Origin of the sequence: Halomicrobium sp. IBSBa, assembly GCF_017612575.1 — an archaeon.
Classification (GTDB): Archaea; Halobacteriota; Halobacteria; order Halobacteriales; family Haloarculaceae; genus Halomicrobium.
Window position 1 is genome coordinate 1 of record NZ_JADPQC010000005.1, and the last position, 55,129, is coordinate 55,129.

A 55,129-nucleotide genomic window follows, 5' to 3' on the forward strand; every position below is an offset into this window, starting at 1 on the left:
GCGACACCGTCGAGATCCGGTACGACAACGGGACCTTCGACACCGTCCGGCTGCTCGGGATCGACACTCCCGAGACCCGCGGCGGGACGAACCCCGCGGAGTTCGAGGGCGTCCCCGACACCGCGGCCGGCCGGGCCTGTCTCGAACGGGCCGCCGGCAACGCGACCCGCGCGCTGGAAGCCCTCGTCGGCGGCGAGCCGGTCGTCGTCGCTGTCGACCCGCAGACCGACCGACGGGACCGCTACGATCGGCTGCTGGCCTACCTCGTCGTCGACGGCGTCGACGCCAACGAGCGACTCGTCGCGAACGGCCACGCGCGGGTGTACGACAGCGCGTTCTCGCTGTCGGAACGGTTCTACGAGCACGAACGGGCCGCGCGGGACGCCGGCCGCGGCGTCTGGGCCTGTGGGGACCCGGCCACGCCGACCGGCGATGTCGGCCTCCGGATCGTCGCCGACGCGCCGGGCGACGACCGCGAGAACCCCAACGGCGAGTTCGTCGTCGTCTCGAACCCCGGCGGCGACCCGCTCGCGATCGGCGACTGGACGCTCACCGACGAGGCCGGCCACAGCTACACTTTCCCGCCGGGCGCGACGGTGCCCGCGAACGGCTCGGTCCGACTCTACTCCGGATCGGGGACCGACACTCCCACCGAGTTCTACCGCGGGAACGGCCCGATCTGGAACAACGACGGCGACACCGCCACCCTGCGCGCCGCGAACGGGACGGTCGTCGCCGCGGCGTCGTACTGACTGCTCGCGAGCGTCGCGCGCCGACGCCCGCGACACCCACAAACCGATCCGGCCCCAAGCTGGGGTATGCGCCGGCCAGACTGGCTCCCCGCGCGACCGCTCCGGTGGCTGGAGCCCGGCCCGCGCGTCCTCGACTGGAGTCTCGCCGCCGCGGTCGCGTTCATCCTCGCGACGGGGTTCTACAGCCTCGTCGCGGGCGTCCCTGCGCAGGCCTGGGTCTTCGATCTCCACGCGATCGCGGGGATCGGGCTGGTCGTCCTCCTCGTCTTCAAGCTCCGCAGAGTCGCGCCCCGAGTCACGCCCGATCGCCTGACCGGGCCGCGCGTCCTCTCGCTGTCTCTCGCTGTCGTCACCGCGGCGGCGCTCGCAACGGGGCTGTGGTGGGTGCTGGGCGGTTCGGTCTCGATCGGTCCCTGGGGCCTGCTGAACCTCCACATCGGCGTCGGGCTGGTCGTCCCGGTCGTCCTCCTCTTGCACCTTCGCCATCGCTTTCACGACCCACGCGACGTGCCGAGCCGAGACCGCCGCACAGCACTGCAGTACGCCGGGATCGCCGGCATCGCGGCCCTGACCTGGCGGAGCCAGCGAGTGCTCAACGACGTTCTCGATACGGCCGGTGCGGACCGGCGCTTCACCGGCTCCCGCGAGGTCGGGACGGACGAGGGCAACGCCTTCCCGCCGACGAGCTGGATGGCCGACGACCCCGACCCGATCGATTCCAACGAGTGGGCGCTATCGGTCACTGGCCGAGTCGCCAATCCCGCGACGTTCGGTGTCGACGACCTCGAACTGGACGACCCCGAGGGTGCCGACGAGCGGCGGGCCGTCCTCGACTGCACCAGCGGCTGGTACTCCGAGCACGACTGGCAGGGCGTCGCGGTCGCGGAGCTGCTGGCGGCGGTCGACCCGGACGACGCCGCTCGGTGGGTCCAGTTCCGCTCCGTGACGGGGTATCGCTGGTCGCTCCCCGTCTCGGAGGCCGAGGACGCACTGCTGGCGACCCACGTCGACGGCGACCCCCTCACGCACGGCCACGGCGCGCCGATGCGACTGGTCGCGCCGGGACGCCGCGGCCTCCAGTGGGTCAAGTGGGTCGACGAGGTCAGACTCTCTCGCCGCCGCGAGATCGGCGAGTCGGTCGCGATCTTCGTCAGCGGCTTCGAGGAGTGATCACAGCATCGCGGTGAGGATCGCGAACAGGTCCGTCTCGGCGTCCTCGTACTGCACCGGGACGAAACCGGCCTCGCGGGCGGCCACCACGTCCGACTCGTGGCTGTCGCCGACCATCACGTACTCCTCGGCGTCGACACGCTCGCGGACGGCGTCGTAGGGGTCGCCGTCGGTCTTGTGCCCGCCCACGTCGTAGGAGATCACCGTCTCGTCGAAGTGCGCGCCAAGGTCGTGGTGGTCGATCTTCGCGCGCTGCCACTCGCCGACGCCGTCGCTACAGACCACGAGCGTCGTCGCCTCGTCCGCGCCCAGTTCCGAGAGACAGTCCCGCGCGGCCGACGACACGCTGGTGGCTGCGAACTCCTCGTCTCGCAGCGCCGCCACGAGCGCGTCGGCGTCGGCGTCGATCTCGGCTTCCGCCAGCGCGGCCCGCATCCCCGCGTGGTACGGCTCCGGCGTACACCCCTCGAACGCGTCGAAGAAACCGGTCTCGTAGGCCCCGACCATCTCCTCGGTCGCGGTCCCGAGCTCGCGCTCGAAGGTCGTCGTCAGTATCTCGTCGAACGAGCGATCATACTGGACCAGCGTCCCGTCGAGGTCGAAACAGATCGCCGTCGTGGTACTCATTCGGTGTCGATGGGTGCGCCGTCCTCGGTCGGCGGTGCGATGGCGTCGATGAAGGCCCCGGCCGACGGCTCGGTCACGCGCACTCGGACGTGGATGTCGCCGAGCTCTGCGGGACCGCCGACCGAGAAGTTGATCCGCCCCTCGAAGGCCGCCTGCTTGTTCAACTCGAAGGTGAACGTGTCGTCGTCGAGCGTGTCGAGGAAGACGCCCCGCGCCGTGTCGAGGATCTCCTCGCGGTGGAGCAGCTCCGAGACGTGGCTCATGTCGTGACACGTCGCGACGATCTGGTCGCCCTCGTAGCTGGGATCGGCCGCCGGGAAGATGTTGGTGACGGCGTCGGCGACTCGATCCGTCACCTCGGTGTCGTGGACCGGCGCAGTCACCCGCACGTCGACGCTGTAGACCGTGCTCATGCGTCTTCCTCCGCGGTGTCGTACTGGCTCCGGTAGGCGTCGACGCCGTCGGCCAGCAGCGTCCGCACTTTCGACTGGAACGCCTCCAGACTGTCGGTGTTGTCGATGTGTACGTCGGCCCGCTCCATCGCTGCGTCCATGCCAAAGCCTCGCTCGCGTTCGTCGCGCTCTTCGAGGGATTCACCGCCGTCGTCGCGGTCGCCGTCTCGGCCCCGTTTTGCCAGCCGCGCTTTCCGGACCTCGAACGGTGCCTCGATGCTGACCAGCGAGAACGACGCGCCGAACGCCGCCTCGAAGGCGTCGACTTCCACGTCCGACCGGACGCCGTCGACCAGCACGGCGTCGCTCGACGCGAGCTCGTCTTCGATCAGCGGGAGCGACCGCTCGGCGATGGCCGCCGGCCCGTTCTCCTCGCGCAGCGCCGTCGCCACGCGGCCGTGCTCGGTCGCCGGATCCAGCCCGCGGTCCCGACACTCCGCCCGGATCACGTCTCCCATCGTCACGACCGGCACGTCCAGCTCGCGGGCGACGTTGGCGGCCTCGCCCTTGCCGCTGCCCGGTAGCCCGACCGTCGCGAGTACTCTCATGGTGCTGGGATAGTCCCAGCCGTCGCTTAAGCACTGTGCTCCACCCGCGACAGCAAGCATATACCCACTCATCGTCTACCCCTCGACATGACCCAGCGCTCCTTCGCCGTCCGTGCCCTCTGGTTCGTCCTCGTGGGCTGGTGGCTCACGCCGATCGTCGTCAACGTCGCGTGGCTGTTGAACGTTACCGTGATCCTGCTCCCGTTCGGGATCAAGCTCATCAACCTCGTCCCGACGGTGCTGACGCTGGCCGAACCCCGGTCGCTGGAAGACGGTGCCGGCGCGTCACAGCACTCGCTCGTGGTGCGGGCGATCTACTTCGTGCTCGTGGGTTGGTGGCTCTCGTGGCTGTGGGCCAACGTCGCCGCCGCGCTGTCGATGACGATCGTCGGCATCCCGGTCGCGATCTGGCTGTTCAACCGGCTGCCCTACGTCACCTCGCTGTACCGGTTCCACGGGCGGTAGCTACCGCTCGCGGACGACCACGAACTCCGCCAGATCCTGCAGGTACTCCGTCGCCTGGCTGTCGTCGGTGTCGACGGTCGCGAGCGCTTCGAGCGCGGCGTCGGACTCCGCGCGAGCCCGTTCGTTGGCCTCCGCTGGCGTGAGGTCGGTCACCTCGACGAATGAGGGACGGTCCATCTCTGCGTCCTGGCCGGCCGGCTTGCCCAGCTTCTCCGCGTCGGCCGTCGCGTCGAGCACGTCGTCGCGCATCTGGAAGGCGACGCCGACCCGCTCGGCGTACTGGCCGAAGGCCTCGACCGTGTAGGCGTCGGCGTCGGCCGCGATCGCGCCCAGTTCTGCCGCCGCCCGGAACAGCGCGCCGGTCTTCCGGCGGGCCAGCTCGATGTACTCGGTCTCGTTGGTCGGTTGGCTGACGAGTTCGGTCGCCTCGCCCTCGCCCAGTTCGACCATCGACTCGGTCACGGCCTGCATGGCCCGCTCGTCGCTGGAAAAGAGTGCGAACGCTTCGCCCAGCAGCCCGTCGGAGGCGATGATGGCCGGCCCGTGGCCGAAGGCCGCCCACGCCGAGGGCGTCCCGCGACGCACGTCGGACTCGTCGATGATGTCGTCGATCACCAGCGAGGCGTTGTGGACCAGTTCGATCCCGACCGCGAACTCCACCGCGTCGGCGGGCTCTCCGCCCAGCGCCTCACAGACCAGCACCGTCACTGTCGGCCGAACGCGCTTCCCGCCGGCCAGGGCCACGTGGCGGACTTCGTCGGCGAGTTCGTCGGGTTCGACCCCGTCGAGGACGGCCTCCAGCCGCTCCTCGACGCGGTCCCGACGCCGCTGTAAGTACTCCATCATCGGTCCTTAGGACTACCCCAAAAAGTACCTACTCATCCGTCTGCTTCTCGCCGCCGCCCCTGTGCCGGTCTCGGTCGGCCCCGACACCGGAGCCCTCTTGTACCGGTAGCGAAGACGTACACACGACGGCACGGTCGGCCAGCGATCTTTCGGCCCGCGTGGTTTCCACGCGTGGTTCTCGCTGGCTTTCCTACCCCGTCTCTCGAACACCGACGAGCGACGGCGTTCTCACTCGAACTGCTCGATCAGCGCCGGCACTACCTCAGAACCATCTTTTCCGCTGGGAGTATTCGGAAATTGACTGCTAACGGTGGATCTGTCGAGACCAGGACGAACCGATACTTCCCCGGTTTGAACGAAACCCTGGCCTCATCTTCACTAATGTCCTGATGGTCAGCCATCGCAGTTTCTGACAGGGTGACTGTTGTTGTGAGGGTGCCACTCGGGCGGATCAACGAAAGACACAATTGAGTCCATCGCTGGTCCGTCCATACGAGGTGTTTCCATGTTCCGTCCTCGTACGACTGGATTGCCCAGGGGTTGTTACATCCCAAACTGATGCCCTCGGATGTCCCGGTATGGTGGAGTTCGAAGGTAATGGAATCTCCACGACGAACAGTGTCAGTCGGTGCGCGGAGTTGGAGTGGTTCTCGTTCATAGACAATTTGTTCCTCATCGAAATACGCTGGTTCTGAGGTGGTATCCGAGTCCAGAGGACCGACTCCAACGGCTGTCCCGATGGCACTTCCTCCCAGGAGTAGCCCACCCACTCCGAGTACGTCTCTGCGTTTCATACTGTTTTAATCTTGAGCCTTTCTCGTATTAAGGTGTTACTTTGCTGAAAAGCTGTCCTTAGCCACGAGGTGTGACTGAAAGGGCGCAGTCGCGTTGGCGAGTCGGCTCAGGCGGCACTCTTCGTATACCTGACTTTCCCATCCCACGGTCGGATGATGAGTTCGTAGCTCGGGTCGGTGTACTCCAGCATCCAGCCGTAGCTGTAGATGGTTCCGTTCCACGTCGTCCTGACGGTGTAATTTCCCAGCTCCGGGAACGGCACGTCGAAGTCGTACACTTCGTCGGGGTTCACGGTGAGATTTTTCCGGAAGACTACGTCGTCCGTCTCGTTTCGGATGATGCTGATGTTTAACGCCGCCGGCACGTCCTCGTAGTTCCGCACGTCGAGATCCGTCTCGGACCCCGCGGTGCCGACCGGTTCGTCAGTTGGAACAGATGACGGTGACACGTTTTTATTCGAACTCGGGAAACTGGTGTCGGTTGATTCCTCTACCCCAGCACACCCAGACAGAACCAGCATTATCGCAATTATAATCGCCGATAGATCTCGGGAGAGTTTTCGACGACACAAATCAACCATAATTTCCGAAACGAATGTGTGGTGTAAATTCCTTTGTGTAGGATACAAGGCGGTGTTCAGATAAGCGGGCCAAACTGGAGCGAACACACCGAAAGCCCTCGGCACGCTAAGCGGATCTGTGCCGGATATTCTCCCGTTGGTCGAATAGTGCCGGCGCAGATCCGCTTACCGCGCCTCGCCCGTTCATCCACCAGGCTCGTGGACAGTGCCACCAGCTACGTCCTGGCGGATGAAAGGGCGAGCGCTGCGTGACGGCTCCGCCGTCACGTTATAGCCAGCCGGTGCAACCGGCGGGCCTTTGCGGGAACCCCGACGACGCAAGCACGCGGAGCGCGCAGCGAGTCGCGGGACCGCAACTGCGCGAGGGCTTTCGGTGCCTGAACGCCACCACGCCGCGTCTCTTATCTGAACACTACCCCTCTATGCAGCACGTCGTTCTTGACAGACGATCTCTGCGTATCGGACCGATGTGCTGTCTTGTTCCTCTGTACTGCCCGCCTGCTGGGACCTTGAGACTGGTTCTATGATCGAGTATGGGTGAAAAATACGACTGAGAGCCGCTCGCGTGAACCGCGGACTAGCCCTCGAACTCCTCGATCAGCGCCGGCACCACGTCGAAGAGGTCGTCGACGATCCCGTAGTCGGCGATGTCGAAGATCGGCGCGTTGGGGTCGTCGTTGATCGCGACGATCGTGTCTGCGCCTTTCATCCCGGCGACGTGCTGTACCGCGCCGGAGATGCCGATGGCGATGTACACGTCCGGCGTGACGACCTTGCCCGACTGGCCGACCTGCCTGTTTTTGGGCAGCCAGCCGTTGTCGACGATCGGCCGGGACGCCGACAGCGTCGCGTCGAGCGTGTCGGCCAGATCGCGGATCAGATCGAGGTTCTCCTCCTCCTCGATGCCGCGACCGATCGAGACGAGTACGTCGGCTTCCGAGATGTCGACGTCGCCGCCGCCGACCTCCTGGAAGCCGGTGACCGTCGAGCGGATCGCCGACTCGTCGATCGTCGCCTCGAAGGGTTCGACCGTGGCGTCGCCGCTGCCCTCCGCTGCGGGCCACTCGGCGGGTCTGATCGTGACCGCGGTGCTGTCGGCGTGGCTGTCGATCGTGGTCTCGACCTTCGAGCCGTACAGTTCTCGGGTGGCAGTCAGGCCGTCGTCGTAGGCGAGATCGACGGCGTCGGTGATCAGCGGCAGGCCCAGCCGGTTCGCGACGGCCGGCGCGTAGTCGAGCCCGTTGACGCTCTGGGGCATGAGCAGTACCGTGGGATCGATCTCGTCGGCCAGTTGCGTGACTGCCTGCGTGTACACGTCGTGGTTGAACTCCTCGCCGTGGGCGACCGTGTGGATCACGTCGACGCCCTCGCGGTCGAGCCGATCGGCGTACTCCTCGACCGAGCCGCTGACGACGGCCACGTGGAGGTCGCCGTCGGTCGCGTCGGCCAGCTCGCGGCCGGCGGTCACGAGTTCGTGGCTCACGGCTCGCAACTCGCCGCGGCGGTGTTCGGCGACGGCCAGGACCGTCATTGGCCCACCCCCCGTTCGGCGAGCAGGCCAGCCAGCTCGCCGGCCGTTTCCTCGGGCGTGCCTTCGTACAGCGTCGCGTCACCCTCGGATTCTGGCTCGTACAGCGCGGTCTGTTCGATGGGGCTGTCCAGCGCCGTCGCGTCGAGCCCGATGTCGTTGAGGGTCTTCTCGGCCAGCTCCTTGCTCTGGGCCTGTCGAATCCCGCGGAGGCTGGCGTAGCGGGGGTCGTTGATCCCGGTCTGAATCGTCAGCACGGCGGGCAGCTCCACGTCGGTCAGCTCCTCGACGCCGCCTTCGAGTTCGCGGTGGACGTGTGCGACGCCCGCTTCGGCGTCGAGGTCGAGCGCGTTGACGACGGCCGCCCACTCGGTCCCCAGCTGGTCGGCAAGGGTCACGCCGGTCGCGCCGAGGCTGTCGTCGGCCGACTGGACGCCCGTGAGTATCAGGTCGGGGTCTTCCTGCTCGGCGACGGCCGCGAGCAGGCGCGCTTTCGTCGCGGGATCGAGCATCGCGTCGTCGTCCAGGGCGTCGTCCCAGACACGGATCGCGCGATCGGCACCCTTCGCCAGCGCCTGTCGGATCGTCTCCTCGCTGTCACTGGGGCCGATCGTCACCGTCACGACCTCGACGTCGTCGAGCGATTCGGAGAGCTGGACGGCCTCCTCGACGGCGTACTCGTCCCACTCGTTGAGGTCGGCCGTGACGTACCGATCGTCGATGTCGAGTCCGTCGATCTCGAACTCGTCGTCGACTGCGGTCACCTCCTTTACCGTGACAAGGACTTTCATACCACGCAGTGGGACCGGCCACCGAATAAACGTTTCCGAACCACTGACCACGCGACGGGAGTTTTTCGGCTCCCGACGCTCCCCGCCGTATCCGCGATCCGGGGTTCACGACGGTCTCAGTTCTCGATGTCCGTGACGTCCTCGTCGGGGAACGAGATCAGGTTCTCGCGTCCGATCCTGAGCTTGTCGATCTGGCCGTCCTCTTCCATCGAGGAGAGCAGTTGTGAGACTTTCGCGTTCGACCAGCCGGTCTCTTTGACGATGTTCGCCTGCTTCATTCGTCCACCGTTGCGCTCTAACAGGAGTTCGACGCGTTCCTCGTCGCTGAGCAGCTCTTCGTCGATCTCCTGGTCGGGCGCGTCGTCGTTCTCCGTCGGAGCCGCTGTCGGCGCACTCGCGGGTGGTTCGTCCCCGTCGTCGTCGGATTCTGCGAGGGGACCACCGTCGAACGCGTCGCGATCTATGAGGCTGTCGTCCCGAAGCAACAGCATGTAGACTCCGGAGACGGCGACCACGGCACCCATCAGGGCGAGGCCACCCCAGAGCAGCGACAATCCGCCGTCGGGATCCTCACCGGGACCCGCTCCGGGGGAGGGCGATCCCGACGGCCCCTCTGCTCCGGGATTGTAGGCGAGTTCGAGTTCGGACTCCGTGAACGCCGTCGGCCCCTCCCAGACAATCTGGCCGTCCCGAACTTGCTTCGGGACTGTCCGAATCACGGCATCCGGCGGTAACTCGAGGATCAGCGTCTGATCCGCTTCTAGACCGGTCAGCCAGGGATCCGTGGTGTTGTACACGTCGTCGACGTACTGGGTCTCCCCTTCCGAGCGCGCGAAGTTGGTCCAGGTAAAGGACAGCGTCAGCGTCCCGTTGGTGAGGTTGCTGCTTCGTCGTACGTCGCGCAGTTCCATCGGACGGCCGGTCGCCTCGCTTGCGGCCGTGTTCGCCCGCCGGAACGCCGACAGCCCGAGCGTGTCCGCTTCGCCCTCGGTGAACCGCTCTGCCGTCGTGTTGAAACTGTCTCGCTCCTGCTCGCTCGCGACGTCGAAGCCGCTGGCCGTGATAGAAAACGTGGCGTTACCGTCAGACCGAAGCTGTATCAGGATCGTCGTGTGGCTGGCGGTCGACGACGCTGTCTGCGGGGGTGTTTGCTGGGCGTCGACACCGCCGACCACGCCACTGGTGGCCGCAACTGGTGCCGAGAGCACCACCAGCAGGAGGGCGAAGTGGGCGGCTCGTAACCGGTGTGACATCTTCACCCCGTGACTGTGCTGCCCGGGAGGAAAACGCTTTCCATCACGGGATAAAACGTCAGCGCCGTCGTTGAAACGTCTCGCGGACTCTCGTCGGAGAACGACGGTCCCACGGAAGAGAGGGATTTTTGTGGGACGGGGGAGAAGGGCGTAACAATGCGTCCCGCCACCGTCTCGATCCTCGCCCTCCTCTTCGTCGTGCTGTCGCTGCCCGCCGTGGCTGCGGGTCCCGTCCCTGCTGGACAGGGGACAGCGGCGCAGTTCGACGATCCGTCGCCGGTGATCGTCCCGATCCAAGAGTTCGCGAACTACCTGACGATTCCGCCTGGCAACGTGACGATCTCCGATCACGGAGCCGTCAACGTCAACATCGGGACGGCAGTCGCGACCGACGCCGCGTCCCTCCGCGGACAGCATCGGACGACCGCCTTCGAAAACGAGTTCTACGACACCTCCTCGACCAGCGAGCGGTCCGAGATCATCCGCTCGGAAGTGAGCTGGGCAGAGACCCGGTCCGACGAGTTGCGCGTCCGACGTGCCGGTGCCATCAAGGCGTACGCGTCCGGGACGATCTCCACCACGAAGTTCGTTCGGACGATGGCACTGATCGACACCGAGGCGAGGCAGATCTCGGCGACGATCGGTCGGGTCAAAGATGTCGCCAGACGGTCGAGCTACTCGCTCCCGCGACAACTCGACACGCGTATCGAGAACCTCAGAGGCGAAGTCGAGGTGCTCCGCGGGCCGGTCGCCCAGCGTGCCAGCGAGGCCGTCACCGGTGACCGGAGGATCGAATCGATCTACGTCGAGAGTTCGGACTCGGGGTACACGCTCGCGATGGTCGACGGCGACTCGTACTACCGCGAGACGTATCTCGCCGACGAGCGCCGGCCCGACGCCACCGATCAGTTCCGGGAGAGCGATCTCTATTTGGTCAACGCGGCCAACCGTCGCGGCATCGAGCTGTACCCCTGGGTGACTAACGACACCTCGCCGTCGGGCCAGGCAATCGGCGAGACCGGCATCTACCGGTTCCGTGCCGAGTACACCAGCGGCGACCTCACGGCGTATCTCGACGGTGGGACCACCAACGTCTTCCGCGAACGCCAGCGCCAGTCGCTGGCGGCGATTCCAGTCACCGACACGGTGACCGAACAGGACGACTCGCTCCGGCTCCAGATCAACCGGACGTACGAAACCGGACCGATGCACGTCCGGCTGGTCGACAGTGTGACCGGCGAGCCGGTGTCGGGTACCGTTCGGATCGACGGCGAGTACGTCGGGACGACCGGTGAGGACGGGACGCTCTGGACCGTCGAACCACGGCCCGGCGTTCCGCTGACGGTCAGCACCGACGACGGCACCGTCCTCGACGCCCGGCTGCCACCCTGACGTTCAAACCGGAACGGGCCACACCGGCCGTATGGACCGGGCCACCTCGCCGGTCGTCGGTGTCGCGCTACTGCTCGCGCTGACGGTGCTGGCCGCGACCGCGGTCGGTACCGCCGCCGTCGCTCTCGATACCCCGACGCCGGCACCGACGGCGTCGTTCTCCCTGACTGCCGACGCCGCAACCGATACGCTGGTCTTGACACACCGGGGCGGGGACACCGTCTCCGTCGAGCGACTGCGGCTGGTCGTCACCGTCGGTGGGGACGAACTCGACTCCCAGCCGCCGGTGCCGTTCTTCGCCGCCGAGGGGTTTCGAGGCGGCCCCACCGGCCCGTTCAACAGCGCCGACGACGGCACCTGGAGAGCTGGCGAACAGGGATCGTTTCGCATCGCGTCGACGAACGCGCCGCTGCCCGAAGCTGGGGACACTGTCGTGGTCCGGCTTCTCGCCGGTGACACGACCGTCGGGGTCGTCCGTACGACGGCGAGTTGACGGCCTGTACAGACCAGGGGGCAAGTCACGTTACGGCTGTCTCGTACGGCTTTTCTCGACCGTTACCGTCTGTCTCACTCGGGGACGCGTGCGATCGTGGTGATGGCCTTCGGACTCCCCGGCCTGTTCTGCTGGATGAAGTGCTCGAAGTCGGTGAAACCGGCGTCTTCGAACATCCGGTCGGCCTCGTCCTCGTCGTAGAACAGCATGATCGCGTCCGCGAGCTTCTGGAAGACGCTCTGGCTCGGGTAGTCGGGGCCGACGATCAGCACCTGTCCGCCGGGCTTGGTGATGCGTCGACACTCTTCGAGCGCGTCGACGGGGTTGGGCCAGTACTCGATCGATCCCGACGACCAGACCACGTCGAAGGTGTCGTCCTGGAAGGGGAGCCGTTCCGCGTCGCCGCGGTGGAACGCGACCGGACCACGCTTGCCGAACTTCGCGTACGCCTTCTCCAGTTGGTGGGCGCTCTGGTCGAGTCCGTAGACGTGTTCGGTCGCTTCGAGCAGTCCCTCCGTGGCGAAGCCGGTGCCACACCCCACGTCGAGGACGTGATCGTCCGGTTCGATGTCGAGTTTCGCGATCGCCTCGTCGCGCATCTCCTCGTTCCAGATGAATGGGTTGACACGGTCGTACACCTTCGAGAGGTACTTGTAGAACGTCCGCGCACGCGACTTGTTTTCGAGGACTCCCATTGCTCAGGCTTTGGGCTTGGCAAGCATAATTGCCCCGGATCGTCGTCGCGGTGACAGTCCATTGGGCCGGTGACGTTCGACACCCGTCGTTTTTTCACGGCGCGTCGCTCCCCACAGAACTGGGCCAACTTCGCAACTACCAAATAGCCGCTACAGCAACGTCAGGGTGATTAGAGAATGCCACGGCCAGAAGTTCTCGACCGTATCAAAGCGGCCGAACAGGACGCCGACGACATTGTCGACGAGGCCGAACAGGACCGTGAGCAACGACTCGAAGACGCTCGCGAGGAAGCCGAGCAGATCCGCGAGACGGCCCGGGAGGAGGCCCAATCGGAAGCCCAGGAGCGTCTCGAGGAGGCTCGTGCCGAAATCGAGGCCGACCGCAAGGAACTGCTCGAAGAGGGCGAGCAGGCCCGCGACGATCTCGAATCGCGCGCCCAAGAGCGCACCGAGGACGTGATCGAACACGTCACAGAACTGTTCGAGGAGGCGGTACATGCTCAGACCTGAGCGAATGAGCCGCGTCTCGGTGACCGGCTCGAAACGCGTCATGGACGACGTCATCGAGACCGTCCACGACCTGGGACTGTTGCACGTCACCGAGTACGACGGTTCGTGGGACTACTTCGAACCCGGCGACCCGGCCGAGGGGGCCGAAAATGCCTCGGAGAAGCTCGTCACGGTTCGATCGCTCAAGTCGATCCTCGACGTCGACGAGGCCGACGCCGGCCCGACGCGGCTGGTGACCGACGAGGCACTCGACGAGGAACTCGAAGAGATCCGTCAGACGGTCAACGAACTCGACGACCGACGCGACGAACTCACGGACGAACTCCGAACGATCGAAGACGAGATCCAGACGATCGACCCGTTCGTCACGCTGGGGATCGATCTGGACCTCCTCCAGGGATACGAGAACCTGTCCGTGGTCGTCGGCGAAGGCGACATCGAGACCGTCCGGGACGCACTCGCACACAGCGACGTCGACCTCTACCAGTTCTTCCAGGAAGACGACGTCATCGCGGTGGCCGCACGCACGGACGAGGACACACTGCAGGATGCCCTCGTCAGCGCGACGTTCACCGAGCTGACCGTCCCCGACAGCGAGGCTGATCCCGAGTCCTACCGCGAGGAACTCCAGCACCGCAAGCAGCAACTCGAATCGAAGCTCACGACCGTCGAGGACGAACTCGAAGACCTGCGCCTCGACGTCGCCGGCTTCCTGCTCGCGGCGGAGGAGAAGCTGGCGATCGACGTGCAAAAGAGCGAGGCACCGCTGACGTTCGCGACGACGGAACACGCCTTCGTCGCCGAGGGGTGGATCCCTTCGGATCGGTACGCGGACCTCGCGGAAGCACTGACCGACGCCGTCGGCGAGGCCATCGAGGTCGACGAACTCGAACGCGCAGACTACAGCGAGGAGGGCCACCCAGAGTCCACCGAGACGGTCGAGACCGACGACTCCGGCGGCTCGGGCGGTGCGTCGACCGGCGAGACCGTCGAAGCGTCGGCCAGCGACGAGACCGAGAGTCAGGAGGTCGCCGCCGACGGCGGTCTCGTGACGATGGGCGACAGCCGCCCGCCGGTCATCCAGGACAATCCCGGCGTCGTCAAGCCCTTCGAGGCGCTCGTCGAGATCATCAACCGACCCCAGTACGACGAACTCGATCCGACGGTCGTCTTCTTCCTCACGTTCCCGGCGTTTTTCGGGTTCATGATCGGTGACCTCGGCTACGGGGTCCTCTACATGGGACTTGGCTACTGGCTGTTGAAGTCCTTCGACAACGACGTGGTCAAGAGCCTGGGCGGTGTCGGCCTGCTGTCTGGCCTGTTTACCGCCATCTTCGGCGTGTTGTACGGTGAACTGTTCGGTCTCCACCAGCTCGGAGATATCCTCTGGAACGGTCATCCGCCGATCCACAAGGGGCTCCAGCCACACTACCTGGCGTACGGACAGGCCTGGCTCCTCGTCAGCGTCATCGCTGGCGTGCTCCACCTCGTCGTGGGCCGGATCTTCGACTTCTACAACAACCTCGATCACGGCCTCGGTGAGGCGATCATGGAGAGTGGTTCGTGGATCCTCTTCACCGTCGGCCTCTGGCTGTGGGTGTTCACCCGGACCGCCATGGGACCGAAGCCCGCGTTCATGTTCGAGGTGTTCGGGAGCGGTGACGGCGCGGCGCTGCCGATCGGCTTCACCGGTTTCCCCGTTCTGGAGCTGTTCCGGTTCACGGTCCCCGGCGTCGGCTTCACGATGGTCGTCGGCGTCGCGCTGGCCATGACGATCGTCGGACTCGTCATGGTCATCGCCGCCGAAGGCGGGATCGGTCTCATCGAGTCGATCACCCAGGGCTTCGGGCACGTCGTCTCTTACACCCGGATCGCTGCGGTGCTGCTGGCCAAGGCCGGGATGGCACTGGCCGTCAACCTGCTCGTGTTCGGCGCGACCCTGCACGGTGGTGAGTTCCACCTGATCTGGTTCATGTCCGAGGAGCCGGTCGCCGACGACGTCGTCTTCCAGGGACTGCTGAACCTCGACGGGTCGATGGCGATCGTCGGCCTCCTGTTCGGGATCGTCCTCCTGGTGCTCGGGCACCTGCTGGTGCTCGTGCTCGGGATCACCTCTGCCGGCCTCCAGGCCGTCCGTCTCGAATACGTCGAGTTCTTCGGCAAGTTCTTCGAGGGCGGCGGCAAGGCCTACGAGCCGTTCGGGTACGATCGCGAGTTCACGACCGAGGACTGACATCCTCCCGGCGTTTTATGGGACGTAATCGGTTTTTCGAGGACTGAACCGAACGATGTCCCGTGTCGAGCGAACGCGATAGCGATCGGTACGGTGTCGTCGTCTGACACGCTGTAGCGGCGACAATCGAGAGTGCGCGCCGTCGGACCTCGGCGGCGTTCCGAGAATGTCTGTTGGCCAACGAGTCTCCCACGGCGATTACAAAACAGGCAAATATCCGCACGTTCTGTAGATGATCGTTTGTTTAAGATCCGATCTGCGGTTCGAACAGTCACTTCTCGCCACAGCGCCGCGTCGCGGGTCGTCCGTCCCAACTAATTTCACCCGGTCGGTGGCCGAGTACTTGCTAGGCGTTCACGTCCCAAGGACCCAGCCGAGACGGCCCAAACCAGCCGAGCAGGGCCGTGACCATCTGTTTTGGGAAGCTTTATGACTCCGGTATGGTCATATGCGCTTGTCCGGAACCAACTACAGGATTCCAACAATGTCATCCGCACTACTCCAAGCGTTTGTCGGTAGTACCGCTGCTGCACCTGCAATCCCACCGCTGGCCGCCGCCGCGCTGGCCGTCGGACTCGCCGCAATCGGTGCAGGCTACGCGGAACGTGGAATCGGTGCCGCCGCAGTCGGTGCGATCGCGGAGGACGACTCCATGTTCGGTCGTGGCCTGATTCTGACAGTGCTCCCGGAGACCATCGTCATTCTGGCACTGGTCGTCGTGTTCCTCACGCTGGGACAGTAGACTCCACCCCTTTCAAACCCATTTATGAGTCTTGAAACAGTCGCAGAGGACATCCGAGACGAGGCCCGCGCGCGTGCAGAGGAGATTCGTAGCGACGCCGACGAGCGCGCCGAAGAGATCATCGAGGCGGCCGAGGCCGACGCCGACGAGATCCGCGACGAGCGACAGGCCGAGGTCGAACGCGAAATCGAGCAGGAGCGAGAGCAGAAACTCTCCAGTGCGAAACTGGAGGCAAAGCAGGAGCGACTCGAGGCTCGCCGCGACGTACTCCAATCGGTCCGCGACAGCGTCGAAGCGGAGATCGCCTCCCTCGAGGGCGATCGCCGAGAAGAGCTGACGCGGACGCTGCTGGACGCTGCCACGGCGGAGTTCGACGACGACGCCAGTGTGCAAGTGTACGGGCGAGCCGACGACGCCGACCTGCTGGAGTCGATTCTCGCCGACTACGACGGCTACGAGCTGGCCGGCGAGTACGACTGCCTGGGCGGGGTCGTCGTCGAGAGCGAGAGTTCGCGTATCAGCGTGAACAACACGTTCGACTCCGTTCTCGACGACGTCTGGGAGAACAACCTGCGAGACATCAGTTCACGGCTCTTCGAGGAGCAATGACCGTACGCTTCGAAGAACAGAACTGGGAAAGCGCAAACTACGAGTACGTCATCACGCGTGTCCGCTCTCGTCGAGCGAAGCTGTTCGACGACGACGACTACCGGAAGCTTGTCCGCATGGGTCCATCCGAGATCTCCCGGTTCATGGAGGAGACGGAGTACGAGACCGAGATGAACGCCCTGGGAGCGCGATACAGCGGCGTCGACCTCGTCGAGTACGCGCTGAACCGGAACCTCGCCAAGCACTTCGATGACCTGCTGCGCTGGTCGGACGGGCGACTGTACGACTACGTCGCCCGCTACCTCCGGAAATTCGACGTGTGGAACGTCAAGACGATCGTCCGGGGGCTGTACTCCGAAGCCGACGCCAGCGAGGTCGAGGACGACCTGATCCGTGCCGGCGAACTGTCCGAACAGCTGCTCGACCAGCTCGTCGCCGCCGGTTCGATCGAGGAGGTCGTCGAACTCCTCGACGGCACGATCTTCGGCGACGACCTCGCCGAGGCGTACCAGGACTACGAGGACAGCGGCGTGCTCGTCCCGCTCGAGAACGCGCTCGATCGGGCGTTCTACGACGTGTTGCTCTCTGGGCTGCCCACACAGCCCGAAGTCGACTCGCCGACTGGCCTGTACGTCTCCTTTCTCACGGCCGAGATCGACTTCCGGAACCTCCGGAACGCCCTTCGACTCGCTCGCAGCGGGGCAGAGATCGATCCGGCCGAGTACCACATCGAGGGCGGTCGCCTGTTCGACGCCGACGAGATCGGCGCACTCGCCACGAGCACCGACCAGCTCGTCCAGCGAGTTCGTGAGAGCACGTACGGCGACGACCTCGACGCGGCACTCGACACGCTCGAAGCGGCCGACAGCCTCATCGAGTTCGAGCACGCCCTCGACGCGGCACTGCTCGAGTACTCCGACCAGCTGTCGAACCGCTACCCGCTGTCGGTCTGTCCGGTCCTGTCATATATCCTCGCCAAGGAGCGCGAGGTCGACAACATCCGAGCGATCGCTCGGGGCCGCGAGGCCGGACTCGACAGCGACGAGATCGAACAGGAGCTGGTGATACTATGAGTCAGGAGATCGGTGTCATCGGCAGTCCCGACTTCACGACGGGGTTCCGGCTGGCCGGCGTACGGAAGTTCGCCGACGTGCCGGACGCCGACAAAGACGAGGAACTCGACGCTGCCGTCGAGGAGATGCTCGACGACGAGGAGATCGGGATCATCGTGATGCACGACGACGACCTTGCACACCTCTCGCGCGGGGTGCGCAAGGACGCCGAGACGAGCGTCGAACCAGTGATGGTGACACTCGGCGGCGGCACCGGCAGTGGTGGCCTGCGCGACCAGATCAAACGCGCGATCGGAATCGACCTGATGGAGGAAGACTAATATGAGTCAAGCGACAGAATCCGACGTCCGTGAAGACGGCGTCATCGACAGCGTCTCGGGGCCAGTCGTCACGGCGACCGGCCTCGACGCCCGGATGAACGACGTGGTGTACGTCGGTTCGGAAGGGCTGATGGGCGAAGTGATCGAGATCGAAGGCGACATCACCACGATCCAGGTGTACGAGGAGACCTCCGACGTCTCTCCGGGCGAACCGGTCGAAGGGACCGGTTCCCCGCTGTCCGTCGACCTGGGTCCGGGGATGCTGGACGCGATCTACGACGGCGTCCAGCGCCCGCTGGACGTTCTCGAAGAGAAGATGGGGTCGCCCTACCTCGACCGCGGCGTCGACGCTCCCGGCATCGACTTAGAGAAGACCTGGGAGTTCGAGCCCGAAGTCGAGGCTGGAGACGAAGTTTCCAGCGGCGACATCGTCGGGACCGTCCCCGAGACGCCCAGTATCGAGCACAAAGTGATGGTGCCGCCCGACTCCGACGGCGGCGAAGTCGTCGCCGCCGAGTCGGGTAACTTCACCGTCGAGGAGCCGGTCGTCGAACTCGACACCGGCGAAGAGATCCAGATGCGCCAGGAGTGGCCGGTCCGCCAGCAGCGCCCCTCTGAGGAGAAGCAGACGCCGACCACGCCACTGATCTCCGGCCAGCGAGTGCTCGACGGTCTGTTCCCCATCGCGAAGGGTGGGACGGCCGCGATTCCCGGCCCGTTCGGCTCGGGGAAGACGGTCACCCAGCACCAGCTCGCCAAGTGGGCCGACGCGGACATCGTCGTCTACGTCGGCTGTGGCGAGCGTGGCAACGAGATGACCGAAGTGATCGAGGACTTCCCCGAACTGGAGGACCCGACCACCGGCAACGCGCTGATGGACCGGACCTGCCTCATCGCGAACACCTCGAACATGCCGGTCGCAGCCCGCGAATCCTGTGTCTACACGGGAATCACGATCGCGGAGTACTTCCGTGACATGGGCTACGACGTGGCACTGATGGCCGACTCCACCTCTCGGTGGGCCGAGGCCATGCGGGAGATTTCCTCCCGACTCGAAGAGATGCCCGGCGAAGAGGGGTACCCGGCGTACCTCGCCGCGCGCCTCTCGGAGTTCTACGAGCGGGCCGGCTACTTCGAGAACATCAACGGCTCCGAAGGGTCGGTCTCCGTCATCGGGGCGGTCTCGCCGCCGGGCGGGGACTTCTCCGAGCCGGTCACCCAGAACACGCTGCGTATCGTCAAGACGTTCTGGGCGCTGGACGCAGACCTGGCGGAACGTCGCCACTTCCCGTCGATCAACTGGAACGAGTCGTACTCCCTGTATCGCGACCAGCTCGACCCGTGGTTCGTCGAGAACGTCCGCGACGACTGGCCGGAGAAGCGCCAGTGGGGTATCGACACCCTCGACGAGGAAGCGGAACTCCAGGAGATCGTCCAGCTCGTCGGGAAGGACGCGCTGCCGGAAGACCAGCAGCTCACGCTGGAAGTCGCACGCTACCTGCGTGAGGCGTGGCTCCAGCAGAACGCGTTCCACCCGACGGACACCTACTGTGAGCCCGAGAAGACCTACCGTATCCTCGACGCCATCAAGACCTACAACGACGAGGCGTTCGACGCGCTCGACGCCGGGGTCCCGGTCGAGGAGCTGACGGACCTCGAGGCTGTCCCGCGGCTCAACCGGATCGGTGTCCAGGAGGACTACAACGAGTACATCGACGAACTCGAAGCGGACATCGAGAGCGAAATTCAGGAGCTGTACTAACGATGAAGAAAGAATACGAGACAATCACGGAGATCAGCGGCCCGCTGGTGTTCGCGGAAGTCGACGAGCCGGTCGGTTACGACGAGATCGTCGAGATCGACACCGGCGACGGCGACGTTCGCCGCGGCCAGGTGCTGGAATCGACGAGCGACTACGTCGCGATCCAGGTCTTCGAGGGAACCACGGGGATCGACCGCGATTCCTCCGTGCGCTTCCTCGGGGAGACGATGAAGATGAAGCTCACCGAGGACCTGCTGGGGCGTGTCCTCAGCGGTTCCGGTGACCCGATCGACGGTGGTCCCGAGATCGAACCTGACGAGCGACGTGACATCGTCGGCAAGGCGATCAACCCCTACTCCCGAGAGTACCCAGAGGAGTTCATCCAGACCGGCGTCTCCGGTATCGACGGGATGAACACGCTCGTTCGCGGTCAGAAACTGCCGATCTTCTCGGCGTCGGGGCTGCCCCACAACGACCTGGCACTCCAGATCGCCCGTCAGGCGAGCGTCCCGGAAGAAGAGGAAGGCGACGACGACGAGGGCTCGGAGTTCGCAGTGATCTTCGGCGCGATGGGGATCACCCAGGAAGAGGCAAACGAGTTCATGGACGACTTCGAGCGCACCGGCGCACTCGAACGCTCCGTCGTCTTCATGAACCTCGCAGACGACCCCGCCGTCGAGCGGACGCTCACCCCGCGGCTCGCACTGACGACCGCGGAGTACCTCGCCTTCGACAAGGGGTATCACGTGCTCGTGATCCTCACGGACATGACCAACTACTGTGAGGCACTGCGCGAGATCGGTGCCGCACGAGAAGAGGTCCCGGGTCGCCGTGGCTACCCCGGATACATGTACACCGACCTGGCACAGCTCTACGAGCGCGCCGGTCGGATCGAGGGTCGCGAGGGCTCGGTCACCCAGATTCCGATCCTCACGATGCCGGGCGACGACGACACGCACCCGATCCCGGACCTGACCGGCTACATTACCGAGGGTCAGATCTACATCGATCGGGACCTCAACAGCCAGGGGATCGAACCGCCGATCAACGTCCTGCCGAGCCTCTCGCGGCTGATGGACGACGGGATCGGCGAGGGACTGACCCGCGCCGACCACGCCGACGTGAAAGACCAGATCTTCGCCGCCTACGCGGAAGGTGAGGACCTGCGCGACCTCGTCAACATCGTCGGCCGCGAGGCGCTGTCGGACCTGGACAACAAGTACCTCGACTTCGCCGACCGGTTCGAGACGGAGTTCGTCGACCAGGGAATCGACACCGATCGTTCCATCGACGAGACGCTCGAACTCGGCTGGGACCTCCTCTCGATGCTGCCCAAGGATGCACTCAACCGTATCGACGAGGACCTGATCGAGGAACACTACCGCGAAGACGAGACCCAGGAAGTCACCGCGGACTGACGCCTCGTTCCCGTCCATTTTTCGCCAGTCGTGATCGGATCGCCAGCGGCCGCACTTTCTCGACGCGACCGCCTCGACGCGAGCCGATCGGGTGTCGAGCAGTCGTCTTCGGCCGGGCCGACGAGTCCCCTCGCCGTCTGGTGGTTTTTCTTTCGGCAGGTTTTGCCGACCTGACGAAGCCGCTCTATCTCGTGTCTGTGTCTGGCTCGCGTCTCCTCGTCGGGGTTCGGCACGCGTACCAATCCCTGTTGGCATGGGCTGTTTAAGTGCCGGGCCGTTATTACAACATGAACCATGTTACAGTCTGGCATGAGTACGTACGTACCGGGCGGCGAAAGCATATTCCTGTGGGTCGGGACGGCAGGAATGTTCCTGGGGATGTTGTACTTCATCGCCAGGGGCTGGAGCGTCTCCGACCAGCGTCGCCAGAAGTTCTACATCGCGACGATCATGATCGCCGCGATCGCCTTCGTGAACTACCTCTCGATGGCACTTGGCTTCGGTGTCACGACCATCGAACTCGGAGGCGAGGAACGGGCGATCTACTGGGCGAGATACACCGACTGGCTGTTCACGACGCCGTTGCTGCTGTACGACCTCGCCTTGCTCGCGGGGGCCGACCGGAACACGATCTACTCGCTGGTCGGTCTGGACGTGCTGATGATCGGCACCGGTGCGCTCGCGACGCTGTCGGCGGGTTCGGGCGTCCTCTCGGCGGGTGCCGAACGCCTCGTCTGGTGGGGTATCAGCACCGGCTTCCTGCTGGTCTTGCTGTACTTCCTGTTCAGCAACCTCACCGACCGGGCGAGCGAACTCTCGGGTGACTTGCAGTCGAAGTTCTCGACGCTGCGTAACCTGGTGTTGGTCCTGTGGCTCGTGTACCCCGTCCTGTGGTTGGTCGGGACCGAGGGCCTCGGACTCGTCGGCCTCCCGATCGAGACGGCCGCGTTCATGGTGCTCGACCTGACCGCCAAGATCGGCTTCGGGATCATCCTGCTCCAGAGTCACGCGGTCCTCGACGAGGGACAGACCGCGTCGGAAGGCGCAGCCGTAGCCGACTGATCGCGGCTCCCCTCTCACCACTCCAGTCGAAACACTCAGGACGACCTGTCCGGTAGTGTAACCGACTCGGGCCGTCGTCGTCACGACGGTCCGTCCGACGCACCGTCCGTACAGCGCCGTCTCAGTACACCCGCGTTTCAGTACTTCACAATGGCCGCTTTCACATACGTCCAATTTCACGCGCTGTTCGTCCTCCCGGCGCTCGCGGTGCTCGTGGGGGTCGCGGGGATTCGCTCGCGGACGACCCGAAGTGAGGTCCGCCCTCTCGCCGTCGCCGTCATCGTCGCAGTGGCGATGCTGTACACCGTGCCCTGGGACAACTACCTCATCCTGCGGGGCGTCTGGTCGTACGGCACCGACAGCGTCGCGGCCGTCATCTGGCACGCACCCATCGAGGAGTACCTGTTTATCCTCTTGCAGCCGCTGGTCGCCGCGCTGTGGCTGCACGTGATCTCGCCGGGGATGCCGGCGAACGACCAGACGACGGTCTCCGCCCGTGATCGAGTGGTCGGGGCTGCGGCCGGAGCGCTCGTCGGCCTCGTCGGCGTGGCCCTTCTCACGACCGACGCGACCTTCTACCTCGGTGCGATCGTCGCCTGGAGCGGCCCGGTGCTTGCGCTCCAGTGGGCCGTCGGGTGGCCGTACCTCCTCGCTCGGGGACAGACGCTCGTGGTGGCCGTCTTCGCGCCGACGGCGTACCTCTGGATCGCGGATCGCGTCGCCCTGGAGTCGGGCATCTGGATCCTCTCGGAGCAGTACACGACGGGGCTAGCCGTCCTCGGACTGCCACTCGAAGAGGCCGCGTTCTTCCTCGTGACAAACGTCTTCGTCGTACAGGGTCTGCTGTTGTACCCGTGGGTGATCGACCGATGGCAGTCGAAGTAACCGCCGATCGAGGCCGACGGCTGCGGTCGGGCCGTCGCCGCCTCGCTCGCTTGATCTTTCTGCCAGCCTGGCTGCTGCTCGGTGCTGTCACGGTCGCACACACGCTGGGCGTGTCGACCGCCGTTCCGGTTCGCTACGGCGTTTTGCTGGTGACGCTGCTCTGTTTCGGGCTGCCACACGGCGCTGCCGACCACCACTCGGTCGCGCGAACGCTGGGCGTCGATCTCACCCCCCGGTTCCTCGCGGCGTTCTGTGCGGGGTATCTCGGACTCGCAGTACTGTACACTGCCGTCTGGTTTCTCGCCCCGGCCCTCGCGTTCGTCGCTTTCGTCGCCCTGACGTGGTTTCACTGGGGACAGGGCGACGTGTATCCGTTGGCGACGCTCGCCGACGGCCGTCACCTGGACAACCGGGTCGTCGCGGCGCTGACGGTGGTCGTCCGCGGCGGCCTCCCGATGTTGGTCCCGCTGGTCTTCTTTCCGGATCGATACGCCGCCGTCGCCCGGACGGTCGTCTCGCTGTTCGATCCCGGTCGGGTCGCGTCGCTCGCGCCGTTGTTCACCCAGGAGGTGCGTCTCGCTGCCGGACTCGGATTCGCCGCCGTCACGGTGGTGACGCTGGCCGCCGGGCTCGTCGTGGCCGGCCCGAGACGCGCCTGGCTCCTCGACGCCGCCGAGACGGTGCTCTTGTGGGGTTTTTTCGCCGTTGTCCCGCCGGTTCTGGCGATCGGAGTCTACTTCGCGCTGTGGCACTCGGTGCGTCACATCGCACGACTGACTGAACTCGATGGGGTCGCCCTGGCGGCACTGGACCGCGGTGCCGTCGCGCGTGCGGTCGGTCGCTTCGCGCGAGACGCGCTTCCGGCGACGATCGGTGCAGTCGTCCTGTTTGGCGGCCTCGCACTGGCCGTTCCGACGACCGTGGCCGGCGTCTCCGAGGTCGGCGGGCTCTATCTGGTCTTGCTCGCGGTGCTGACCCTACCCCACGTCGTCGTCGTCACCTGGCTCGACGTGCGACAGGGAATTTGGGGGTAACGACCGCGTCAGAACGGTGATCGGCCTCGTCCCGGCCGTGGGAACTGTAAAAGGTTATCCGACTGGGCCCGTAACGCCCCGGTAATGGCCAAGGACGTCAAACCAACCCGGAAAGAGCTGATGCGAATCGAGGATCGCATCGACCTCTCGGAACGGGGCCACGACACGCTGGAGAAGAAACGCGACGGCCTCATCATGGAGTTCATGGACATCCTCGATCAGGCACAGGACGTTCGATCCGACCTCGACGACTCCTACGATCGCGCCCAACACGCGATCAACATGGCCCGGGCGATGGACGGCGACGTGGCCGTCCGCGGTGCCGCGGCGGCACTGAAGGAGCATCCCGAGCTGACGACCCAGTCCAAGAACATCATGGGCGTCGTCGTCCCTCAGATCGAGTCTAGCAAGGTCCGCAAGTCCCTCGACGAGCGTGGATACGGCGTCATGGGTACGTCGGCCCGGATCGACGAGGCCGCCGACGCCTACGAGGAACTCATCGAGAACATCATCCTCGCGGCCGAGGTCGAGACCGCGATGAAGAAGATGCTCGAAGAGATCGAGACCACCAAGCGCCGCGTCAACGCTCTGGAGTTCAAGCTGCTGCCCGATCTGTACGACAACAAGGAGTACATCGAGCAGAAGCTCGAAGAACAGGAGCGCGAAGAGATCTTCCGCATGAAGAAGATCAAGAACAAGAAAGAGGAAGAGGAGGCCGCCGCTCGCGAGGAAGAGAACGCGGAAGCCGAAGAGGCCGCCGCCGTCGCCGCCGACGACTGACTGGCGTCGACGCCGCTTTTTCGCCGCCGAGCTTTTGCCCGTGCCACGCCCACGTCAGTGCATGGACTGTCCCGAGTGTGGCCACGAGACCGTCGTCTTCGCCGTCGATCCCGAGCTCCGGGAGTATCTCCCCGGCGAGGAACCGGGCGCGTCGCTGTGTCCGCGGTGCCTGTCCGTCCGTCCCGCCGTGGACCCGCCCGCCAGCGAACCGGACTTCTCGCCCCTGGGCGACGCGTTCCCCGACGGCGGGGCCGCCGTCCCGATGGCGCTGTTGCTCGGCCTGCTCTCCTCGCTGGCACTGTATCGCGACGAGATCGCCGCGCTACTGGAGCGTGTCGAGCGTGCCGGTACCGATCCACTGCTGGTGATCGATCGACTGGACGCCGATCCCGCGATCGAGAGCGAGGTCGACCTCGGCCGTCGTCGCCACCAGCTCGAACAACTGCTGTGACGATCTCGTGGTGGTCTCCGGGAGAACCAAACTAGTAAGGTACCAGTTCTTTATATGTGTGGGCTATACAACCATGTGCGGCATCAGGACGTGGACGTTCCAGTCCACGACGCCACAGCGGTGTTGTGCCCACTCACCATCCCCACCCCACCACAACATCATCCTTCCCATGCCACCTTGGACGTGCCGCACCCGGTCGCCCTGTCCCGGGCGACCGTGCCTCTGACTTTCGGACGGTTCAAACGAAGCGCCAGCCATCGCTTCCCGTCCGTCTTCGTGCCGAAAAACGTGTCCGCTAGACGCCGGTCGAGTAGCGCAGGAGTCCGGCGACGCCGCCGAAAGCCGACAGGAGCTGTTCGCCCTTCTCGAAGTCCGTCGAGATGAACAGCGTCTCGCTGCCGCGCTGCTGGGCGATCTCCATGAGGTGGTCGATCGCGTCCTCGCGTTCGGCCTCCTCGGCGGGGACGGTCTCGCCACACCGCGAGCAGTCGTGGTCGTCGATCGACGCCGACCGATCGACCATCTCGTACTCGTCGTGGCCGTTCTCACAGGTGTAGGTGAGCACGTCCTTCCGGAGGTCCTCGGAGATGAGCAGGCGGTCGACCGACCCCATGATGAGGTTCTCGCGGGTCGGGCCGAAGCCGTAGGTCGCCAGATCGCCGTCGTGGAGTTCCTTGAAGAACTCCTCCATGGCCTCCTTGTCCTGGAGAATCTCGTGTTCGGCGAGGACCTCACTTGCGGCGTCGACGAGATCGTACAGTCCGGACTCGTCGGTGTAGGCCACGTCGAACTTCCCGAGGACGTTGTCACCGAGTTCGTGGTGGAGGTAGTCGCCGTCGAGGAACTCGTCTTTGGTCGGGGAGGGACCGCCCACGAGGATGCCGTTCATCTCGTGGCGACGCGAGACGAACAGGTCGTTTGCCATCCCTGCGACTTCCTGGTAGAAGTTGTCGATCGCCTCCAGGCGCAGTCGGGCGAACCGCTGTGCGGACTGGCCACCTTTTCGCTGCTTGCCCGGGACCAGCGAGGACGCGGACTTGACCGGCTCGACGCGCTTGCCCTTGAGCCAGCCGACGTTCGCCTCGCGGCGGTCGAGGACGATCAGGCCGAACAGTCCCTTGTCCGCCAGCATCTCCTCCAGTGGGCCGGTGAGGAAGTTGGAGTCACAGTGGTAGCGAAACGACTCGATTGGGTCGGGCGGACTCTCTAAGACCTCCGTGACCATCTCGGTGCGTCCGCCACTGGAGTCGACCGCTCCGGAGAACAGGACCATCCCGTTCTCGGGCGGCGTGTTCCCGTAGTAGCGGAGCCGGTCTTTGATGCTGGTCAGGGCGTCCTGGACGTTGGTCCGGGTCTGCTTCGACTTGATGTTGGACGCTTCGGAGTGTTCCTGTGTGACGTGGGCGACGACGTCGCTGATCTGCTTGTCCTCTGGCACGTAGATCGTCACCAGTTGCGTCCCGGATCCGTCGTACCCCTTGAGCTTCTCGATGACCTTCTTGAACTCGTATTTTTGTTTGTCGGATTGCTCCTGCTCGGACTCGCTCATTGGGTCAACGTTGGCTGAGCGCGGGTAAGTAACTGTTGACAGCGAGAGCCGTCGGTATCGCGTGTGACGGGCGGCTTTATATGATAGCCAACCTTGAGCTAAGGTATCTAACTATGGCGGGCTACGTGTGTACCATCGCGGGTGGCAAAGGCGGGGTCGGCAAGACCACGACGGCGGTCAACGTCGGAGCCGCCCTCCAGGAGGCAGGCCACGACGTCGTCGTGGTCGACGCGGATCTCGGGATGGCGAATCTCGGATCGATGCTCGGCATCGAGCATCACGCTTCTCTCCACGAAATCCTCGCCGGGGACGCGGCAGTCAGTGACGCCCTGACCGACGCCCCGGGCGGACTGACGATCATCCCCGGCGAACAGTCCCTGGAGGCGTTCGCGGACGCCGATCCGGCGAAGCTGCGCAAGGTGATCAAGACACTGCGCAACGCCTACGACGTGGTCCTGATCGACACCGGTGCGGGTCTCAGCCACGAGGTCGCCGTTCCGCTGGGCCTGGCCGATGGCATCCTGCTCGTGACGACACCGGACGACGTGGCCGTCGGTGACACGGTCAAGACTGCCCAGCTCGCCGACCGCATCGACGGGGACGTGGTCGGCGTGGTCGTCAACCGCGTCACCAGACACACGGACGTCGCCGAGATCTCCGAACGGCTCGGCTTCGAGTTGCTGGCGGTCATCCCCGACGATCAGGAGGCCACCGTCGTCGAGCCCCTCGTACTCAACGCGCCAGACAGTCGCGCGGCGAGCGCGTTCGGCCAGTTGTCCGAGTCAATGGCTGCGATGTTCTTCCGGGGCGAGCGGGCGGCCGACCTCGAAACCGTTCTCGAAGAGACGTGGTTCGTCGACGAGACCGACGACGACGAGGAAGAGGAAGAAGAGTCCGGCGGCGTCTTCGGTCTGTTCAGCTGATTTTCCGGCCGGCCGCGCTCACATCGACCGCGGAGCAGCGATACCGATGGCGTCTAACGCGTTCGCGATCGCGTGTCTGGCCGCATCGACGAGCGCGAGGCGCGCCTGCCTGGTGTCTGACTCGGCGTCCAGCACCGGACACTCTCGGTAGAAGGTGTTGAACTGCTCGGCGAGCGTGCGAGTGTAGGTCGCGACGACGTGGGGGCGGTGTTCGTCGGCGGCCTGCTCGATCACGGCGGGGAACCGTGCGATCTCTCGCAGCAGGTCCCGTTCGGCCTCACTCTCCAGCGGGGCCGCGTCGAGATCCGCGGCCGCCGATTCGGGCGCTCGCTCTTTGTCCTCTGCCACAGCGTGTCCGGCCTCGCTGAGGATGCCACAGCACCGCGCGTGGACGTACTGAACGTACGGTGCCGACTGTGCCTCGAAGTCGAGCGCGCGGTCCCACTCGAAGGTGATCCCCTTCGTCGGCTGCTTGGAGACGATGTCGTACCGGACCGCGCCGATGCCGACCTGGTGGGCGATCCGTTCGATATCCGTCTCGTCGAGGTCGTCGTCGCGGTTGCGGGTGTCGATTCGGCTCTCGACTTCCTCGCGCGCACGGTCGATCGCTTCGTCCAGCAGGTCGTCGAGGTCGATCCCGGTTCCCTCGCGGGTGCTCATGCCGCCCTCGGGGAGGTTCACCCACGAGTAGAACACCTGGCTGAGCTGGTCGGTGTCGTGGCCGAGCAGGTCCAGCGTGGTGTCGAGCTGGTCGGCCTGGAGCTTGTGGTCTTCCCCGAGCACCGTCACGGCCCGATCGTAGGTGTCGAACTTCCACTCGTGGTGGGCCAGGTCCCGCGTGGTGTACAGCGAGGTGCCGTCCGAGCGCAGGAAGACGAGGTTCTTCTCGAAGCCGGGCAGATCGAGCTGCCAGGCGTCCTCCTCGTACACCGCCTGGTCGAGGGCTTTGAGCCGGTCGACGAGGTCCTCGGTCGCGTCGTTGCGCATGAACCGCGTCTCTTTGACGAACTCGTCGAACTCGGCCGGGAGCCGGCCGAGCGTCTCGCTCATCCCGCCCAGCACGGTGTCGACGACCTCGCCGACCCGTTCGTAGGCGTCTTCGTCGCCCGCCTCCAGGCCCTGCAAGATCGACTGGATCTCGCTTTCGGCGTCCTCGACGCGGTCGGCGTCGGCCTCTTCGAGGAAGCTGTTGCCCTTGCGGTAGTACCGGACCATCTCGTACTCCGGCGACTCCCGTTCGGGCTCCGGGAGGTCGTCCTCGTCGAAGGTCTCGTAGGCCCAGGTGAACACCGCCATCTGGCGGCCGGCGTCGTTGACGTAGTAGTGGCGATCCACGTCGTAGCCGGCGTAGTCGAGCACGCGAGACAGCGCGTCCCCGATGATCGGATTGCGAGCCCGGCCCACGTGGACCGGCCCTGTCGGGTTCGCGGACGTGTGTTCGACGACGACGCTCGTCTCGCGATCCGGGAGCCGCCCGTAGTCGTCGGCCTGTGCGGCCGCCAGCGTCTCGCTGAAGTAGGCGTCGCTGGGCAGGAAGTTGACGTACGGGCCTCGCTGTTCGACGCTGTCGACGTAGGTCAGGTCGCCGGGGTCGATCGCGTCGGCGATGTCGGCGGCGACTGCCGGCGGTGGCGCACCGACCTCGCCCGCGAGCCGAAACGCCGCGCTGGACGCGAGCACGGCCGCCACGTCTTCGGGCGGTTCCTCGATACCGAGGTCCTCACTGGGGAGGTCGAGCGCCTCCAGCGCAGCTTCGAGCGCCGTCTCGACCTCCGAGCGGGTCTGGCGGAACATACCGGGCCTTTCCCAGCAGTCCGTTTAGCATTGACGAAGTGTCCCGATCGCCGGGCCGAGCGAACCCGGCCCGCCGACGGCCGGGCTACCCGAGCAGCTGCGGGACCGCGATGATGAAGACGAAACTCCCGATCATCGTCAGCGAGACGCCGTAGGTGATCGCTTTCACGAGCCCTTCCCGACGCTCGATCGGGAGGCGAGCGGCGATCGACTCCGAACACACGCGCAGGATGTGGCCGCCGTCGAGGGGGTAGGTCGGCACGAGGTTGAACTGGCCGACGACGAGGTTGAGCCAGCCGGTCCAGAACAGGAGATTAGCGAGGACGAAGGCCCCGTCGGTCCCCAGTGCGCTCAGCGGCCCCGAGACCGTGTAGAAGTTCGCGGCGATCCCGGTGAAGCCAGGGAAGTTGTAGCTGAGTCCCTCGACGATCGACGCGAAGGGCAGCGCCAGCGCCAGGCCGATCCGCTGGAGGAACGGGGTCGACTCGAAGGGCTGCTGACCGGGCACGTCGCCGCCGAGCATCGCGAGGAACCGCTCGGCCGGGTACGTCTCGATGCCGAAGTCACCCACCGAGAGCCCGCTGGTCCCGCGTGCGACGTAGTCGACGCCGATCCCCGGATCGCTCCGACTCGCTTCCGCGAGCGTGATCTCGTAGGTCTCGCGCTGGCCGTCGACGTAGCCCGCGAGCCGGATCGTCTCGCCGGGTTCGCGCTCGCCGATCGCGCTCACGAGGTCGGCCGCCGTCGCGGTCCGCTGGCCGTCGACGGCCGTCACGACGAACGCCGCGTCTGCGGGTGCGCCCTCCGCTTCGAGCGGACCGTCTTCGGCGACGACGGTGTAGCCGCCGATCGCCGTCTCGACGGTCTCGCCGCTGTCCAGCGTGAGCCGTGCGACGCTTCTGTCCTGGACGGCCTCGTTGAACGCGGTCGTCGTGTTCACCGCGGTCCCGTTGACCGCGACGATCGTCCGGTTGGTCTTGACCGGTGCGCCGGACACCGCTCCGACGACGACCACCGCACGGTCGACGGTCGTGACCGTCCCGTTCTGGAGTGAGACCTCGACCGTGCCACCGGCCTCGTCGAGGCGCTGTTGCATCTCCGTGGCGTTTGCGACCGACTGGCCGTCGATACCGGTGATGACCGACCCGCTCTCGATGCCGGCCTGGTCTGCGGGAGTGCCGGGGAGCGTGCCGCCGACGTGGACGCCCTGAACGACGCCGAAGCCGGCGATCACCGGCCCGAACAGCAGTGCCAGACAGAGCAGACTCACCGCGAAGTTGTTCGTCACGCCCGCGACGTACATCCGGATCTGCTTGCCCCGGTCCGAGAGGCTGACGCCCTCTTCGTTCGGTTCGACGAACGCGCCCAGCGGCACGATCGTGAGGAGGGCCAGCCCCATCGACTCGATCTCGATGTCGCCGACCCGACACAGCAGCGCGTGCCCGCCCTCGTGGACGACCAGCGCCACCACGAGACCGGCGACGATCTCGCCGGCCACCGACAGCGGGAGGAAGTCGTTGACGCCGGGAATCACGAGGACGTTTCGCGGCTCGGTGACGGCACTCGGAGCCGGATTCCGCACTGCGAGGACGGCCGCCAACACGACGTAGAAGAACGAACCGACCATGACGACCAGTCCGACGCCGACGCCGACGTTGCCCCACGCTCGCCACGCCCGTTTGGGCGTCGCGAGCCAGTCGACGAACCGCCGACCTCGCTTCGTGTGGAAGGTCGTGACCGGGCCCGACAGATGGACGTACTCCGGGAGCACACCCCAGGTTCGCAGGAGCATCCCGAGAATGGAGTAAGCGACCACTCCGACGAGGACCCACGTGAACGTACTGACCATTCGATCGGATACAGGAACCACCCGGCAAAGAGGGTTTGGTCTACCGATTCCGGCGGAACCGTTCGACGACGAACTCCCGGTCGAGCTTCGCGACGAAGGGACCGAGCTGTGGCCCCTCCGATTCGTCGAACAGGAGCCGGTAGCCGGCCCCGAAGAAGTCGCCAATGGGCACGTCGTGGCGCTTTGCAGTCTCGTAGATCTCGCCCTGGATCGTCTCGCCGTCGTGGCCCTCGGCGACGAAGTCGGCCAGCTCGTCCAGTGCGGTCTCGGTGGCTGCGTCGAAGTCGGTCTCGGGCAGCTCGGCGCGCTTGAGCTCGTAGTTGAACTCGTTGTCCGTCCGGCGGGCCCACTCGCTGGCCAGGTCGACCCGCTCCATCGCGGTCTCGACGGCCCACTCGGGGGTGTCGTCGGCGAGATGTCCCTCCTTGCGAGCCACGTCCGTCCGCAACTCGGGATCGTCGAACATCCCGAGCACCGCGGCGAAGGTGTAGGGAATGCGGACGCGGTCGGCGTACTCCTCGGCGAGCAGGTCCGCGACGGTCTCGCGGGCGTCGCGGTCGTTGGCCATGCTGCGCCAGGTGCCGTCGCCGAACGCCTCGTCGAAGCGGTCGGCGACGGTCGGCCTGACCGAGGGCGGGTAAGCTCGCTCGCCGAGCGCTTCCTCTCGGTCCGTCCCGTCCTCCTCGCCGAAGTAGAGGCGCTCGGTCCGGTCGAAGTCGTCGACCAGCTGGTCGAGGCGCTCGATGCTGAAGTCCCGTGCCTTGCTGGGGTCTTTCGAGAAGAAGTACCGGACGACCGCGGGCTCCAGCAGCTCCAGTACGTCGTGGACCATCACGACGTGGCCCTCGGAGGAGGAGAACGGCTCGCCGTCGAGCGTGAACCACTCGTAGACCATCGGCACGGGCGGCGCGATCTCGAAGACGTTCTCCGCGATGTCGACCCCGGAGGGCCAGGACCCCTCGGCGTGGTCCTTCCCGAACGGCTCGAAGTCGACGCCGAGCACGTCCCAGCCCGCCGGCCACTCGAAGCGCCAGGGCAGCTTGCCGTCCCGCAGCGTCGCGGTCCCTTCGTGGCCACACCCCTCGATGACGCGGTCGCCGGCCTCCATGTCAGTACAGCGGTACTCGACGGTACCGGCGTCCGTATCCACGGCCGTGACGGTCTCGGTGACCTTGCCACACTCTCCACAGATCGGGTTGAACGGGACGTAGTCCGCGTCGACCTTGTCCTGGTACTCGCCCAGTACGTCCCGTGCCCGCTCTTGATTGTCGAGGACGTGGCGGGTCAGTTCCTCGAAGGAGCCGTCTTCGTAGAGGTCCGTCGTCGAGACGATCTCGATGTCGACGCCCAGCAGCTCCGCACAGTCGGCGATCAGGTTCGAGAAGTGCTCGCCGTAGGAGTCACAGCAGCCGAAGGGGTCCGGTACGTCCGTGTAGGGACGCCCGAGATTCTGGCCGAGCGCACCGGCGTTGACTTCCCCCAGATCGACGATGTTGCCGTCGAGATCGGCGAGCTTGCGGGGGAGCTTCCGGAGCGGGTCCCGGTCGTCGGTGGTAAACACCTGCTGGACCTCGTACCCGCGCTCTCGCAGGGATTCGGCGACGAAGTAACCCCGCATGATCTCGTTGACGTTGCCCAGGTGGGGGACGCCCGAGGGCGAGATCGCGCCCTTGATGACGACTGGCTCGGTGGGCTCTCTGGCCTCGATCTCGTCGGCGACCGCGTCCGCCCAGAACACCGCCCGGTCGTCGGACCCCCCGTCGCCGTCGTGATCACCCAGCGCGTACGGGTCTCGGGTTGCCGTCTGCCGTGTGCTGTCGTCCCCTGGATCGCTCTCGCTCATGCTCGATCCCACGCCGTCGGTGCGGCACCGAGATTCTCGGGGACCACGTCGGTGCCGTCGTGTTCGCCCGTTTCGACGGCGCGTCGAACCGCCGTCGGGTCGGTGCCGTCGAGGACGATCGACCGGAGCCCGGCCCGCTCGATGATCTTCGCCGCCAGCAGGTCGACCGGCGCGTTGCTCCCGGCGTTCATCTCGATGCCGGCGATCAGATCGACGAGTTCGCCGGCAGCGATCTCCTCGTAGCGCTCGGCGTCGTCGTCCTCGTTGGGGTCGGCGCTGAACACGCCCGGAACGCTGGTCGCGTACACGAGCAGGTCCGCGCCGACGTGTTCCGCGAGTGCGGCGCTGACGGCGTCGGTGGTCTGGCCGGCGACGGTCCCGCCCATGACGGGAACGTCGCCTCGTCTGAGGGCCGCCCGTCCCTCGTCGTAGCTCTCGACCGGTGCCGGCGCGGCTCCATCCCCCAGCGCGGCGATCAGGAGCCGGCTGTTGAGCCGCGTGACGGCGATCCCGAGCTGGTCGAGTTCGATCTCGTTGGCCCCGAGTTCCCGCGCCGTCGTGATGTACTCCCGCGCCGTGGGGCCGCCACCGACGACGATCCCGATCTCGTGTCCCGCTTCGTCGAGTGTCTCGATGACGCCAGCGTACTCGCCGATCCGGTCCGGTTCCAGATTGGGGGCGAGGACGCTCCCGCCGACGGAGACGACTACTTTCATTGTGCCTGCGTAACCCCGATGCAGTCTTAAGGGTTGTCAAGACACCTGACACCGTCGGCTGTCCATCTGTGAACGATGTCGCCGCACTAGTGCGGCGAATCTCTGCACGAAGTGACGGCTAGCAGTCTGACGCGTGTCACACGCCCCTCGAAATGCGGCAAGAAATTCTTATTTTTGAGCGGGAACGACTGCCTGAACGCACATTGTTTCGTTCCTCTCTAGATTGAATACAATATCGGGTAAAACGCGCTCAAAACCATTTGTAAAACGTCTCGGAGGATATGAGGGGCTCGTAAAAAGTGTGTTTTTCGGCAGTTCACGCTGAAAGTGGTCGAATCGTCCCGAAGCTTCCCGCCTTTATATACTCCTACGGGGGGTACAAGCGAGTGAGGTTCCAAAGATGAGCACAACTGTGCAGCCCTCCACGGACGAGCTGAGCAAGGAAGAGCGTCTGGCTGCCTTCCTCAAAGAGAAGGCCAACAACGGTGAACTGTACTTCAAGAGCAAGTTTATCGCAGACGAAGTCGGTCTCTCGCCCAAAGAGATCGGCGCGCTCATGGTCAAGCTGAAGGAGTCGGCGTCCGAGATCGAGGTCGAGAAGTGGTCGTACACGAGCGCGACGACGTGGCGCGTCGAGCCCGCCTAGTCGGTCTCTCGGTTCCCGCAGCTCGCACGACGCTCCGAGCGCGTTCTTCTACTCGTTCCCGACCGCGTGGTCCCCGTCCGGGGTTTTATGCTCGCGCGACGGCTAGTGGCGCGTGATGGATCGGACCGACTCGCCGACGACCGCACCGTCGGTCGAGGACCTCGCGTCCGTCTTTCATGTCTACCAGGTCCGCCGCGACGGGGAGCGGCTCCTCTACGTCGGACGGCCCCGCGTCCAGCCAGACGCCGTCGAGCGACGGCTCTGGGACCGGTTTCGAGAGTCTGGCTACGAGATCTCGCTGGAGCGGGAGTACGACACCGACGCCGACACGCCGATGCCGACCCACGGCTGGGTCCTCGTGGCTCGTCCCCACTCCGTCGGGATCGACGGGATCCCCTGGACGAACATCCTCCTGGCGCTGCTGACCATCGGGTCGACGCTGCTGGTCGGTGCCGTCCAGTGGTACCACGTCGATCTCGGCGCGAACCCGCTCGGGATCTTCCGGGCCTGGCCGTTCGTGGCGGCCGTCCTCGGCGTCCTCGCGGTCCACGAGCTGGGACACTACGTCGCGAGCCGGTACCACGGCGTCGACGCGAGCCTCCCCTACTTCATCCCGTTCCCGACGCTGATCGGGACGATGGGCGCGGTCATCCGTATGAAGGGGCGGATCCCCGACCGCAAGGCGCTGTTCGACATCGGAGCGTCCGGACCGCTGGCCGGCCTCGTCGCGACGGTCGTCGTCTCGGCGATCGGGCTCCAGCTCGACCCCGTCGTCACGCAGGAGGCGATCGCCGCCGGCTCCGACGCGCCGGTGGTCCGCTTTCACAACCCGCTCTTGCTGGAGCTGATCGCCGCCGCCACCGGCACACTGGAGACGCTTCGCTCCGGGACGATCCACCCGGTCGTCTTCGGCGGGTGGGTCGGGATGTTCATCACGTTCCTGAACCTCCTCCCGGTGGGCCAGCTCGACGGCGGCCACATCGTCCGGGCGCTGTACGGCGAGCGCCAGGAGACGATCGCCGCTGCCGTTCCCGCGGCGCTGTTCGGGCTGGCCGGCTACCTCTACTTCCTGCAGGACGTGACCAACGCCGTCGGCATCTGGGTCATGTGGGGGCTGCTGGCGACGGGACTGGCCTACGCCGGCCCGGCGACTCCCATCCGGGACTCGCCGCTCGACTCCAAGCGGACGCTGCTTGGCGTCTTTACGTTCGTCCTGGGGATCCTCTGTTTCACCCCGGTGCCGTTCGAGCTGGTAACGTGACCGCCTGGAACCGCGCTGTTCAGATACAAAGCAGAGTTGAGAGTGATTACGGCACCGAAAGCCCTCGGCACGCTAGACAGATCTGTGCCGGATATTCTCCCGTCGGTCGAATAGTGCCGGCGCAGATCTGTCTAGCGCGCCTCGCCCTTTCATCCCCCAGAAATCGGCTGCTTACCCGTCTCTGTCCCAGTGGATGAAAGGGCGAGGCGCGGTTCGCGGCGTCTGCGGCGGCTCTATCCGAGCGGGAGCGAGGATATCCGCCACAGACGTACAGCCGGCAGTATCAAAATCTGTTCACGAAACACTGCCCTCGGAACGACGACAAACCGTATCAGTGGCTGTAACCCCGGTCGGGGAGTGGCTCGCCGTCGAGCGTCACTCCGGTCTCGGTGACGGTGCCGATCGGCGTGAGCGGACAGGGCGTCGCGGCCCGAGCCCGTTCGACCTCGTCTTCGGGCACCGTGCAAACGAGTTCGAAGTCCTCGCCGAAGAACGCCCCCAGTTCGAGGCGTTCGTCGCGTCCGTCGGCCACGTCGCCGACGCTGTCGTCGATCGGCAACGGGGTCTCGACGGCCATCCCGCAGTCCGACGCCGCGGCGAGCTGGTGGAGCGAGCGGGCCAGCCCGTCGCTGGAGTCCATCATGGCAGTCGCGATACCGGACAGCGCCGTCCCGGCCGCGACACGTGGCTGGAAGCGAAACAGCTCGTTGGCCCGCTCGTCGTCGCCACGCTCGAACAGCCGGAGTCCCGCGCCGCTCCGACCGAGCGTGCCGGTGACACAGACCACCTCGCCGACGCTCGCCCCGGAGCGCAACACCGGATCGTCCGTCCGGCCGAGCCCGGTCGTCGCGACCGTGAACTCGTCGTGGCCGTCGAGGTCGCCGCCGACGTACTCGGCTCCGACCGCCTCACACACCTCGCTGGCACCCTCGACGAACGCCGTCAGCGCGTCGGCCTCGAACGTCGGCGCGCCGTACACCGCCACGGCCGCGGTCGCGTCGGCACCCATCGCCGCCACGTCCGACAGCGAGGCCCCGACTGCGCGCCAGCCGGCGGTGTAACGGGTCGTCCCGTCGGGGAAGTCCGTCGTCTCGTGGAGCATGTCGGTCGTCAGCACCTGGCCGTCGACGACGGCACAGTCGTCGCCCGCCCCCGGCAGTTGTGTGCCGATCATCGCGAGTGCCGCGCGTTCGTCCATGGCTGTGTCTGGCCGGCCAGCCACAAAAACCGTCGCAGTCCCGCTTTTGGCCACCGGTATCGGTGATTTGAAACGCGAGCCGCTTCTCGCCTCGGTATGGCCGATCGCCTCCCGACGATCGTCGGGTTCGCCGGCACGCTCGTCGTCCTCGGCGCGCTCGTCTGGTTCGTCGGCGCTGGCGACATCCTCGCCGCGCTCTCGCGGGCCGACCGGTCGGTGCTGGCCGGTATGGTCGCCGTCGCCGTCCTCTGGCTCTGTCTCTGGGGGATGGCGCTCAGGACCGTCCTCGACTCGCTGGGCGCGCCGGTGGCGTCTCACACCGCGATTCTCGTCTTCTCGGCGGCGGTGTTCTCGAACAACATCACGCCCTTCGGGCAGGCCGGCGGCGAGCCGGTCAGTGCGCTTCTCATCTCCGAGGCCGCCGACACCGAGTACGAGACCGGGCTCGCTGCCATCGCCAGCGTCGACACGCTCCACTTCGTGCCCTCGATCGGCTTCGCCGTCGGCGCGTTCACCTTCGTCGCCGCCGGTGCGGTGCAACTCGGGCGCAATCTGTTGTTCGCCGCTGGCGCGATCGCGACACTCGCCGTCGGGCTGCCGACCGCTGCCTATCTGGGGTGGCGCTACCGATACGAACTCGAAGCGGCCGTCGTCCGGTTTCTCACCCCCGTCGCCCGCACGGTCGGCCGCGTCGTCCCCCGCTGGACCCCCCCTTCGCCGGGTGGACTCGAACACCGGATCGAGCGCTTCTTCAGCTCGATCGACCGCGTCGCCGGAGATCGACGGTCGCTCGTCGTCGCAACGAGCTTTTCGGCGATGGGGTGGCTCGCGCTCGGCGTCACACTGTGGCTCTCGATGTACGCGCTCGGCGAACCGGTCGAGTTCTCCTCGGTGATGCTGGCGATTCCGGTCGCGATGGTCGCCGGCATCGCCCCGCTGCCGGGCGGGTCCGGTGCCATCGAGTCGGTGCTTGCGACACTGCTGGTCGCGACGACCGGCGTTCCCTCTGCGGTCGCGCTGTCCGGCGCGCTCCTCTACCGGGGCGCGACCTACTGGCTCCCGATTCTGATCGGCGGCGGCGTCGCCAGTTTCCTCGGTGCCGACCGGGCCAGAGGCGGCGAGTAACGAACGCCAGCGTCGCCCTGGGCGATGGCCACCCACACCACCCCCCGGAGACCGTCGCCACACGCCGTGTGACGACCTCTCGCACGGCCCAGGCCCGGTAGTAAACGATGGCCTTAAATGACGCCGACGGGAACCAGAGTGCAATGACGACGCTCTACGACGTGCCCGCGGACGAGCTCATCGAGGCCGCCGCGGTCGAGCTCGCCGAGGAGGACGCCATCGACGCGCCCGACTGGGCCGAGTTCACCAAGACCGGTATCGATCGCGAACTCCCACCGGAACAGGACGACTTCTGGCAGCGCCGCGCCGCGAGCGTCCTCCGGAAGGTCGCCACGGACGGTCCCGTCGGCGTCGGGACGCTCCGAACCGCCTACGGTACCTCGAAGAAGGGAACCAACCGCTACGAGGTCCGTCCCCACCAGAAGACCGACGCCTCTGGTAACATCATCCGGACGATCCTCCAGCAGCTCGAAGAAGTCGGCTACGTCGAAGCCGCCGGTGGCGAGGGTCGCCGCGTCTCGGCCGACGGCCGCGCGTTCCTCGACGAACTCGCCGGTGAGGTCCTCGAAGACCTCGACCGTCCCGAGCTCGAACGCTACGCTTAACGACCGTTTTCCGCTTCGGGTTCGAGTCGCACCTTCGGCGCGCTCGAACCACTCGTGCAAAAACGTCCTCAGAAGTCGAAGACTTCTGATGGGCTGCGATAGAGCTCCGCTCTATCGAACGTCGATGAAAAAGGCCGGAATCGCCAGCGGCGATTCCGGTGTCGTGCGTGTGCTTGCGAACGCACTGCTCGTCGGAGCTTGCTCTGACGGTGGATAACTAAGGGTGAGGCAGTCGCGCCAGCGACCTGCCGAGGGCTTAGGTGGAAAGAAATTTTGGCGCGAAGCCAGTAGTGGTGGTAGAGACAGCATGAGCGGTGAACCAGACGAGGAACGACTCGAAGAACTGCGCGAAAAGAAGATGGAACAGCTGAAAGAACAGCAGGGCGGTGAGGCCGACGCCGAGGCCCGCGAGGAGGCCAAACAGCAGCGAGAGGCCCAGAAGAAGGCGGTCCTGCGACAGAACCTCACCGACGAGGCTCGCAAACGGCTCAACACGCTGAAGATGTCCAAGCCACAGCGCGGCGAGCAGATCGAGCAACAGGTTGTCTCGCTGGCCCAGAGCGGCCGCATTCAGGGCAAAATCGACGACGAGAAGATGAAGCAACTGCTCAAAGAGCTGACCCCCGACTCCAAGAGCTTCGACATCGAGCGCAGGTAGATGCGCTGTGGGGTCCTGTACAGCGGCGGGAAGGACTCGACGCTCGCAGCACTCGTTCTGGAACCGTTCTACGAGCCCACGCTCGTCACGGCGACGTTCGGGATCGCCGACGTGGTCGCCCCCGGCCGGCGTGCGGCCGCTGGCGTCGACCTCCCCTTCGAGACGATCGAACTCGACCCGGCCGTCGCGGCGCGGGCGGTCGAGCGGATGGTCGAGGACGGCTACCCTCGAAATGGGATCCAGCAGGTCCACGAACACGCCGTCGAGACGATCGCAGACGGCGACTTTTCGGCCGTCGCAGACGGGACGCGCCGGGACGACCGCGTGCCGACGGTCGACCGCTCGCTGGCCCAGAGCGTCGAGGACCGCTTTGGCGTGGACTACCTCGCGCCGCTTGCCGGGTTCGGCCGCGCGGCGATCGACGACCTCGCCGACCGGCGACTGCGGGTCGAGACCGGACCGAGCGAGACGATCGCCAAGGCCGACTACGAGACCGAATTGCGGGCGCTACTTCGCGACGAGTACGGGCCGGAGACGGTCGCCGACGTGTTCCCCGAGCACACGCAGTCTCGCGTCGTCGGCCGGCGGTAGCCGGGGAAGGACAGTTTCAAGCGGGCGCTGGCTGTAGCCGGTGACATGTACGACTCGCTGAAGGGGTTTCGAGACGTCTACCCCGCCGAGATGGCCGCCTACCGCCAGGTCATCGACGAGATCGAGACGACGGCCCGCCAGTACGGCTTCCGTGAGATCACGACGCCGGCCCTGGAGGCCACCGAGATGTACGTCGACAAGAGCGGCGAGGAGATCGTCGAGGAACTGTACCACTTCGAGGACAAGGGCGGGCGCGACGTTGCGCTGACGCCGGAGTTGACGCCGACGGTGGCCCGGATGGTCGTCGCCAAGCAACAGGAGCTGTCCAAGCCGATCAAGTGGGTGTCGACGCGACCGTTCTGGCGCTACGAGCAGGTCCAGCAGGGTCGATTCCGCGAGTTCCACCAGACGAACATCGACATCTTCGGGTCGAGCGAGCCGACGGCCGACGCCGAGATCCTGGCGGTCGCGGCCGACATGCTGACTCGACTGGGCCTCAGCAGCGACGACTTCGACTTCCGGGTCTCGCACCGCGACATCCTCACGGGACTGCTCGAATCGTTCGAGGCCGACGTGGACACCCAGGACGCGATTCGCGTCGTCGACAAGCGGGCGAAGATCGACCGCGACGAGTACGTCCAGGGGCTCACCGACGCGGGGCTCTCCCCCGCCCAGGCCGAGCAGTTCGACGAGTGGCTCCAGGCCGGCGACGACGATCTGGCTGCGCTCGCGGAGATGAGCGGCTCCGAGCAGGTCGCAGACGCCGTCGAGAACCTCGAAGCCGTCCTCGCGGCCGCGGAGGACTTCGGCGTCCGAGAGTACTGTACGATCTCGCTGACCACCGCCCGCGGGTTCGACTACTACACCGGCGTCGTCTTCGAGTGTTTCGACTCGACGGGCGAGGTCTCTCGGGCGGTCTTCGGCGGCGGTCGGTACGACGACCTGATCGAGGGCTTCGGCGGCGAGCCGACGCCAGCGGTGGGCTTCGCGCCGGGCGTGCTGAACTCGACGCTCCCGCTCTTGCTCCAGCGGGCGGGCGTCTGGCCCGAGGAGGCGGTGTCGACGGACTACTACGTCCTGCAGGTCGGTGACACTCGCCCCGTCGCGGCCCGTATCGCGCGGGAACTCCGGGCGGCCGGTCACGTCGTCGAGGCCGACGTGTCGGACCGCAGCTTCGGGGCCCAGATGGGCTATGCGGACTCGATCAACGCCGAGACGGTCGTCATCGTCGGCGAGAACGACCTCGAAAACGACGAGGTGACGGTCAAGGACATGGCCAGCGGCGAGCAGACGACCGCGCCGGTCGACGGGTTCCCCGGCGACCACGAGCGCCCGACCTACGACGACTTCGCGTAATCGCGGATACTTTTGTGTGCGGTGTTCGTACGCCGATCCATGAGCGCCCTGTTCCCCATGGAGAAGTGGCGATTCGCCGGTGTCGTCGCCATCCTGACGTTTGGCCTGACCTCGCTGGTCGCCGTCCTCGGAGCCCCCGGATCGATGATCGCCGCGCTGTCTATTCTCGGGTTCGTCCTCCTGCTCCCGCTGATCGCTCTCCTCGGATCGGATTTCCCGCTGGTCGCGGCCGAGGATGCTGAAGACGGACGCGAGGTCGAGGCTTCGCTCGACGACACTGATCCCGTCGAAGTCCTCCGCGAGCGGTACGCACGCGGGGAACTCTCCGAGGAGGAGTTCGAGTCACGCCTCGACAGACTGCTGGCGACCGAAGACGTCACGACCGAGCGGTCGGTCGAAGGTGTCACCGACCGCGAACGGCTGCTCGAAGAGGAGTCCTGAGTCCGGGCTATGTTCGATCCCTTTCCGATGCGGCTCACTCGTCTGCTCCCGTATCTGATGCTCTCGACGTTCGTCGTCGGCATTATCGGTGCCGTGATCACGGGAATACCGCAAGTGATGGGAGCGATATTTGTCCTGGGCTTCTTGATTGTGTCCCCAGTTGTCGCCGTGCTCGGTGATTCGCTCTCGTTCGTCGCCGACCGGCGCGAGGAGAGCCTTTGGCGGTCGATGGGCGAGGAGTTCTCGAAGGGAAAGAACCTCGTCGACGACGCCGATCTCGATCCCTACGCGAGACTCCGGGAACAGTACGTCAGCGGCGAAATCTCGGAGGGAGAGTTCGAGGAGCGCCTGGAGGAACTGCTGGAAGCGGAGTCCGACAGCCGGTGGGCAGACGAGCGCACGCGCGTACCCGAAGTCGAGTGACCTCGCGACTTACAGGTCCAGTTCCATCTCGTGTTCGTTGCGCTCCCGACGTGTCGTCTCGAACCCGACCGACCGGTAGAGGTTCATCGCGACGTGGTTGTCCCGCTGGACGGAGAGCCAGACGTGGTCCAGTCCCGCGCGCTGGCCCGCGCCCAGCAGCGCCCTGATCAGGCGGGAACCGATCCCGGCGTAGTGGTAGTCCGGGTGGACGAAGATCACGAGTTCCGCGGTCTCGTCGTAGGGAAAGAGCGCGGCGTGACCGACCGCGTCCTCGCCGTGCCAGGCGACGAGGTTGATGCCGTCGTCGAGCATGGTGTCGACCCACTCCGCCACGTCGCGTCGCTCGCGCGGCGGGATCCCCTGCGCGCGGTCGGCGTCGGTGTAGGCCGCGTACATCTCGACGACGGCCTCGCTGTCGGCGTCGTCGGCGACGCCGATCTCGATCGCGCGATCGCGACCGTCTGTGAACGAACGGGGCGGACGTGAGAACCGGTGGGCGGCCGTCGCCTCGTCTGTCATTGTCCGGTATTGTGGTGCCGACTACCTAAATCCGCGTCGGCTTGTCGTCGCGTGGGAACGGCGGTGGATAAGTAGCCACGGCGTCCAGACGGCGTATGCGCGCCTATCGTATCGCCTACGACGGCCAGCCCTACCACGGGTTCCAGCGCCAGCCCGATGTCGAGACGGTCGAGGGGGAGCTACTGGCCGCACTCGACCGACTCGGGGTCACTGACGGGGGCGTTCCGGCGGGCTACGCCGCGGCCGGACGGACGGACGCTGGCGTCTCAGCGCTGGCCCAGACGGTCGCCTTCGAGGCCCCGGAGTGGCTCTCCCCCGCGGCGTTCAACAGCGAACTCCCGGCCGCGGTTCGTGCGTGGGCGAGCGCCGACGTGCCCGAGGACTTTCACGCGACCCACGACGCCCGAGAGCGCGAGTACGTCTATCACCTGTACGCGCCCGAGCGCCACGACGACCGGGCTCGGCGGGCCGCGGACGCCCTCGCCGGTGAGCACGACTTCCACAATCTCACGCCGGACGACCGTGGGACGGTTAGGGCACTGTCGATCGATCTCACCCGGGAGGCGGCGTTTCTCGTCTGTCGGCTCCGTGCCGGTGGGTTCTGCCGCCAGCTCGTCCGCCGGGTCGTCGGTCTCGTCGACGAGATCCGCCGGGGCGAGGCTCCGGTGTCGAAGGTCGATCGCGTGCTCGACTCGGAGCCGATCGACGGGGCTGCGGGTGTCGGACCCGCGCCGCCGACGCCGCTGGTCCTCACCGGAGTCGAGTACGATATCTCGTTTTCCGTCGACGACGCTGCCCGCGAGAGTGCTCGGTCGGTCTTTGCCGACCGCGTCGCCGAACGCCGCGCCGGTGCCCGCGTCGCCGAGGAGATCTGCGACGGCGTGTGACGGATTGCTGTCGCCCGTGACGCTCGCACGATCTCGCCCGGCAAGACTTACGGCATCGAGACGCTAATCCGGTCACATGAGTTCGGTGCCCGACAGATCGGAGATCGAGACGCAGTACAAGTGGGACCTCGAGTCGCTGTACGCGACCGACGAGGACTGGGAGACCGCCTACGAGCGGGCCGAAGCACTCGTCGCGGATCTCGCGGCCTACGAGGGGCGCGCGACCGACGACGCCGAGACGCTCTGCGCGACCCTAGAGACCTACGAGGACCTGATGCGCACCGTCGCCAACGTCTCCTCGTACGCGCGGATGCGAAAAGACGAGGACACCACCCGGGACCAGTACCAGGCGTTGACCGCGCGGGCACAGTCGCTGTCCTCGGACGCCTCCAGCGCGGCGAGTTTCCTCGAACCGGCCCTCCAGGATCTGGAGTGGGACGACATCGAAGCGATGATCGACGCGGAACCGGCCCTCGCGGAGTACGAACACTACTTCGACGACGTGCTCCGGATGAAAGACCACACCCGCTCCCCGGAGGTCGAGAACCTGCTGGCGGAGCTGAGCGAGGTCACGGGCGCGTCGGGCGAAGTGTACAACATGCTGGCCAACGCGGACATGACGTTCCCGTCCGTCGAGGACAGCGAGGGCGACGACCAGCCGGTGACGCTGAACAACTTCACGACCCTCCAGAAGCGACCGGACCGCGACTTCCGCCAGCGGGTGTACGAGAGCTTCTACGACGAGTGGGAGACCGTGCGCAACGCCGTCGGATCGGCCTACAAGAACAGCGTCAAGACCGACGTGAAGATGGCCAAGGCCCGCAACTACGACACCGCTCGCGAGGCCGCACTGGACGGCCCGAACGTCCCCGTCTCGGTCTACGACACGCTGGTCGACACCGTTCGAGACAACCTCGACGCGCTCCACCGCCACGCCGACCTCAAGCGCGAGGCGATCGGTGCGGACGAACTGGAGATGTGGGACCTCTACGTCCCGCTCGTCCAGGAGGAGTCTCCGGAGATCGAGTACGAACAGGCCTGTGAGTACGTCGTCGACGCCGTCGCGCCGCTGGGCGACGACTACCAGTCTCGCGTCTCGGAGGGGCTGGACTCGCGGTGGGTCGACGTCTACGAGACCGCCAACAAGCAGTCGGGCGCGTACTCCGGCGGGACCTACGACTCCCAGCCGTTCATCCTGATGAACTACCAGGACGACGTGGAGTCGATGTACACGCTGGCCCACGAACTGGGCCACTCGCTGCATTCGGAGTACACCAGCGAGTCCCAGCCCTACGTCTACTCGGGCTACGAGATCTTCGTCGCCGAGGTGGCCTCGACGGTCAACGAGACGCTGCTGACCCACCACCTGCTGGACGTGGTCGACGACGAGCGACTCCGCCGACACGTCCTCAACGAGTACCTCGAACGGTTCCGATCGACGCTGTTCCGCCAGACGATGTTCGCGGAGTTCGAGCACCGCGCCCACGAGATGAGCGAGGCCGGCGAACCGCTGACGCCCGACCGCCTGGACGAGCTCTATCACGACCTCAAGAGCGACTACTACGCACCCGCCAACGTCGACGACCGGATCGCTCGCGAGTGGATGCGCATCCCGCACTTCTACCGCTCGTTCTACGTCTACCAGTACGCGACGGGCATCTCGGCGGCCGTCGCCCTCGTCGACGGGATCCTCTCGGAGGGCGAACCCGCTGCCCAGCGCTACATCGACTTCCTCCGGAAGGGCTCCCGGGAGTACCCGCTGGAACTGCTCCAGGGTGCCGGCGTCGACATGTCGACCTCGGCTCCGGTCGAGGCAGCCATCGACACCTACGGCGAGTACCTCGACGAGTTCGACCAGCTGAGCTGACGCACGGCAGGCTGCCGTCCGGCGACGCGTGTCGGCTCGGCTATGCGTACCTGACCCAAAGGCCCTTAATAGTTCAGTTCCCTACGTTCGATAACCAGATGTCGCGCAGTCCCTCGCTTCCCGATCGGCCCCGGCTGGATCTCGATCCCGACATGACCCCCGAGGAGCGCCTCGAAGCGCTGCGGGATCACTTCGAACAGATCGTGGAAGTCAACGACGAACTGGAATCGCAACTCGACGCGGCCAAAGACCGTCGGCGCTCGCTGACGGAGGACGTCGACCGCATCGAACGGGAAAACGAGATGCTGAAGACCTCGTCGCTGTACATCGCGACGGCAGAGGAGGTCACCGACGACGGCGTGATCGTCAAACAACACGGCAACAACCAGGAGGTGCTGACCGAGGTCTCGCCGTCGATGCGGGAACGGCTCGAAGCCGGCGATCGGGTCGCGATCAACGACTCGTTCAGCGTCAAGGAGATCCTCGAAGGCGAGAAAGACGCTCGCGCACAGGCGATGGAGGTCGACGGCTCCCCCGACGTGACCTACGGCGACATCGGCGGGCTCGAAGCGCAGATCCGCGAAGTTCGGGAGGCCGTCGAGGAGCCGCTGGTCAACGCCGAGCAGTTCCGCGAGGTCGGCATCGAACCGCCGTCGGGCGTCCTCCTGCACGGTCCGCCCGGCACGGGGAAGACGATGCTGGCCAAAGCCGTCGCCAACGAGACCGACGCCACGTTCATCAAGATGGCCGGCTCCGAGCTGGTCCGGAAGTTCATCGGCGAGGGCGCGCGACTCGTCCGTGACCTGTTCGAGCTGGCGGCCGACCGCGAACCCGCCGTCATCTTCATCGACGAGATCGACGCCATCGCGGCCAAGCGGACCGAATCGAAGACTTCCGGCGACGCCGAGGTCCAGCGGACGATGATGCAGCTGCTCAGCGAGATGGACGGCTTCGACGAACGCGGCGAGATCCGCATCATCGCCGCCACCAACCGCTTCGACATGCTCGACCGCGCGATCCTCCGGCCCGGCCGCTTCGACCGCCTCATCGAGGTCCCCAACCCGGACTTCGACGGGCGGACGCGCATTCTGGAGATCCACACCGAGGAGATGGAGCTGGCCGATACGGTCGAGCTGTCGTCGATCGCCGGCAAGACCGACGGCCTCTCGGGTGCCGAGCTGGCGTCGCTGGCCACCGAGGCCGGCATGTTCGCGATCCGCGACCAGCGCACGACCGTCACCGAGGCGGACTTCGACGACGCTCTCGAGAAGATCGAGGACGGCACCGAGGGCGGCAGCGTTCCCGTCGCCTTCGCCTGACGCTGCTGTCGCCGTCGGACGATCTCACGGGGTGGCGACGCACTTTCGACCGAACAGCCGACAGTCCGACTCCGTCTTCAGCGCCCTACTCGGAGGCGTCGGAGACGTCGACGGTCAGCACCGGTGCGGGAGACTGCGTGACGACCTTCTGGGACGTACTGCCGAGCATGTTCTGCTCGTATTCGCCCGCCTGTGACCCCATCGTCACCAGATCGATCCCGGCCTCTTCGACGTACGAGACGATGTGGTCGGCCGGCCGTCCGCGGCGGATCGTCTTCGTCACCGAGAGGCCCTCCTGTTCGAGGGCCGCCGCCACGTCCGAGGTGGCGGCTCGCCCCTCGGCTTTCAGCTCTTCTAGCACTTCGTCTTGCATGTCGTCGTCCATCGACAGGAACGCCCGGTCGTCGACGACGTAGAGCGCGTGGACGGTGACGTTTCGTCCGTCGGCGATATCGATCGTGTGCTCGAGGACCTGCTCGATAGAGTCGCTGCCGTCTGTCGGAACGAGAATGTCGCTGTACATCGTCTGTCTCTATCCGGTTGTGACAGACATCGTTTTTGATTCCGTCGGGCGGACGGTCACACTCGCGCTGGCGTGTCGCTGGGGTCACACCGTCGGCTCCGTGAAGCGAAACCCCTTACAGCGAGCGTCGTCCAACGGCGAGTATGAGCGTTATCCGGATCGTCTGGGGGACTGCCGGCGGCCCCACAGAGCTGTCGTCGTTCGACGCCGCGCTGGCCGACGCGGGCATCCACAACTACAACCTCGTGACGCTGTCGTCGGTCATCCCGGCCGATCCGGAGATCGAAGTCGTCGGCACCGCCCCGGACCTGGGGCCGGTCGGCGCGGAACTCCACACCGTCGAGTCGTCTGCGACGGCCGCGCCCGGCGAACGCGTGGCGGCTGGGATCGGCTGGTCGCGAAGCGAGTCCGGCCGCGGCATCTTCTACGAGGTCTCCGGCGGGGACCCCGACGACGTGCGGGCAGAGATCGAGGCGGGACTGGCGGCCGGCCGCCAGCTCCGAGACTGGACGTTCGTCGACACGGAGACGGTCGTGCGGTCGGTCGAGGCCGACGAGGAGTACGCAAGCGCCGTCGTCTGTGCCGCCTACGGCAGAAGCCGGCCAGCGCTGTAACCATCGCCGCCCTTTTAAACTCTGTTCGCATAGATGCACCGGAAACCGAATGTACGGGAACACACAGTTTGGGGCAGACGTAGAGGAGGTGGACCTGACGCCGGAGCAGCGTCAGTCGCTCCGTCGCGATCTGACCCACGTGGCGGCCGGACTCCGTGAGGTCCTCCCCGGCGAGTTCGTGGTCGGCTCCGAGATCACGAGCGGTTCGAGCGGACCGCGTGCGACGATCGCCGTCCAGCCACCGCTTGGCTCGGTCGTCAGCGCAGGCTACTCGCCGACCGAGGACAAAGTCGAGATCACCGACGACGAGCGCGACGACCTCGTCCACGGACTGGCCGCGTCGGCGGCGCTGCAGGTCAAGCAGGCAATGACCGACGACGCCGCGCCGACGGCACAGTAGACGCTCTGCTACTCGCTTGCCGGCGGATCGTAAAACAGCGCGTAGCCCAGCGTCCCGCCGGCCGGCACACTCCCGGCACCCATCGCGACGCCGAACTGTACCGAGAAGACGACGCCGACCAGCGACGCCACCAGCAGGGGCAGCGCCATCGCGACCAGCACCAGGTCCGCGGTCGCCAGTTCGCCCGAGAGCATCCTACCCGTACCGGCGGCCGCCGTCTAATTAAATATTATTACTCGGCGGCCGGCGTCACGGTGCCGTCGTCCGCTACTTCCCCCAGAAGGGGTCGCGGTTGCGCTGCTTTTCGAGGTACTGATTGAGCGCCTCGCGTTCGTCGCCCGTGATGTCCTCTTTGAGTTCCTGTTCGAGGATCTTGGCGTGTTTCTCGGGCAGTTCGGTCCACAGCTCGTCGCCCTCCTCGATCTGACGGCCGACGGTCGGTCCGTCGATGGAGACGGCGACGCGGTCGCCACGGTTCGCCTCGTCGACGTCCTCGCCCTCGTCCTGGATGGACTTGAGGTGGCCGACGCGTTCGGGCTCGTCGCCGTCGAACAGCGCGACGTTGCTGTTTCGCTTGATCCGTCCGGCGAGGATCTCGACGCCGACGACGGCGGGGTCAGACTGGCGGAAGGTGTGATCCTGGAGGATCTGGAAGCGGGCGGGGCGGGTGATGTTGTCGAGGATCTGGTCTTGCTGGGCGGTCTCGATGGCCTCGACGTGGTCCTCGTAGCTCTCGATCAGCTGATAGATCACGTCGTCGGCGAAGATTTCCACGTCCTCCTGGTCGGCCAGCCGTTCGGCGTCGTCGAGCGTGTCGACCCCGAAGGCCAGGACGGCCCGGTTGATCGGCTCGCCCGCGGTCTCGGCGACCCGAACGTCCCGCGGAGCCACGTCGCCGACCTCGGCGCGCATCACGGGAATCTCGTGTTCTTCGAGCGTCCCGGAGAGCGCTTCCAGCGAGCCGAGCGTGTCGGCTTTGATGACGACGCCCTCCTCGGCCGTCGAGACCTCGAAGCCGGCCAGTTCCTCCTCGACTTCGAGGATGACCTCGTCGACATCGCGGTCGCGGACGACCCGGACCGGTGCTCCGGCCATCGCGTCGTCGAGATCCGGCGCGGCGATTTTCACCCCGTCTGCCGCGGCGACCGACTCGACGCGCTCGAACTGCTTCTCGGTACGGATCTCCGCCAGCGGTTGGGGCTTCAGCAACGCTCGGACCTCCGTGACGATCGGGCCGTCGAGGCCGCCGACGACGATCTCGTCGTCCTCGCTGATGGTCCCGTCGTAGACGACGGCGTCGACGGTCGTTCCGAACCCGCGGGCGTCGGTCACTTCGAGGACGGTGCCGACGCCGGGCCCGCCAACGTCGATGGACATCTCCTCTTTGAGGTATCGCTGGGACAGCCCCATCATCACCGTCAGCAGGTCGGGCACGCCCTCGCCGGTCTCGGCCGAGACGGGGACGACGCCGATGTTGTTCTGGAAGTCCTGGACGCGCCAGTACATGTCGGCCGAGAAGCCGTTGTCCGAGAGCTGGCCGATGATCTCGTACAGTTTCTCGTCGAGGTCGCCCTGGACGCGGTCGGACTGCTTTTCCTTGCTCACCCGGACCGGTTCGCCCTCGTTGGGGTTCCAGCCGGGGACGGTGTCGATCTTGTTTGCGGCGACGATAAAGGGCGTCTGGGTCCGCTTGAGGATGTCGATGGCCTCCATCGTCTGGGGCTGGAAGCCGTCGTTGACGTCGACGACGAGGATCGCGATGTCGGCCAGCGCGCCGCCGCGCGATCGCAGCGTCGAGAACGAGTGGTGGCCCGGCGTGTCGATAAACAGCAAGCCGGGGAGGTCGAAGTCGGTCGGGTCGACGAGGTCGCCGGCCATCGACGAGATCACGTCCAGCGGCACGGCCGTCGAGCCGATGTGCTGGGTGATCGCGCCGGACTCGCCCGCGGTCACCGCCGAGCCACGGATCTTGTCCAGGAGGCTCGTCTTGCCGTGGTCGACGTGGCCGAGCACCGCCACGATCGGGGTTCGAAGGCCACCAGCGTCGGCGTCGTCGTCAGCGTGAGAATCGGGTTCGGACATGAGAGATCACCGTCCAGAAGTTATTCGTTCGGAGTCGGTCGCACCTGATAAGTGCATCGTAATCTCGGCGTCTGTAGCGTCGCTGGCACGATCAGACGACTTCGAAGGACGCGGTCATCCCGGACCCTCGGTGGGGCACACAGTAGTACTCGTAGGTGCCCGTCGTTTCGAAGGTGTAGACGTGCGTGTAGCCACTGGCGTAGGTGTCGGTCCCCGGCGTCCCGGACCAGTCGCTCTCCTCGGGTGTCGTGTCGGGGGCGACGTTGTGACCGCCCGCTTGCCACACCCAGCGGACGGTCTCGCCGGCACTGATCTCGAACGACTCCGGCGAGAACCGGAGCCGTCCCTCCGGTGCCACCGTGACCGTCTGGGCGACCGTCGGTGTCGCGGTGGGCGTGTCGGTGGGTGTCGGCGTCGGCGTGTCGGTCGCGGTCGGGGTGTCGGTTGGCGTGTCGGTCGCGGTCGGTGTCGGGGTGTCAGTCGCGGTGAGCGTCGTCTCGGTCGCCGACGGCGTGTCGGTCGTCCCGCCGTCGCCGGCACAGCCGGTGAGGCCGACGACGGGCGCGGTCACGAGCGCGGCGAGGTAGTCGCGGCGGTCCATACCACACCCTCGGACGGCAGACACTAATACCGTATGCCAGCACGTCTGACGGCCCGTGGCGTTTATGGTACAGGAATCGGAAGGGGCCAGTATGGCAGAAATACTCGCCGAGAACCTCTCGGGGAAAGACGTCATGGGGACGGACGGAACCGAGATCGGTAGTCTGTACAACATCACGATGGATCTGGACACGGGGGCACTGAAGCACCTCCTCATCGACGCCGACGGCGCGCTCGGCCAGACGGAGTTCGAGCGCGACGAGACCGGGCGTTTGCTCGTCCCGGTCGAGCGAGTCCAGGCAGTCAAAGACCACATGATCGTCAAGCGTTAGATGTACATTCTGGACTCCTCGGCGTTTATCAACGAGTATCACACCGACGAGCCGATCGCTTCGATTCCGCTCGTCCGCGAGGAACTCGAAGACGAGAGCGCCTACCGCTTCGACGCGCTGGAAGGGTCGGGAATGCACATGCACATCCCCGAACCGGAGACCGTCGAACGGGTCGAGCGGGCCGCCGACGAGACCGGCGACCTCGCGGAACTCTCCCAGACCGACGTTCGCCTGATCGCTGCCACGTTCGAACTCGACGGGCGGCTGGTCACCGACGACTACGCGATGCAGAACGTCTCGGAGAAGCTCTCGGTTGCCGTCGAAGTGATCGCACAGGACGGCATCGACGAGCAGCGTGACTGGCGCTTCCAGTGTCAGGGGTGTGGCCGCGAGTTCGACGAGAACCACGACCGCTGTCCGATCTGTGGTAGCGATCTCTCGCGGAAGAATCCCGCCTAAACTGTCGACTCCTCGGCGGCTTCGAGTCCGAGATCGAGCAACTGTTCGAGGACCTCCTCTTCGGTGATCCCGTACCGGTGGGCCAGCCGACTGATCGCCCTGGCCTGGTCGTCGTCGCACACGACCGTGTACCGGGTTGGCATACCACTCGATAAGAGAGATTACTGCATAAAGCCCCGTCAGACGGCCGTCACACCCGCCTCTATCCAAGTAGCGAGAGTCCGTAGACGGCCTGGAGCCACTGGCCGAGGTAGATCGAGACGTTCCAGGCCGCGTGGATCCCGACCGGAACGAGGATACTCTCGGTGTGTTCGTAGACGGCACCCAGGATCAGTCCGAGGACCGTCGCCACGGCGAGGTAGGTCACCGTGCCCGCTCCGGACAGCGCCCCCGAGTGAGAGAGCCCGAACAGCAGGCTCGCGATCACGACCGCCGGCACCGAGCCGTACGCCTGACGGAACTTCCCCTGGACGAGGCCGCGAAAGAGCAGTTCCTCGCCCGGAGCGACCAGCAACACCGTGATCGGGAGCAAGGCCAGAAAGAGCAGCGGGTGCTCGCGGCCCGTGAGGATCGCCTGGTTCTGTGCCGTCTCGACGCCCAGCAGTCCGATGAGCTGCTCTAGGGCCGTCGACGCGGCCAGCAAGACGAGAAAGCCAAGGGCGATCCAGCCCAGGTCTCGGAGCGTCGGGGTGTGAAATCGGACGGGTCCGTCCGTCTCGCGGCTCTGGTGGTACCCGAACACGGTCACCAGAAAGCCCGCCGGCAAGAGCGCGTACTGCACCGAGTAGTAGACGACCGGCGTTGTCGACTCGGTGACGCCGAGCGCGTCGGCGACGCTGACGCCCAGCGACGCGAGGACGAGCCCCACCAGATAGGCGAACGCGATCACGGCCAGCGACGTGACGGCGGCCTCCAGTCGTACCGAGCGATCGGCGGTGTGGTACAGATCCGACCCCATCTACCCGGCCGTTCGGGGCTCGGCCCTAAATACGCTACCGTCCGTCCCCGCCGTCGACGATCAGTTCGTGCTTGTCTTCGATGGCGGCGGTCTTCTCGGTCTCGTCGCCTTCGAGGACGTCTCTGGCGGCCTGCTTGCCCCACTCGACGGCGGGCTGGGTGAACGTCTCGACGCCGGCCAGTTCGCCCACGAGGATACAGGCGGCCTCCATCGCGTAGAGGAGTTCGCCCAGCCCTCGCGGATCGAGGCGGTCGAGTTCGACGCGGACGTTGGGCTGGCCGGCTTCGGCGAGACTGGCCTCGGTCGCGCGCAGTTCCGTGTCCAGCAGTTCTCCGAGGTCGGTCCCTTCGAGGTGGGCGAGCGCGTCGGCCGCCGCGGCCGGCACGTCAAGCGACGGCCGCTCGCGGGGTCGGAGCAGCGTCACGAGCTTGTCCCGGCGGCCCGCCCGATACAGCTGCAGCTGAGAGTGTTGATCGGTCGCGCCCAGTGCGCGGGCCGGCGTCTGGCCCCGGCCGTCCTTGCCGAGACTCTCGGCCCACAGCTGGGCGAACCACTCGGCGAACGGCTCCAGTCGCTCGGCGTAGGGGACGACGGCGTTGATCGTCGCGCCGCGCTCTTCGAGGCCGTACGCGACCGCGCCGTAGGCGTAGGCGGGACAGTCGAACAGCGACGAGTCGAGCGTCTCGGCGGCGGCCGCCGCCCCGTCGAGCAGCCCCTCGATGTCACAGCCCAGGATCGCAGCCGGCACCAGCCCGACCGACGACAGCGCCGCGAAGCGGCCCGGCACGCCGTCGGGCACCGCCAGCGTCGGCAGGTCGTGTTCGTCGGCAAGCGCCGCCAGCGGCCCCTCGTCGCCGGTCGTGACGACCGTCCGTTCGGTCCAGTCGACCCCGGCCTCGATCATCGCCTCGCGGACGACGAGGAAGTTCGACAGCGTCTCGGCCGTGGTGCCGGACTTCGAGACGACGTTGATCGCCGTCTCGGAAAGCGACAGATCCGAGAGGACGCGGGTGACGTGGTCCGGATCGACGTTGTCGAGCACGACGTGGCTCGTCCCGCCGTCAGCTGCCAGTGCGCTCGTGATCGTCCGCGCACCGAGCGCGCTGCCACCGATACCGACCGTCACGACCGTCTCCGCGTCCGCGACCGGCGCGACGGCGTCGCGGATCGCCTCGGCGTCGGTCGTCGTCGGCAGGTTCAGGGCGGCGTAGCCGAACTCGTCGTCGGCCCGCCCGCGCTCGATTCGGTCGTGAGCCCGTGCGACGCGGTCGTCGAGTGTCGCCAGTTCGTCCCGAGAGAGGCCGGGCTCGGCGACCGCTGCCAGTGCGTTTCCGATGTCGACGTTCATACGCTCGCCTCGCCCGGACCGGTAAAAAGTCCGTTCTCTTCGCCTCGCACTCTCGGTGGACGAGTCGTCCCCTCGAAACACGGCGTTTAACCACGGGCGAGCCGTACGCTCGGCCATGGCCGAAGACGCCGCCGAACCGGGAGCCAGCGGGGCGACCGGCGACGCCGTCGGGACCGGTGTACCGTCCGAGGACGGCGAGGACAGCGCAGCCACCGAGGACGCGGACGACAGCTACGACGGCCTCTTTGGGGCCTTTCCCTACGCCTTCCGGTCCAGTGATTCCGTGCTGTTTCGCACCTACGTCGTCGTCGGCGGACTGGCCGCACTGGCGACTGGGCTGTTGTTTACGCTCGCGCTCGTCGTCCTGATCGCCGAGACGATCGGCGGGGGCGGCGGTCAGTTCAGCTTCGTCCGGGCGTTTTTCGTCTTCGTGGGGATGCTCGTGGTCGCGCCGCTGATCGCGCCGGTGCTGTTCGTCGCCCGCCGGCTCAGACGGGGCCGTGCCGACCGACGGTTCGCGGCCGTCCTGGCGGGGCTGGGCTACGGCTTTCTCGGGTCGCTGTATCTCGGGGCGCTGATCTCCGCCCCGGCGGCACAGCAGACGCTCCCGTCGAACCCACTCCTCTCGTCGGTCGTCGCGGCACTGTACGCCCTGCCGCGACCCGCCGGTATCGCCCCGCCGCTGCTCGTCGGGGTGGCGATGCTGGTGGTCGCGCGCCGCTGGTGACCGGCCGGAACCGTGACGGGCAAAAGCACTCGACCGCTACGGAGAGACATGAAATCGAGCACGTTTCTCGTGACCGCTGCCGACGACGAGACGGCGACGCTGCGCGACGTGGTCGACCAGCAGGTCGTCACGCTCTCGGAGAACCCCGGCCTCGCCGCCGACGAGGTGATCGAGGCCACCGTCGAACCGGAACCACCGCTCGAAGTCGCCTACCAGATCGTCGACATCGAGCGCCAGTGGGAGATCCCGG

At 66.1% G+C, this 55,129-nt stretch carries 60 protein-coding genes (1 of these 60 cut by a window edge); 37 read left to right on the top strand and 23 right to left on the bottom strand.

All coding sequences use genetic code 11. The features are described from left to right. Together IL252_RS12605 and IL252_RS12610 are read left to right on the top strand one after the other, a co-directional pair. A partial coding sequence (locus tag IL252_RS12605) for a lamin tail domain-containing protein (protein WP_208628272.1) occupies positions 1–752 on the top strand: 752 nt, incomplete at its 5' end. A gap of 66 nt (positions 753–818) precedes the next feature. Beyond that, on the top strand, positions 819–1,922 hold the full coding sequence (locus IL252_RS12610) for a molybdopterin-dependent oxidoreductase (protein WP_208628273.1): 1,104 nt from the start codon (positions 819–821) through the stop codon (positions 1,920–1,922). Here the strand turns inward: IL252_RS12610 and IL252_RS12615 are convergent, their stop codons facing one another. Genes IL252_RS12615 through IL252_RS12625 form a run of 3 tightly spaced genes read right to left on the bottom strand, consistent with a single transcriptional unit; the run spans position 1,923 to position 3,549 of the window. Next, positions 1,923–2,549: an HAD family hydrolase gene (locus IL252_RS12615; protein ID WP_208628274.1), complete on the bottom strand. Its 627-nt coding sequence runs from the start codon at positions 2,547–2,549 to the stop codon at positions 1,923–1,925. Further along, positions 2,546–2,962 (bottom strand): RNA-binding domain-containing protein, encoded by a 417-nt coding sequence (locus IL252_RS12620; RefSeq protein WP_208628275.1) that lies wholly within the window; start codon positions 2,960–2,962, stop codon positions 2,546–2,548. The genes IL252_RS12615 and IL252_RS12620 overlap by 4 nt, the downstream gene beginning before the upstream one ends. Next, complete coding sequence (locus IL252_RS12625) at positions 2,959–3,549, bottom strand: AAA family ATPase (RefSeq protein WP_208628276.1); 591 nt, start codon at positions 3,547–3,549, stop codon at positions 2,959–2,961. The genes IL252_RS12620 and IL252_RS12625 overlap by 4 nt, the downstream gene beginning before the upstream one ends. A gap of 87 nt (positions 3,550–3,636) precedes the next feature. On the opposite strand from IL252_RS12625, the gene IL252_RS12630 reads away from it, so the two are divergent. Then, complete coding sequence (locus IL252_RS12630; RefSeq protein ID WP_208628277.1) at positions 3,637–4,014, top strand: YccF domain-containing protein; 378 nt, start codon at positions 3,637–3,639, stop codon at positions 4,012–4,014. Here the strand turns inward: IL252_RS12630 and IL252_RS12635 are convergent, their stop codons facing one another. From IL252_RS12635 to IL252_RS12655, 5 genes are all read right to left on the bottom strand, one after another. Then, positions 4,015–4,857 (bottom strand): polyprenyl synthetase family protein, encoded by an 843-nt coding sequence (locus IL252_RS12635; protein ID WP_049940754.1) that lies wholly within the window; start codon positions 4,855–4,857, stop codon positions 4,015–4,017. 904 nt (positions 4,858–5,761) lie between these two features. Continuing rightward, on the bottom strand, positions 5,762–6,235 hold the full coding sequence (locus IL252_RS12640; protein WP_208628278.1) for a hypothetical protein: 474 nt from the start codon (positions 6,233–6,235) through the stop codon (positions 5,762–5,764). 577 nt (positions 6,236–6,812) lie between these two features. Further along, a complete protein-coding gene (locus tag IL252_RS12645) occupies positions 6,813–7,766 on the bottom strand; it encodes an electron transfer flavoprotein subunit alpha/FixB family protein (RefSeq protein WP_208628279.1) in 954 nt (317 codons plus the stop codon). Beyond that, the gene (locus IL252_RS12650; RefSeq protein WP_208628280.1) at positions 7,763–8,554 is read right to left on the bottom strand and encodes an electron transfer flavoprotein subunit beta/FixA family protein; all 792 of its coding nucleotides are present in this window, start codon (positions 8,552–8,554) and stop codon (positions 7,763–7,765) included. Before IL252_RS12650 ends, IL252_RS12645 begins: the two co-directional genes overlap by 4 nt. A gap of 116 nt (positions 8,555–8,670) precedes the next feature. Further along, a complete protein-coding gene (locus tag IL252_RS12655; RefSeq protein ID WP_208628281.1) occupies positions 8,671–9,807 on the bottom strand; it encodes a hypothetical protein in 1,137 nt (378 codons plus the stop codon). A gap of 156 nt (positions 9,808–9,963) precedes the next feature. Between IL252_RS12655 and IL252_RS12660 the strand changes: the two genes are divergently transcribed. After that, on the top strand, positions 9,964–11,199 hold the full coding sequence (locus IL252_RS12660; RefSeq protein WP_208628282.1) for a hypothetical protein: 1,236 nt from the start codon (positions 9,964–9,966) through the stop codon (positions 11,197–11,199). A gap of 31 nt (positions 11,200–11,230) precedes the next feature. Beyond that, a complete protein-coding gene (locus IL252_RS12665) occupies positions 11,231–11,692 on the top strand; it encodes a type IV pilin (RefSeq protein WP_208628283.1) in 462 nt (153 codons plus the stop codon). Positions 11,693–11,766: 74 nt separating this feature from the next. On the opposite strand, the gene IL252_RS12670 is transcribed toward IL252_RS12665, so the two are convergent. Continuing rightward, complete coding sequence (locus tag IL252_RS12670) at positions 11,767–12,387, bottom strand: methyltransferase domain-containing protein (protein ID WP_208628284.1); 621 nt, start codon at positions 12,385–12,387, stop codon at positions 11,767–11,769. A gap of 177 nt (positions 12,388–12,564) precedes the next feature. On the opposite strand from IL252_RS12670, the gene ahaH reads away from it, so the two are divergent. From ahaH to IL252_RS12735, 13 genes are all read left to right on the top strand, one after another. After that, positions 12,565–12,897, top strand: coding sequence for an ATP synthase archaeal subunit H (gene ahaH, locus IL252_RS12675; RefSeq protein ID WP_170093430.1), 333 nt, complete (start codon positions 12,565–12,567; stop codon positions 12,895–12,897). Next, positions 12,884–15,130 (top strand): V-type ATP synthase subunit I, encoded by a 2,247-nt coding sequence (locus IL252_RS12680; protein ID WP_208628285.1) that lies wholly within the window; start codon positions 12,884–12,886, stop codon positions 15,128–15,130. Before ahaH ends, IL252_RS12680 begins: the two co-directional genes overlap by 14 nt. A gap of 484 nt (positions 15,131–15,614) precedes the next feature. Beyond that, complete coding sequence (locus IL252_RS12685; protein ID WP_015762244.1) at positions 15,615–15,872, top strand: hypothetical protein; 258 nt, start codon at positions 15,615–15,617, stop codon at positions 15,870–15,872. 24 nt (positions 15,873–15,896) lie between these two features. Further along, on the top strand, positions 15,897–16,481 hold the full coding sequence (locus IL252_RS12690) for a V-type ATP synthase subunit E (RefSeq protein ID WP_153552409.1): 585 nt from the start codon (positions 15,897–15,899) through the stop codon (positions 16,479–16,481). Beyond that, entirely contained in the window at positions 16,478–17,554 is a 1,077-nt protein-coding gene (locus tag IL252_RS12695; protein WP_208628286.1) for a V-type ATP synthase subunit C, read from the top strand. Before IL252_RS12690 ends, IL252_RS12695 begins: the two co-directional genes overlap by 4 nt. Then, positions 17,551–17,874: a V-type ATP synthase subunit F gene (locus IL252_RS12700; protein ID WP_153552411.1), complete on the top strand. Its 324-nt coding sequence runs from the start codon at positions 17,551–17,553 to the stop codon at positions 17,872–17,874. The genes IL252_RS12695 and IL252_RS12700 overlap by 4 nt, the downstream gene beginning before the upstream one ends. Before the next feature lies 1 nt (position 17,875). Beyond that, entirely contained in the window at positions 17,876–19,636 is a 1,761-nt protein-coding gene (locus IL252_RS12705; RefSeq protein ID WP_208628287.1) for an ATP synthase subunit A, read from the top strand. A 2-nt stretch (positions 19,637–19,638) separates the two neighbouring features. Further along, on the top strand, positions 19,639–21,054 hold the full coding sequence (locus IL252_RS12710; protein ID WP_170093434.1) for a V-type ATP synthase subunit B: 1,416 nt from the start codon (positions 19,639–19,641) through the stop codon (positions 21,052–21,054). A 309-nt stretch (positions 21,055–21,363) separates the two neighbouring features. Further along, positions 21,364–22,116: a bacteriorhodopsin gene (locus IL252_RS12715; RefSeq protein WP_153552414.1), complete on the top strand. Its 753-nt coding sequence runs from the start codon at positions 21,364–21,366 to the stop codon at positions 22,114–22,116. Positions 22,117–22,266: 150 nt separating this feature from the next. Then, on the top strand, positions 22,267–23,001 hold the full coding sequence (locus IL252_RS12720) for a lycopene cyclase domain-containing protein (protein WP_208628288.1): 735 nt from the start codon (positions 22,267–22,269) through the stop codon (positions 22,999–23,001). After that, entirely contained in the window at positions 22,986–24,035 is a 1,050-nt protein-coding gene (locus IL252_RS12725; protein ID WP_208628289.1) for a Brp/Blh family beta-carotene 15,15'-dioxygenase, read from the top strand. The genes IL252_RS12720 and IL252_RS12725 overlap by 16 nt, the downstream gene beginning before the upstream one ends. 84 nt (positions 24,036–24,119) lie before the next feature. Further along, positions 24,120–24,815, top strand: a complete 696-nt coding sequence (locus tag IL252_RS12730; protein WP_170093438.1) for a V-type ATP synthase subunit D — start codon at positions 24,120–24,122, stop codon at positions 24,813–24,815. Between the two features lie 61 nt (positions 24,816–24,876). Then, positions 24,877–25,266, top strand: coding sequence for a DUF6276 family protein (locus tag IL252_RS12735; RefSeq protein WP_208628290.1), 390 nt, complete (start codon positions 24,877–24,879; stop codon positions 25,264–25,266). A 295-nt stretch (positions 25,267–25,561) separates the two neighbouring features. Here IL252_RS12735 and prf1 read toward each other — a convergent pair whose 3' ends face one another. Further along, positions 25,562–26,815, bottom strand: a complete 1,254-nt coding sequence (gene prf1, locus IL252_RS12740; RefSeq protein WP_153552419.1) for a peptide chain release factor aRF-1 — start codon at positions 26,813–26,815, stop codon at positions 25,562–25,564. Between the two features lie 113 nt (positions 26,816–26,928). On the opposite strand from prf1, the gene IL252_RS12745 reads away from it, so the two are divergent. Continuing rightward, positions 26,929–27,738 (top strand): AAA family ATPase, encoded by an 810-nt coding sequence (locus tag IL252_RS12745; protein ID WP_208628291.1) that lies wholly within the window; start codon positions 26,929–26,931, stop codon positions 27,736–27,738. Between the two features lie 18 nt (positions 27,739–27,756). On the opposite strand, the gene argS is transcribed toward IL252_RS12745, so the two are convergent. From argS to pyrH, 4 genes are all read right to left on the bottom strand, one after another. Further along, positions 27,757–29,532, bottom strand: coding sequence for an arginine--tRNA ligase (gene argS / locus IL252_RS12750; protein ID WP_208628292.1), 1,776 nt, complete (start codon positions 29,530–29,532; stop codon positions 27,757–27,759). Positions 29,533–29,617: 85 nt separating this feature from the next. Then, positions 29,618–31,381, bottom strand: coding sequence for a site-2 protease family protein (locus tag IL252_RS12755; RefSeq protein ID WP_208628293.1), 1,764 nt, complete (start codon positions 31,379–31,381; stop codon positions 29,618–29,620). Between the two features lie 40 nt (positions 31,382–31,421). Next, positions 31,422–33,224, bottom strand: a complete 1,803-nt coding sequence (gene lysS / locus IL252_RS12760; protein ID WP_208628294.1) for a lysine--tRNA ligase — start codon at positions 33,222–33,224, stop codon at positions 31,422–31,424. Next, positions 33,221–33,940, bottom strand: coding sequence for a UMP kinase (pyrH, locus tag IL252_RS12765; RefSeq protein WP_208628295.1), 720 nt, complete (start codon positions 33,938–33,940; stop codon positions 33,221–33,223). Before pyrH ends, lysS begins: the two co-directional genes overlap by 4 nt. Before the next feature lie 400 nt (positions 33,941–34,340). Here pyrH and IL252_RS12770 point away from each other — a divergent pair, with 400 nt between their 5' ends. Together IL252_RS12770 and IL252_RS12775 are read left to right on the top strand one after the other, a co-directional pair. After that, complete coding sequence (locus IL252_RS12770; protein ID WP_153552425.1) at positions 34,341–34,586, top strand: hypothetical protein; 246 nt, start codon at positions 34,341–34,343, stop codon at positions 34,584–34,586. A gap of 115 nt (positions 34,587–34,701) precedes the next feature. Continuing rightward, positions 34,702–35,847, top strand: coding sequence for a site-2 protease family protein (locus tag IL252_RS12775; RefSeq protein ID WP_208628296.1), 1,146 nt, complete (start codon positions 34,702–34,704; stop codon positions 35,845–35,847). Between the two features lie 331 nt (positions 35,848–36,178). Here the strand turns inward: IL252_RS12775 and thiL are convergent, their stop codons facing one another. Further along, positions 36,179–37,045, bottom strand: a complete 867-nt coding sequence (gene thiL, locus IL252_RS12780; RefSeq protein WP_208628297.1) for a thiamine-phosphate kinase — start codon at positions 37,043–37,045, stop codon at positions 36,179–36,181. A gap of 96 nt (positions 37,046–37,141) precedes the next feature. Between thiL and IL252_RS12785 the strand changes: the two genes are divergently transcribed. From IL252_RS12785 to IL252_RS12815, 7 genes are all read left to right on the top strand, one after another. Next, positions 37,142–38,170 (top strand): flippase-like domain-containing protein, encoded by a 1,029-nt coding sequence (locus IL252_RS12785; protein ID WP_208628298.1) that lies wholly within the window; start codon positions 37,142–37,144, stop codon positions 38,168–38,170. Between the two features lie 143 nt (positions 38,171–38,313). Next, positions 38,314–38,775 carry a 30S ribosomal protein S19e gene (locus IL252_RS12790; protein ID WP_153552429.1) on the top strand — a complete coding sequence of 154 codons (462 nt, stop codon included), beginning with the start codon at positions 38,314–38,316 and terminating at the stop codon, positions 38,773–38,775. Positions 38,776–39,082: 307 nt separating this feature from the next. Further along, on the top strand, positions 39,083–39,433 hold the full coding sequence (locus IL252_RS12795) for a DNA-binding protein (RefSeq protein ID WP_153552430.1): 351 nt from the start codon (positions 39,083–39,085) through the stop codon (positions 39,431–39,433). Continuing rightward, positions 39,434–40,024, top strand: coding sequence for an alpha hydrolase (locus IL252_RS12800; RefSeq protein ID WP_208628299.1), 591 nt, complete (start codon positions 39,434–39,436; stop codon positions 40,022–40,024). It abuts the gene before it with no gap. 45 nt (positions 40,025–40,069) lie between these two features. After that, positions 40,070–41,380 carry a histidine--tRNA ligase gene (gene hisS / locus IL252_RS12805; protein WP_208628300.1) on the top strand — a complete coding sequence of 437 codons (1,311 nt, stop codon included), beginning with the start codon at positions 40,070–40,072 and terminating at the stop codon, positions 41,378–41,380. A gap of 39 nt (positions 41,381–41,419) precedes the next feature. Beyond that, entirely contained in the window at positions 41,420–41,821 is a 402-nt protein-coding gene (locus tag IL252_RS12810) for an SHOCT domain-containing protein (protein ID WP_208628301.1), read from the top strand. A 57-nt stretch (positions 41,822–41,878) separates the two neighbouring features. Beyond that, positions 41,879–42,244, top strand: coding sequence for an SHOCT domain-containing protein (locus IL252_RS12815; protein WP_170093447.1), 366 nt, complete (start codon positions 41,879–41,881; stop codon positions 42,242–42,244). 9 nt (positions 42,245–42,253) lie between these two features. On the opposite strand, the gene IL252_RS12820 is transcribed toward IL252_RS12815, so the two are convergent. Next, entirely contained in the window at positions 42,254–42,763 is a 510-nt protein-coding gene (locus IL252_RS12820) for a GNAT family N-acetyltransferase (protein WP_170093448.1), read from the bottom strand. Positions 42,764–42,858: 95 nt separating this feature from the next. On the opposite strand from IL252_RS12820, the gene truA reads away from it, so the two are divergent. The 3 genes from truA (at position 42,859) to IL252_RS12835 (ending at position 46,836) form a co-directional block, all read left to right on the top strand. Next, positions 42,859–43,650: a tRNA pseudouridine(38-40) synthase TruA gene (gene truA / locus IL252_RS12825; protein WP_208628302.1), complete on the top strand. Its 792-nt coding sequence runs from the start codon at positions 42,859–42,861 to the stop codon at positions 43,648–43,650. A 76-nt stretch (positions 43,651–43,726) separates the two neighbouring features. Beyond that, the gene (gene pepF, locus IL252_RS12830) at positions 43,727–45,517 is read left to right on the top strand and encodes an oligoendopeptidase F (protein ID WP_208628303.1); all 1,791 of its coding nucleotides are present in this window, start codon (positions 43,727–43,729) and stop codon (positions 45,515–45,517) included. Positions 45,518–45,615: 98 nt separating this feature from the next. Continuing rightward, complete coding sequence (locus IL252_RS12835; RefSeq protein WP_208628304.1) at positions 45,616–46,836, top strand: proteasome-activating nucleotidase; 1,221 nt, start codon at positions 45,616–45,618, stop codon at positions 46,834–46,836. An 85-nt stretch (positions 46,837–46,921) separates the two neighbouring features. Here the strand turns inward: IL252_RS12835 and IL252_RS12840 are convergent, their stop codons facing one another. Next, a complete protein-coding gene (locus tag IL252_RS12840; RefSeq protein WP_153552439.1) occupies positions 46,922–47,359 on the bottom strand; it encodes a universal stress protein in 438 nt (145 codons plus the stop codon). Positions 47,360–47,502: 143 nt separating this feature from the next. On the opposite strand from IL252_RS12840, the gene IL252_RS12845 reads away from it, so the two are divergent. Together IL252_RS12845 and IL252_RS12850 are read left to right on the top strand one after the other, a co-directional pair. Further along, entirely contained in the window at positions 47,503–47,973 is a 471-nt protein-coding gene (locus tag IL252_RS12845; protein WP_208628305.1) for a pyruvoyl-dependent arginine decarboxylase, read from the top strand. Between the two features lie 49 nt (positions 47,974–48,022). After that, the gene (locus tag IL252_RS12850) at positions 48,023–48,373 is read left to right on the top strand and encodes a DUF5811 family protein (protein ID WP_015762277.1); all 351 of its coding nucleotides are present in this window, start codon (positions 48,023–48,025) and stop codon (positions 48,371–48,373) included. A gap of 8 nt (positions 48,374–48,381) precedes the next feature. Here IL252_RS12850 and IL252_RS12855 read toward each other — a convergent pair whose 3' ends face one another. The 3 genes from IL252_RS12855 to IL252_RS12865 all read right to left on the bottom strand — a co-directional run bounded on the left by IL252_RS12855 (position 48,382) and on the right by IL252_RS12865 (position 51,056). After that, positions 48,382–48,567, bottom strand: a complete 186-nt coding sequence (locus tag IL252_RS12855; RefSeq protein ID WP_015762278.1) for a hypothetical protein — start codon at positions 48,565–48,567, stop codon at positions 48,382–48,384. A 73-nt stretch (positions 48,568–48,640) separates the two neighbouring features. Further along, positions 48,641–50,455 carry a translation initiation factor IF-2 gene (gene infB, locus IL252_RS12860; protein ID WP_208628306.1) on the bottom strand — a complete coding sequence of 605 codons (1,815 nt, stop codon included), beginning with the start codon at positions 50,453–50,455 and terminating at the stop codon, positions 48,641–48,643. Between the two features lie 91 nt (positions 50,456–50,546). Continuing rightward, positions 50,547–51,056 (bottom strand): plastocyanin/azurin family copper-binding protein, encoded by a 510-nt coding sequence (locus IL252_RS12865; protein ID WP_208628307.1) that lies wholly within the window; start codon positions 51,054–51,056, stop codon positions 50,547–50,549. Positions 51,057–51,147: 91 nt separating this feature from the next. Here IL252_RS12865 and IL252_RS12870 point away from each other — a divergent pair, with 91 nt between their 5' ends. Next, positions 51,148–51,387 carry a PRC-barrel domain-containing protein gene (locus IL252_RS12870; RefSeq protein ID WP_153552452.1) on the top strand — a complete coding sequence of 80 codons (240 nt, stop codon included), beginning with the start codon at positions 51,148–51,150 and terminating at the stop codon, positions 51,385–51,387. Then, on the top strand, positions 51,388–51,846 hold the full coding sequence (locus IL252_RS12875; protein ID WP_208628308.1) for an NOB1 family endonuclease: 459 nt from the start codon (positions 51,388–51,390) through the stop codon (positions 51,844–51,846). Here IL252_RS12875 and IL252_RS12880 read toward each other — a convergent pair. The 3 genes from IL252_RS12880 to IL252_RS12890 are packed head-to-tail and all read right to left on the bottom strand — an operon-like array spanning position 51,843 to position 54,152. Then, a complete protein-coding gene (locus IL252_RS12880; RefSeq protein ID WP_208628309.1) occupies positions 51,843–51,989 on the bottom strand; it encodes a CopG family transcriptional regulator in 147 nt (48 codons plus the stop codon). The genes IL252_RS12875 and IL252_RS12880 overlap by 4 nt on opposite strands. Positions 51,990–52,048: 59 nt before the next feature. Continuing rightward, positions 52,049–52,804: a CPBP family glutamic-type intramembrane protease gene (locus IL252_RS12885; protein ID WP_208628310.1), complete on the bottom strand. Its 756-nt coding sequence runs from the start codon at positions 52,802–52,804 to the stop codon at positions 52,049–52,051. A 34-nt stretch (positions 52,805–52,838) separates the two neighbouring features. Then, positions 52,839–54,152 carry a glucose-6-phosphate isomerase gene (locus IL252_RS12890; protein WP_208628311.1) on the bottom strand — a complete coding sequence of 438 codons (1,314 nt, stop codon included), beginning with the start codon at positions 54,150–54,152 and terminating at the stop codon, positions 52,839–52,841. 115 nt (positions 54,153–54,267) lie between these two features. Between IL252_RS12890 and IL252_RS12895 the strand changes: the two genes are divergently transcribed. Both IL252_RS12895 and IL252_RS12900 read left to right on the top strand, forming a co-directional pair. Continuing rightward, entirely contained in the window at positions 54,268–54,879 is a 612-nt protein-coding gene (locus tag IL252_RS12895) for a hypothetical protein (RefSeq protein WP_208628312.1), read from the top strand. 48 nt (positions 54,880–54,927) lie between these two features. Then, positions 54,928–55,129, top strand: partial view of a DUF5812 family protein gene (locus tag IL252_RS12900; RefSeq protein ID WP_170093459.1) — the start only. It continues 254 nt past the right edge of the window; only the first 202 of its 456 coding nucleotides appear in the window; it begins with the start codon at positions 54,928–54,930; the stop codon falls past the right edge of the window.

Coding starts and splice junctions, on each gene's coding strand:
- IL252_RS12610 (WP_208628273.1), top strand. CDS start 819: ATGCGCCGGCCAGACTGGCTCCCCGCGCGACCGCTCCGGTGGCTGGAG.
- IL252_RS12615 (WP_208628274.1), bottom strand. CDS start 2,549: ATGAGTACCACGACGGCGATCTGTTTCGACCTCGACGGGACGCTGGTC.
- IL252_RS12620 (WP_208628275.1), bottom strand. CDS start 2,962: ATGAGCACGGTCTACAGCGTCGACGTGCGGGTGACTGCGCCGGTCCAC.
- IL252_RS12625 (WP_208628276.1), bottom strand. CDS start 3,549: ATGAGAGTACTCGCGACGGTCGGGCTACCGGGCAGCGGCAAGGGCGAG.
- IL252_RS12630 (WP_208628277.1), top strand. CDS start 3,637: ATGACCCAGCGCTCCTTCGCCGTCCGTGCCCTCTGGTTCGTCCTCGTG.
- IL252_RS12635 (WP_049940754.1), bottom strand. CDS start 4,857: ATGGAGTACTTACAGCGGCGTCGGGACCGCGTCGAGGAGCGGCTGGAG.
- IL252_RS12640 (WP_208628278.1), bottom strand. CDS start 6,235: ATGGTTGATTTGTGTCGTCGAAAACTCTCCCGAGATCTATCGGCGATT.
- IL252_RS12645 (WP_208628279.1), bottom strand. CDS start 7,766: ATGACGGTCCTGGCCGTCGCCGAACACCGCCGCGGCGAGTTGCGAGCC.
- IL252_RS12650 (WP_208628280.1), bottom strand. CDS start 8,554: ATGAAAGTCCTTGTCACGGTAAAGGAGGTGACCGCAGTCGACGACGAG.
- IL252_RS12655 (WP_208628281.1), bottom strand. CDS start 9,807: ATGTCACACCGGTTACGAGCCGCCCACTTCGCCCTCCTGCTGGTGGTG.
- IL252_RS12660 (WP_208628282.1), top strand. CDS start 9,964: ATGCGTCCCGCCACCGTCTCGATCCTCGCCCTCCTCTTCGTCGTGCTG.
- IL252_RS12665 (WP_208628283.1), top strand. CDS start 11,231: ATGGACCGGGCCACCTCGCCGGTCGTCGGTGTCGCGCTACTGCTCGCG.
- IL252_RS12670 (WP_208628284.1), bottom strand. CDS start 12,387: ATGGGAGTCCTCGAAAACAAGTCGCGTGCGCGGACGTTCTACAAGTAC.
- ahaH (WP_170093430.1), top strand. CDS start 12,565: ATGCCACGGCCAGAAGTTCTCGACCGTATCAAAGCGGCCGAACAGGAC.
- IL252_RS12680 (WP_208628285.1), top strand. CDS start 12,884: ATGCTCAGACCTGAGCGAATGAGCCGCGTCTCGGTGACCGGCTCGAAA.
- IL252_RS12685 (WP_015762244.1), top strand. CDS start 15,615: ATGTCATCCGCACTACTCCAAGCGTTTGTCGGTAGTACCGCTGCTGCA.
- IL252_RS12690 (WP_153552409.1), top strand. CDS start 15,897: ATGAGTCTTGAAACAGTCGCAGAGGACATCCGAGACGAGGCCCGCGCG.
- IL252_RS12695 (WP_208628286.1), top strand. CDS start 16,478: ATGACCGTACGCTTCGAAGAACAGAACTGGGAAAGCGCAAACTACGAG.
- IL252_RS12700 (WP_153552411.1), top strand. CDS start 17,551: ATGAGTCAGGAGATCGGTGTCATCGGCAGTCCCGACTTCACGACGGGG.
- IL252_RS12705 (WP_208628287.1), top strand. CDS start 17,876: ATGAGTCAAGCGACAGAATCCGACGTCCGTGAAGACGGCGTCATCGAC.
- IL252_RS12710 (WP_170093434.1), top strand. CDS start 19,639: ATGAAGAAAGAATACGAGACAATCACGGAGATCAGCGGCCCGCTGGTG.
- IL252_RS12715 (WP_153552414.1), top strand. CDS start 21,364: ATGAGTACGTACGTACCGGGCGGCGAAAGCATATTCCTGTGGGTCGGG.
- IL252_RS12720 (WP_208628288.1), top strand. CDS start 22,267: ATGGCCGCTTTCACATACGTCCAATTTCACGCGCTGTTCGTCCTCCCG.
- IL252_RS12725 (WP_208628289.1), top strand. CDS start 22,986: ATGGCAGTCGAAGTAACCGCCGATCGAGGCCGACGGCTGCGGTCGGGC.
- IL252_RS12730 (WP_170093438.1), top strand. CDS start 24,120: ATGGCCAAGGACGTCAAACCAACCCGGAAAGAGCTGATGCGAATCGAG.
- IL252_RS12735 (WP_208628290.1), top strand. CDS start 24,877: ATGGACTGTCCCGAGTGTGGCCACGAGACCGTCGTCTTCGCCGTCGAT.
- prf1 (WP_153552419.1), bottom strand. CDS start 26,815: ATGAGCGAGTCCGAGCAGGAGCAATCCGACAAACAAAAATACGAGTTC.
- IL252_RS12745 (WP_208628291.1), top strand. CDS start 26,929: ATGGCGGGCTACGTGTGTACCATCGCGGGTGGCAAAGGCGGGGTCGGC.
- argS (WP_208628292.1), bottom strand. CDS start 29,532: ATGTTCCGCCAGACCCGCTCGGAGGTCGAGACGGCGCTCGAAGCTGCG.
- IL252_RS12755 (WP_208628293.1), bottom strand. CDS start 31,381: ATGGTCAGTACGTTCACGTGGGTCCTCGTCGGAGTGGTCGCTTACTCC.
- lysS (WP_208628294.1), bottom strand. CDS start 33,224: ATGAGCGAGAGCGATCCAGGGGACGACAGCACACGGCAGACGGCAACC.
- pyrH (WP_208628295.1), bottom strand. CDS start 33,940: ATGAAAGTAGTCGTCTCCGTCGGCGGGAGCGTCCTCGCCCCCAATCTG.
- IL252_RS12770 (WP_153552425.1), top strand. CDS start 34,341: ATGAGCACAACTGTGCAGCCCTCCACGGACGAGCTGAGCAAGGAAGAG.
- IL252_RS12775 (WP_208628296.1), top strand. CDS start 34,702: ATGGATCGGACCGACTCGCCGACGACCGCACCGTCGGTCGAGGACCTC.
- thiL (WP_208628297.1), bottom strand. CDS start 37,045: ATGGACGAACGCGCGGCACTCGCGATGATCGGCACACAACTGCCGGGG.
- IL252_RS12785 (WP_208628298.1), top strand. CDS start 37,142: ATGGCCGATCGCCTCCCGACGATCGTCGGGTTCGCCGGCACGCTCGTC.
- IL252_RS12790 (WP_153552429.1), top strand. CDS start 38,314: ATGACGACGCTCTACGACGTGCCCGCGGACGAGCTCATCGAGGCCGCC.
- IL252_RS12795 (WP_153552430.1), top strand. CDS start 39,083: ATGAGCGGTGAACCAGACGAGGAACGACTCGAAGAACTGCGCGAAAAG.
- IL252_RS12800 (WP_208628299.1), top strand. CDS start 39,434: ATGCGCTGTGGGGTCCTGTACAGCGGCGGGAAGGACTCGACGCTCGCA.
- hisS (WP_208628300.1), top strand. CDS start 40,070: ATGTACGACTCGCTGAAGGGGTTTCGAGACGTCTACCCCGCCGAGATG.
- IL252_RS12810 (WP_208628301.1), top strand. CDS start 41,420: ATGAGCGCCCTGTTCCCCATGGAGAAGTGGCGATTCGCCGGTGTCGTC.
- IL252_RS12815 (WP_170093447.1), top strand. CDS start 41,879: ATGCTCTCGACGTTCGTCGTCGGCATTATCGGTGCCGTGATCACGGGA.
- IL252_RS12820 (WP_170093448.1), bottom strand. CDS start 42,763: ATGACAGACGAGGCGACGGCCGCCCACCGGTTCTCACGTCCGCCCCGT.
- truA (WP_208628302.1), top strand. CDS start 42,859: ATGCGCGCCTATCGTATCGCCTACGACGGCCAGCCCTACCACGGGTTC.
- pepF (WP_208628303.1), top strand. CDS start 43,727: ATGAGTTCGGTGCCCGACAGATCGGAGATCGAGACGCAGTACAAGTGG.
- IL252_RS12835 (WP_208628304.1), top strand. CDS start 45,616: ATGTCGCGCAGTCCCTCGCTTCCCGATCGGCCCCGGCTGGATCTCGAT.
- IL252_RS12840 (WP_153552439.1), bottom strand. CDS start 47,359: ATGTACAGCGACATTCTCGTTCCGACAGACGGCAGCGACTCTATCGAG.
- IL252_RS12845 (WP_208628305.1), top strand. CDS start 47,503: ATGAGCGTTATCCGGATCGTCTGGGGGACTGCCGGCGGCCCCACAGAG.
- IL252_RS12850 (WP_015762277.1), top strand. CDS start 48,023: ATGTACGGGAACACACAGTTTGGGGCAGACGTAGAGGAGGTGGACCTG.
- IL252_RS12855 (WP_015762278.1), bottom strand. CDS start 48,567: ATGCTCTCGGGCGAACTGGCGACCGCGGACCTGGTGCTGGTCGCGATG.
- infB (WP_208628306.1), bottom strand. CDS start 50,455: ATGTCCGAACCCGATTCTCACGCTGACGACGACGCCGACGCTGGTGGC.
- IL252_RS12865 (WP_208628307.1), bottom strand. CDS start 51,056: ATGGACCGCCGCGACTACCTCGCCGCGCTCGTGACCGCGCCCGTCGTC.
- IL252_RS12870 (WP_153552452.1), top strand. CDS start 51,148: ATGGCAGAAATACTCGCCGAGAACCTCTCGGGGAAAGACGTCATGGGG.
- IL252_RS12875 (WP_208628308.1), top strand. CDS start 51,388: ATGTACATTCTGGACTCCTCGGCGTTTATCAACGAGTATCACACCGAC.
- IL252_RS12880 (WP_208628309.1), bottom strand. CDS start 51,989: ATGCCAACCCGGTACACGGTCGTGTGCGACGACGACCAGGCCAGGGCG.
- IL252_RS12885 (WP_208628310.1), bottom strand. CDS start 52,804: ATGGGGTCGGATCTGTACCACACCGCCGATCGCTCGGTACGACTGGAG.
- IL252_RS12890 (WP_208628311.1), bottom strand. CDS start 54,152: ATGAACGTCGACATCGGAAACGCACTGGCAGCGGTCGCCGAGCCCGGC.
- IL252_RS12895 (WP_208628312.1), top strand. CDS start 54,268: ATGGCCGAAGACGCCGCCGAACCGGGAGCCAGCGGGGCGACCGGCGAC.